Below are 55562 nucleotides of genomic sequence, written 5' to 3' on the forward strand. Positions count from 1 at the left end.
CGCCGAGGCGCGCCGCAAAAACGAGTGGAGCATCGCACATGAAAGTACTGGTAATCGGCTCCGGCGGGCGCGAGCACGCGCTGGCCTGGCGCATCGCCAAGTCGCGCCGGGTGTCCAAGGTCTTTGTCGCGCCCGGCAACGCCGGCACCGCGCTGGACCCCAATCTGACCAACGTCGATCTTGGCAGCGTGGCAGAGTGGGTGGCTTTCGCCAAGCAGGAGAAAATCGAGCTGACCGTGGTGGGCCCGGAAGCGCCGCTGGCGGCCGGCGTGGTGGATGCCTTCCGCGCCGAGGGGCTGCGGATATTCGGCCCCACTCAATACTGCGCGCAGTTGGAGAGCTCCAAGGATTTCGCCAAGGCCTTCATGAAGCGCCACGGCATCCCCACCGCCGCTTATGAAACCTTCAGCGACGCCGCCGCCGCCCATGCTTATGTCGATTCCAAGGGCGCGCCCATCGTGATCAAGGCCGATGGCCTGGCCGCAGGCAAGGGGGTGGTGGTGGCGTTGACGCTGGACGAGGCGCACGCCGCCATCGACGACATGCTGGTGGGCAACAAGATGGGCAGCGCCGGGGCGCGGGTAGTGATAGAGGACTTCCTGCAAGGCGAGGAGGCCAGCTTTATCGTGATGGTGGATGGTGACCATGTGCTGCCCATGGCCACCAGCCAGGATCACAAGCGGCTGCTGGACAACGATCAGGGCCCGAATACCGGCGGCATGGGCGCGTACAGCCCGGCGCCGGTGGTGACGCCGGCGGTGCACAACCGGGTGATGCGCGAAATCATCCTGCCCACAGTGCTGGGCATGAAGAAGGACGGCCACAGCTATACCGGCTTTCTCTATGCAGGCCTGATGATAGACGCCCAAGGCAATCCTTATACCATCGAGTTCAATTGCCGCTTCGGCGATCCTGAAACTCAACCCATCATGGCGCGGCTGAAGTCGGATTTCACCGTGCTGCTGGAAGCCGGCGTCAACGGACGTCTGAACCAGGTAGAGGCGGAATGGGACCGGCGCGTGGCGCTGGGCGTGGTGCTGGCGGCCGAAGGCTATCCGGAAGCGCCGCGCAAGGGCGATCTGATCAGCGGCCTTCCGCCGGAGAGCGAGGACGGCATGGTGTTCCACGCCGGCGTCAGCCTGGACGCGGACAAGCAACTGCGCAGCAACGGCGGCCGAGTGCTGTGCGCGGTAGGCCTGGGCGACAGCGTCAAGATGGCGCAGGGCAAGGCTTACACGTTGGCTGACCAGATTCAGTTCGCAGGCAAGCAGTTGCGCCGGGACATAGGCGCGCGCGCGATTGGCCGCAAGCACTGAGAGCCCGTTCAAAGTCTCGCTCTAGCTCGCGAGATCGTGAACAGATTCTGAGCCCCGTCGTTTGAAGCAAAAACAGCGTCGTTCGCGGCGCTGTTTGCATTTCCGGGCTTGGGTCCGGCTCAGCCTAATTCGGCCAGGCGCAGGCCAGGCGCGGCGCCGTCCTTAGGCGATAGTTGGGGTTCTTCGTCCAGCGGCCAGGCGATGTTCAGCTCCGGGTCGTTCCAGGCGATGGCGCGCTCCAGGTCCTTGAACCAGTAATCCGTGGTCTTGTACAGGAATTCGGCGTTGTCCGACAGAGTGAGGAAGCCGTGGGCGAAGCCCGGCGGCACCCATAACTGACGCTTGTTGGCGGCGGACAGGCGCACGCCTACCCATTGACCGAAGCTGGCCGAGTCGCGGCGGATGTCGACGGCGACATCGAAGACCTCGCCTTCAACCACCCGGACCAGTTTGCCTTGAGCGTGCGGCGCCAATTGGTAGTGCAGGCCTCGCAGCACGCCTTTGGCCGAACGGCTGTGATTGTCCTGAACGAAGTGGACCGGGCGGCCGACGGCGGCTTCGAAGCGCTGCTGATTGAAGCTTTCGAAGAAGAAGCCGCGCTCGTCGCCGAACACGGCGGGCTCGATGATTTTGACGTCGGGAATAGTGGTGTCGATGATGTTCATGCGCTGCTCGTCGGCATCAATAGACTGGTTGATCCAGCATCGCCAGCAGATAACGGCCGTAGCCGGTTTTCTGCAGCGGCTTGGCTAGTTGGCGCACCTGTTCGTCGCCTATCCAGCCGGAGCGGTAAGCCACCTCTTCCGGGCAGGCCACTTTCAGGCCCTGACGGCTTTCAATGGTGGCGATGAATTGGCTGGCTTCCAGCATCGATTCATGGGTGCCGGTGTCCAGCCAGGCGTAGCCGCGGCCCATGGTTTGCACCGATAGCTGTCCCTGTTGCAAATAGACGTTGTTGACGTCGGTGATCTCCAGCTCGCCGCGAGGGGAGGGTTTGATGGACTTGGCGATGTCGACTACCTGCTCGTCGTAGAAGTACAGGCCGGTCACCGCGTAATTGGATTTGGGCTGCGTCGGCTTTTCCTCAATGGACAGTGCCTTGCCGTCGGCGTCGAAGGCCACCACGCCGTAGCGCTCCGGGTCGTTGACGCGATAGGCGAACACGCTGGCGCCGCTGCGTTTGGCGTTGGCGTCTTGCAGCAAGGCGGAAAAGTCGTGACCGTAATAGATGTTGTCGCCCAGCACCAAGGCGGACGGCGCCCCGGCCAGGAAATCCTCGCCGATGATGAAGGCCTGGGCCAGACCGTCCGGGCTGGGTTGCACCGCGTATTGCAGTCGGATGCCCCATTGGCTGCCGTCGCCCAGCAACTGCTCGAAGCGCGGCGTGTCCTGCGGAGTGGAGATGATCAGGATCTCGTGGATGCCGGCCAGCATCAGCGTGGTCAGCGGATAGTAGATCATCGGTTTGTCGTAGATGGGCAGCAATTGCTTGCTGACCGAAATGGTGGCCGGATAGAGCCGGGTGCCGGAGCCGCCGGCCAGGATGATGCCTTTGCGTGCCAGAGTCATTGGATGTCTTTCTGTTGCGGTTGGGCGGCCAGTTCGGCCAGCACTTGCTCGACGCCGCTTTCCCAGCGCGGCAGCGTGAGGCCGAAGGTCCGCTGCAGCTTGGCGCAGTCGAGCCGGGAGTTGGCGGGGCGGGGCGCCGGCAATGGGTAGTCGGCGGTGGCGATGGGCGTGATGTCGGCGGGCGACAGCCGCAGCGGGAAGCCGAGTTTTTCCGCCTCGGCAACCAGGAAGCGGGCGTAGCCGTGCCAGCTGGTTTCACCTTGCGGCGCCAGATGGTAGCTGCCGTAGGCGAAATCGGCCGGCTTGCGCAGATAGTCGCGCAGCAGCGCCGCGGTCACGTTGGCGATCAGCGCGGTGGAGGTGGGCGCGCCGATCTGATCGGCGACCACCCGCAAGTTGTCGCGCTCCTGGGCCAGCCGCAGAATGGTTTTGAGGAAATTGCCGCCGTGGGCGCCGAACACCCAACTGGTGCGGAGGATCAAATGCCGAGGCGCGGCGGCGCGCACCGCCTCCTCGCCCTCCCATTTGCTTTGGCCGTAGACCGAGCGCGGCCGGGCCGGGTCATCCTCGCGCCAAGGCCGTTCGCCGGCGCCGTCGAACACGTAGTCGGTGGAGTAATGCAGCAGCAGCGCTTGTCGCCTCGCCGCCCATTGCGCCAGCAACGCCGGCGCGGCGGCGTTGACCGAGCGGGCCTGCTCCACTTCGCTTTCTGCGCGGTCCACGGCGGTGTAAGCGGCGGGGTTGACGATGATGTCGGGCTGGTGGCGCTCCAGTGCCTGGAGGATGCTGTCGGTCTGGCTCAGGTCCAGTTCGGTCCGGTTCAACGCGACGATATTGCTCAGCGACGCCAGCGCGGTCCGCAGCTGATGACCGAGCTGGCCGTTGACTCCGGTCAGCAATATGGTGGGTTCGCGCTCAGCCATAGTGCCGGTTCACCCAGTCGCGATAGGCGCCGCTGCTGACGTTGGCCACCCAGTCTTGATGTTGCAGATACCAGGCCACGGTTTTGCGGATGCCGCTATCGAAGGTTTCCTGTGGTTTCCAGCCCAAGTCGCGCTCCAGCTTGCGCGCGTCTATCGCGTAGCGGCGGTCATGGCCGGGCCGGTCGGCGACGAAGGCGATCTGATCGGCATAGCGGCGAGCCGGGTCGGCGTGCGGCGCCAGTTCGTCCAACAGCGCGCAGATGGTCTTCACCACGTCCAGATTGGTTTTTTCGTTCCAGCCGCCGACGTTATAGGTTTCGCCGGGCACGCCGGCTTCCAGTACGCGGCGGATGGCGGAGCAATGGTCTTTGACGTAGAGCCAGTCGCGCACCTGACTGCCGTCGCCATAGATGGGCAGCGGCTTGCCGGCCAGCGCGTTGAGAATGACCAGAGGAATCAACTTTTCCGGGAAATGATAAGGGCCGTAATTATTGCTGCAATTGGTGGTCAGCACCGGCAGGCCGTAGGTGTGGTGCCACGCGCGTATCAGGTGGTCGGACGCGGCCTTGGAAGCTGAGTAGGGGCTGTTGGGCTCATAACGGTGGCGTTCGGAGAACGGCGCGTCGTCGGGCCCCAGCGTGCCGTAGACCTCGTCGGTGGATACGTGCAGCAGGCGGAAGCCCCGTCGCTCCTCGGCGGGCAGCTGGTTCCAGTAACCGCGCACGCTTTCCAGCAGATTGAAGGTGCCCACCACATTGGTCTGGATGAAGTCGCCCGGCCCGTGGATGGAGCGGTCGACGTGGCTTTCCGCGGCGAAATTGATCACCGCTCGCGGCTGGTGCTCGGCCAGCAGGGCGCTGACCAGAGCGTGGTCGCCGATGTCTCCGCGCACGAAAACGTGGCGCGTGTCCTGTTCAAGCGTTTTCAGCGTGTCGAGATTGCCGGCGTAGGTCAGCGCGTCGAGGTTGATGATGCGCTCATCGCTCTGCGCCAGCCAGTCCAGCACGAAATTGCCGCCGATGAAGCCGGCGCCGCCGGTTACCAAAATGCTCATAACGTTCGTTCTTTCAATGGCCTGAATCAAGAAATGGGGTCATTGCCGCCTCAGGAAGGTAGGACGGCAAGAGGGTGGCAAAAATATTCAATACGCTGCTTATGGACTTCAATGAATGATATCGACAGCTTGGCTAGGTTCCAACTGCTTAAAAATATCGGTGCAGACCGGGGGAGGGAAAGAGGCGGATTTATAGCATTTTTGCAGCTGTCGTCGAAAATTCGACATTGGCTTAATGCGGCTTCTCCTAGATTTGGAAGCGACAGATGAAGGCCGGCCTGCTGCTGGCCGGAGACTGAGCCTGATGTCGAGGAGAATAGATGATGACCGACAATCACATCGCGCCGGCGGCAGCGCTGGAAGCAGGAAGCTGGCGGCGCAGGATGATGCATTTCCTGCGTCATGAGCGCCGCTGTTGGTGCCGGCTGGCGTACTGGTTGAAGCAGTTCGGCGAGGAACAGCCGTCCTGGCGCTGCTACGCCTGGCGGCCGGCGCCGGAGGATATCGACGACCGGGCATCGAAGCGCTAGGTCGCCGCCGCGGACAGCGGTACAATGCGGCTTTACTTTCGCATCGCCGTCCATCATGAAGTTCACGCCAGGCCGGGTGCGGCCCTTGCCCCGTCTGCCCGGCCGCGCCCTGCAACAGCAGGCCCGCGCGGCCTTGAAGCAAGGCGAGGTCATCGCCTATTCCACTGAGTCCTGCTACGGCTTAGGCTGCAATCCGTTGGATGTGCGCGCCATCCGCAAAATTCTGGCGATCAAGGCCAGGCCCAATCACAAAGGGCTGATCGTGATCGCGGCCGACGTGTCCCAGATCCGCCACCTGATCCGTCCTTTGACCGCCGCCCAATACGCGGAACTGGCGCGCTATTGGCCCGGTCCATATACTTTTTTGCTGCCGGCTTCGCGTCGAGTGCCGCCGGCCTTGCGCGGCAAACACGACAAGATCGCCGTGCGCGTCACAGCGCATGGGGAGGCTGCGGCCTTGTGTCGCACCTTGGGTTCCGCGCTGGTGTCCACTTCGGCCAACCGCGCCGGCCAGCAATCGTTGAAGAGCGCGCGCGCCTGTCGCGAGGCGTTCCGCCAACGGGTGTTGACCCTGCCGGGGCGTATCGGCAAGCGGCGCAAACCGTCCACCATCATTGATTTGGAAACAGGCCGCGTATTGCGCTGAGCCTGGCGATTACAAGAGGAGTTGCCGTGCAACAGATTTCCTTCCTGAGCCTGATCCTGGACGCCAGCCTGATGGTGCAACTGGTGATGGCCGGCCTGGCCTTGATGTCGGTGCTGTCCTGGGCCCTGATCTTCAACAAGATCTCGGTGCTGCGCGCGGCGCGGCGCAATAGCGACGAGTTCGAGCGCAATTTCTGGAGCGGCGCGGACCTGAACCGACTGTACGAAGACGCCAGCCGCCGCAGCGACACGGTGGGCATGGAGCGCATCTTTCAGTCCGGCTTCGCCGAGTTTTTGAAGCTTCGCGGCCGCAACGGCACCGAGCTGTCGGACATCATGGCCGGCTCGCGCCGCGCGATGAAGGCGGCGGCGCAGCGCGAGCTGGACGCCCTGGACAGCCATACCTCCTTCCTCGCCACAGTGGGCTCGGTTAGCCCCTATATCGGCCTGTTCGGCACGGTGTGGGGCATAATGCATGCCTTCATCGGCCTGGGCAACGCTGGTCAGGCCACCTTGTCCACCGTGGCGCCGGGCATCGCCGAGGCGCTGGTGGCCACGGCTATCGGCCTGTTCGCGGCCATTCCGGCGGTGGTGGCCTACAACCGCTTCGCCACCGACGTTGATCGGCTGGCCACCCGTTTCGACAGCTATATGGAAGAGTTTTCCAACATCCTGCAGCGCCTGGCCACACGCTAAGTGGGGCCGCGTCCGTGGCAAAATTGGGCTTGCCACGGACATTCCCATACGGGATGGTATTCGGTTCCACTTTCTTGAGCCGCACCATGCCGTTTTCGCGCATTCCCCCGCTGACCCTAGCCGCTTTCTTCGCCCTGTACGTGATCTGGGGCTCCACTTACCTGGGCATACGCATAGGAGTGGAGTCCTGGCCGCCGATGATGATGGCCGGCTTGCGCTTTTCCTTGGCCGGTTGGCTGATGCTGGCTTATTTGTGCGTGCGCAAATACCCGATGCCTAACGCGCGCGAACTGGGCGGCGCCGCCTTGCTGGGCGTATTGATGCCGGCAGTGGGCAACGGCCTGGTCACGGTGGCGGAGAAAGATGTGTCCTCCGGCGTGGCCGCATTGGTGATCGCCACCGTTCCCCTGTTCACCTTGCTGTTCGCGCGCATGTTCGGCCAGAAGGCGCGCAAGGTGGAGTGGGCCGGCATCGGCCTGGGGGTGTGCGGCATGGTGCTGTTGAACATGGGGGCCAATCTGAAGGCCAGCCCCAGCGGCGCGGCCTTGCTGTTGCTGGCTTCCGCCGGCTGGGCGCTGGGTTCGGCCTGGAGCCGCCATTTGGCTCAGCCAAAGGGACCAATGGGCAGCGCCTGGATGATGATCTTCGGTGGTGCGGCTTTGCTGCTGGCCAGCCAGATCTACGGCGAGAAACTGCTGGCGACGCCGTCACTGTCCGGCTGGCTGGCTCTGCTCTACCTGGCGGTATTTGGCTCCATCATCGCTTACAGCGCCTATCTGCTCCTGCTGAAGACCGTGTCGCCGGCCGCCGCCACCAGCTACGCCTACGTCAACCCGGTGATCGCGGTTCTGCTGGGGGTGGTCTTTCTTGGCGAGCACATTGGCCTGCACGAGATGTTGGCGATGAGCGTGATTGTGGCGGCTGTGGTGTTGATCAGCTGGCGGCGCTAGCAGCGCTTGCATGTCCGCCGCGCTTCGTGAGACGTGGCGTGGCGAGCACCGCTTCGACTGCATGCACCGCCGGCACATTGCGCTTTCTCAGCGGTTTTCGCCTTGTCTCGCTCTTGCTCGCGAGATCGTGAACACGTTCTTAGCCAGCCAGCAGCGACATGCGCCGTAACAGGCGGCGTCCGTTGCGCTGATGCTGGATTACCGCGCCGATATGGGCGCTCAGCAGCAGAGCCAGCAGAATATTGCTGACGAAGTGCAGCTTGGGCAGCGCGCGCGTGGCCGCGCCTGGTTCCAGGCTGGGTTGCAGAGTGAGCAGGCCGAATAAATCGACCGGCCGTTCCATCATCAGCCAGCCGCTGGCCAGCGACAGGCTGCTCAGCAGATAGAGCAGCGCGTGCGCGCGGCGCGCCAGCCGGTGTTTGGCCGGCGGGATGCCGGTGGGCGGCGGCATGCGGAAGCTGGCGCGGTAGACAATGCGCAGCAGGAAGACGGGTATTAGCAGGGTGGTCAGCGCGACGTTGAACGGCGGAATCGCCGCGGCGACGGCGGGCGGCAGCGCGCCGGAGGCGAGAGCGAAGCCGCTGATCATCGCCCACAGGATCACGACGGCGCAAATCCAGTGCAGCCAGGCTGCGAGGGGCGGGTAGGTCTGGGTCGAGGTTTCCATCGGAACCGGCTTTCTAGCGAATCCCGGCAGGCGACGCGCGGCAGCTATCCTGCCTGCGTTGCGGGCATGGGATGGCCGCCATCCAAAGAATGGCCTGCGACAGGAGTGGTGGGGGAAGCCGGCCTGCCCAGAGGGGGAAGGCCGGCGGTTCAGCGCGTCACGCTCTTAGAACCTGTTTACGATCTGCTGCGCGTTGGCGGGACTGTTAGACAAGGGCGTTGGAAACGTCTTCGAAATGTTCATGTACCACTTGACCATTCCGCTTTCTCAACGACTTTCGCCTTGTCTCGCCTTAGCTCGCGAGATCGTAAACACGTTCTTAGCCCGCGCGCCGAGCGGTACGGCTTAAGCCGGCGCCCACAAGGCGGGTTGGGTGGACGGGGTCCAGCCCGCGCCGGCCCAGGCGGTGTGCGGCTGCAGGCAGCGGTACTTCTTGCCCTGATAGCTTACGATCTGGCCAGCGGTGTAGGACAGGCCTTCTTTCCAGGTGTCGCCCACCGGCGGCGGGTTGATGCCGCCGTCGCCCTTCTTCAGGTCGATCTGGTAGGTGTAGCCCTTGTAGTTGTCGTTCAGATACACGCGGTTGGCGGTGGCGCTATGTTCCGGGGTGATGCCTACCGTGCGTTGCTTCTGATTCATCACGCCGATGCGAATCGCCTTGGAAGTTGCGTTCACTTTCACGCCCAGCTCATACGGCCAGTTGGTCATTTGCCCGCTGACGGCGTCCAGTTTGACCGGGATGGTTTCGGCGTCGCGGCCGCTGGCGTCGAACACGCGCAAGGTGGCGGTGCTGTTGTTCGGCAGGTTTTCATAAGCGGTCACCTTGCCGATTTCCTTCCACGGATTGGTCACCGGCGGCGGTTCCGGCGGGTTGGTGCCGTCGCCGAAGATCACGTCGGAGCACGAGTAGAAGGCTTCTTCGCTGTCCGCGCGCTTCCAGACATTGAAAATGATGTGCGGGCCGCTCTTGCCGGCCGGCAGCTTGGCCACCATGTGGTAGCGCTTGTTGGCGTCCAGCGGCGGATTGCCGGTCACGGTGTGGAAGGGCTGCGGATCCAGGTCAGACCACTTCAGCGGCTTGGTTTGATCCCAGCCGTTCTTGGTGACGTAGAACTTGAAGTACTTGGTCGAGTGCGGCGCGGTGGCGTGATAAACGAACTCGTAGTTGCCGCTGGCGTCCGGCACCAGCTTGGTTTTCGGCCAGTCGGTGCGGCCCAGGTTGAAGCCCTTGAACTTGTCTTGGCCGCCGGCGCAGAGTTTGCCGTCCGGCACCACCGCGGCGTGGTTGTCGCCCTGAGGATTTTGGTTGATGCCGTTCCAGTCGTACATGGCCTGGGTGCCGCCTACGAGTTTGGCCTGCTGGCAAGCGGCGGATTTCGGCGATTCCGCGCCCTCCTTGAAGCAGTTGTAGGTGCGGTTGATCGGCACTTCCATGGTGCCGTGGGCCCATAGCGGCGCACTGAGGCAAGCCAGGGCGAGGGCGGCGGGAAGGCGCAGTTGTGGTTTCATTCTGACTCCTTTGAGCTACGAGTGGTATGCAAGCGCCCAGCAGTTCGCCGGGCAGTCCAATCATCATATGAATGACATATGATTTAAAATAAGACGACTATTTTTAATCTAAGTTTGGCAAAAGGTACTATTGCCATGCTTACTGTGTGGTCTTGCATCTGCTTGATTCTTGCAAAAAACGCTCATTCCCTGACCTGTCCCGCGGGTCAATGCGCAGTGATCCTGCAATTTTCCCAGCCAAATCATTTGTTTGTCGTTTTGCTGCCATGCAGCAAGCGCACAAGAATGCGAACAAATAAAATGGTATTGACGTGGTATTAATGTGGTATTAACGTTCGCGGTAAGCCGTAAGGCCGGAATCGACACGCGCCAGCGCGGAAGATGCCAGCCGGGGAGACAGGTTATACACTGGGGTTTTCAGACCACTTGCAGACAACCCATGGAAAATCGCTGGCTTGCATTGAAACCGGATGAAACCCTGACCACGCCGCTGTATCTGCAGCTGTCGCGGAAACTGGCCGACGCCATCAACGCCGGTTGGTGGCAGGCGGACGAAGCGCTGCCGTCGGAGCGCACGTTTTCGGAAGAACTGGGCATTTCGCGCGTCACCGCGCGCAAGGCGATGGATGTGCTGCTGGAGCAGGGCCTGATTCGCCGGCGCCAGGGCTCGGGCACCTTCATCACGCCAAGACTGGAGCAGCCCTTGTCGAGGCTGACCGGCTTTACCGAACAATTGCGCCAACGCGGCTTCGTGCCGTCGTCGGTGTGGCTGGAGCGCGGCGTGTTCGCGCCCAGCAATGAAGAAGTGATCAAGCTGGGACTGTCGCCCACCTCGCAGGTGTCGCGGCTGAAGCGTCAGCGCCTGGCCGACGGGGTGGTGATGGCGATAGAGATGACGACGCTGCCGGTGGCTTATCTGCCGGAGCCGCAGCAAGTGGGCACCTCGCTGTACGCCCACCTGGACGCCAGCGGCCACTCGGTGGTGCGCGCGTTGCAGCATATCCGCGCGGTGAACGCCTCCGGCGACATCGCCACGTTGGCCGGCATCCGCCCCGGAGAGGCGATGCTGTTGATTACCCGCATCGGCTTCAACGCTGAGAACATCGCGATTGAATTGACCGATACCTATTGCCGTAACGACTACTACGATTTTGTTGCCGAACTGAGACGATGACCCAACACCGAGTGCTGCAAGGACGCATCCTGACCGAATCCGGCTGGATGGACGGCGAATTGAAACTGGCTGCCGATGGCCGCATCGAGTCTATAGACGCGCGCTTGGCCTCCGGGCGCGCGGTGGAGCGCTATCTGCTGCCGGGCTTCATCGATCTTCACGTCCACGGCGGCGGCGGCGTCGACATCATGGAGGGCGGCCGCGCCGCCGAGCGCGTGGCCAGGCTGCACGCCCGCTTCGGCACCACCTCCTTGCTGGCCACCACCATGACCGCGCCGCCGATCGACATTGAGCAGGTGCTGCGCGCGCTCGGTTCCTCCTGTCGCGAACGCCAGCCCGGCGGCGCCCGCATTCTGGGCGTGCATCTGGAAGGCCCTTACATCAACCCCGGCAAACTGGGCGCTCAGCCAGACGACGCCTGCCGCGCGGTGATGGAGCAGGTGGACTGGTATCGTTCGCTGGCGCCGGTGTCGCTGATCACGCTGGCGCCGGAAATCGCGGGCCACATGGACATCATCCGCCAACTGGCGGAGCAGGGCGTCAAGGTGCAACTGGGCCACACTCTGGGAAGTTACGAAGACGGCGTGCAGGCCCTGGAGCAGGGCGCGTCCGGCTTCACCCATCTGTTCAACGCGATGAGCGGGCTGCACCACCGCGAGCCCGGCATGGTGGGCGCGGCGCTGGCCCACGCCGAATACGCGGAACTGATCCCGGATCTGCTCCACGTCCATCCGGGCGCGATCCGCGCCGCTCTGCGCTCGATTCCGCGCCTGTACTGCGTCACGGATTCCACCGCCGCCGCCGGCATGCCGGACGGCGAATACAAGTTGGGTTCGCACTCGGTGACCAAATGCATGGGCGGCGTGCGTCTGGCCGACGGCACTCTGGCAGGCAGCACGCTGACCATGGACCAGGCGCTGCGCAACCTGGTGTCCATCGGCCTGCCGCTGGCGGACGCTTCGCACAGGCTGTCGCTTTACCCGGCCGACTATCTGGGCCTGGCCGACCGCGGCCGGCTCGCCGCCGGCGCCTGGGCCGACATTGTGGCGATGGATGCGGATTTGAATTTGCAGCAAGTCTACGTAGAGGGAGAACAAATTGGCCTCGTTGATGCTTGAAGAAGCGCTGTACGCCGCCGAGGCGGTGGCCGCGCAACACATGTACGCCGATGAAGCGCTGGCCGCGCTGGGGCGCGCGCTGGCGGTGGAGCGCCCCAGCCTGGCGCTGACCGTTGCACGCGGCAGTTCCGATCACGCCGCCAATTACTTCGCCTATCTGGCGATGCAACGGCTGGGCGTGCCGGTGGTGTCCCTGCCGATGTCGCTGGTGACGCTGCACCGCGCGCCGCTGGCGGTGAAAGGCCAACTGGCGGTGGCTTTGTCCCAGTCCGGCCAGAGCCCGGACCTGATCGACACTATGAAGGCGCTGGGTGCCGCCGGGGCGCGCACCGCGGCCTTGGTCAACAAGCATCAATCGCCGCTGGCCGCCGCCTGCGAATGGGTAGTGCCCTTGTGCGCCGGCGACGAAAAAAGCGTGGCCGCCACCAAGAGTTACATCACCTCCTTGTCCGCGGTGGCGCGCCTGGTGGCCCACTGGCAGGCGGACGACGCCCTGTTGGCCGCGCTGGCCAACCTGCCGCAGCGTTTGACCGAAGCCACGCGCCAGGACTGGACGCCGGCGGTGGACGCTTTGCGCGACGCCGAACGCATCATGGTGGTGGGCCGCGGGTTGGGCTTCGCCGTGGCGTTGGAAGCCGCGCTCAAATTCAAGGAAACCTGCGCGATTCAGGCCGAGGCCTTCTCCGGGGCCGAGATCAAGCACGGTCCGATGGCTTTGATCGACGACGGCTATCCCTTGCTGATCTTCGCGCCGCGCGGGCCGGAGCAACAAGGCTTGATCGATCTGGCCGAGGAAATGCGCGGCCGCGGCGCCAAGGTGTTGCTGGCCGCGCCGGAAAATATCGTCAGCCGGGATCTGACCCTGGCGTTGGCCGACGACGAAGCGTTGGATCCTTTGCTGGCGATTCAGAGCTTCTATCTGATGGCGGCGCGCTTGTCCGAGGCGCGCGGCCTGAATCCGGACGTGCCGCGTCATCTGTCCAAGGTGACTTGCACGCGCTGAGTCCGGCAACGCTTGAAACCGCGCCCTGATCGGCCATCGAATCGGGGCGCGTCGCGAACGGCGCCCAGCGGAACCGGCGCCGGCCGCGGAGACGATACATAAGTAAGAATGGAGACGCTCCCCTCATGTCCGCTACGCTCGAACTCCTGGCCCCGTTTGACGGGCCGTCCGTGCCGCTGAGCCGTGCGCCCGATCCGGTATTCGCCGGTTTGATGATGGGTGACGGCCTGGCGATCGAGCCGATGTCCGGCACCCTGCTGGCGCCCTGTGACGGCGTGGTGGCGCAATTGGCGCGCACCGGCCACGCCTTGACCTTGCGCGCGGCCAACGGCGCTGAAGTGCTGATCCACATCGGCATCGATACCGTCAAGCTGGAGGGCGAGGGCTTCAAGCCGTTGATCAAGGCCGGCGACGCAGTCAGTCAGGGCCAGCCCCTGATCGAAGTGGACCTGGACGCAGTGGCGCGGCGCGCGCCGTCCTTGCTGACCATGGTGGTGATCGCCAACGGCGAGGCTTACGCATTGGAAAGCCGGGCCGAGGGCTGGCAGCAGGCCGGGCAAAGCGTGTTTCTGACACTGTCGGGCGGCGCGGCCGTAGACGATCTTCCCAGCGCCAGTGGCGCGGAAAGCCGCGGTCAGGCCACGGTGCGCCACGCCGGCGGCCTGCACGCGCGGCCGGCGGCGCTGGTGCAGAACGCGGCGCGTCAATACCGTTCCAGCGTACGGGTGGAATTCAAAGGTCAGGCCGCCAATGCCCGCAGCGTAGTGGCGCTGATGGGGCTGGGGGTGGCCGAGGACGACGATGTGGCGGTGTTGGCGCAGGGCGAGGACGCCGCTGCGGCCGCCGCGGCGGTGATCGCCGCGCTGCAAACCCGCACAGAGTCCGGCCATGGCGCGCCCGCGCCCTTGGCCAGCGCCTCGGCGCGTTCGCTGCCGGCCGGCTGGATAGGCGGCGTTTGCGCGGCGCCGGGCCTGGCCATCGGCCAGGTGGTGCGCCTCGACGCCTTCGAACCGCAAGTGGCGGAGTTCGCGGTCAATGCGGATAGCGAGCGCGATCAGCTGAACCGCGCGCTGACCGAGGTCAGCGCCGGCATCGCCGCCGCCATCGACGACGCGCTGCGGCGCGGCCAAACCTCGCAGAGCGACATTTTCTCCGCCCATCTGGCGCTGGTGGACGATCCGGAATTACGGGGCGCGGCGGAACGAGACATCGCCGCCGGCCACAGCGCCGGCTACGCCTTCCGCCAAGCGGTGCGGGCGCAGTGCCGGGTATTGTCCAGCCTGGGCAGCCCCTTGCTGGCCGAACGGGTGGCCGATCTCAAAGACATTGAACGTCAGGTGCTGAAAGCCTTGTTGGGCGATGCGCAGAGCGAGCCTGAATTGTATCCCGCCTCCATCCTGGTGGCCGAAGATCTGGCGCCCTCCGAACTGACCCGGCTGCCGCGAGAGCGGGTGGCCGGCATACTGTCCGCCGCCGGCGGCGCCACCGGTCATGTGGCCATTCTGGCGCGCGCGCTAGGCATTCCGGCCCTGGTGGCTTGCGGGCCGCAGGTGTTGCGTCTGGACGCCGGCAGCGAAGTGCTGCTGGATGCGAGCCAAGGCGGCTGTGATCCGGCGCCGGCCGCCGCCTCGCTAGCCGCCGCCAGGCAGGCGATGGCGGAGCGAGAGCGCCGCCGCGCCGATATGCGGGCCGACGCCGACGGCGCCGCGGTGACACTGGATGGCGTGCGCGTTGAAGTCGCCGCCAATATCGCCAACGAAGAGGACGCGCGCGAAGCGGTGCGCCACGGCGCCGACAGCGTGGGTCTGTTGCGCACCGAGTTCCTGTTCATTGATCGTCGGGACGCGCCGGACCGCTACGAGCAGGCCAACGCCTATCAGGCGGTGCTGGACGAATTGCAGGGCCGCGTCGCCATCATCCGCACGCTGGACGTGGGCGGAGACAAGGAAGTGCCCTATCTGACCTTGCCGCCGGAACCTAACCCGGCGCTGGGCCTGCGCGGCATCCGCACCGGCTTCGCCCATCCGGAGATGCTGGATGAACAACTGCGCGCGCTGCTGATGTTGCGCCCGTTATCCCTGCTGCGCATCTTGGTGCCGATGATCGCCGACGTTGGCGAACTGCGGCGTTTGCGTCGGCGCATAGACTCGCTGGCCGAGGAAATGGGGCTGAGCGAACGGCCGCAGCTGGGCGTGATGGTGGAAGTGCCGTCCGCCGCTCTGCTGGCCGACCAACTCGCCGCCGAGGCGGACTTCTTGTCCATCGGCACCAATGATCTGACTCAATACACGCTGGCGATGGACCGTTGCAACGCCTCGCTGGCGGCCAGCCTGGACGCAATGCATCCAGCGCTGCTGCGGCTGATAGAACGCACGGTGGCCGGCGCCAGCCTGCACGGCAAATGGGTGGGCGTGTGCGGCGCCTTGGCGTCGGACCCGCTGGCCACGCCGGTGCTGATCGGCCTCGGCGTGGCCGAACTATCGGTCAGCCCTGGCCTGGTGCCGGAGATCAAGGCCAGGGTGAGGGCGCTGGATCAGCAGGCTTGCCTCAAGCGCGTCGAGCAGCTGTTGAGGCTGGATTCCGCCGCCGAAGTGCGCGCGCAAGCCGCCGAATGGTGGCCGGAGGCCTGACCGGTCCGGCGCGCAAGGCCGTTCAAGGTTTTTGAGGTGATTTTGAAGTAATCGCATGCCGCGGGGACACGCGGCAGCGAGCGGCACAGACACACAAGAAGGTAGCAGCCTGGAGCGCCATGCCCCCATCGGCGTCCATACACTGGGAGACGAGACGTGAGTACCTCTGACAATAAATTCGCTGGCATTCAGCAGCTGGGCCGAGCCCTGATGCTGCCGATCGCCGTTTTGCCCGTGGCCGGCCTGCTGCTGCGCCTGGGCCAGCCGGACCTGCTCAACATCAAGATGATGGCTCAGGCAGGCGACGCCATCTTCGGCAATCTGGCGTTGATCTTCGCCATCGGCGTGGCCGTGGGCTTCGCCAAAGACAACAACGGCACCTCCGGCCTGGCCGGCGCCATTGGCTATCTGGTGATCACCGCGGTACTCAAGGTGATAGACGAGAAGCTCAATATGGGCGTCCTGTCCGGCATTCTGTCCGGCCTGGTGGCCGGCGCGCTGTACAACCGTTACAAGGACATCAAGCTGCCCAGCTACCTGGCCTTCTTTGGCGGCAAGCGTTTTGTGCCCATTGTCACCGGCTTCTCCATGCTGCTGTTGGGCGCGGTGCTGGGCTATGTCTGGATGCCGGTGCAGGTCGGCATCGATAGCGTTGGGCGCTGGCTGATCGGCGCCGGCGAGATCGGCGTCTTCGTCTACGGCGTGCTCAACCGCGTGCTCATCGTCACCGGCCTGCACCACATTCTCAACACCATCGTCTGGTTCCAGGTGGGCGATTTCGCCGCCGCCGCCGGCAAGGTGGTGCACGGGGATCTGACCCGCTTCTTCGCCGGCGACAAGACGGCCGGCATGTTCATGTCCGGTTTCTTCCCGGTGATGATGTTCGGCCTGCCGGCCGCCTGCCTGGCGATGTACCGCACCGCCAAGCCGGAGAACAAGCAAGCCGTCGGCGGTCTGCTGTTCTCGATGGCGCTGACCGCGATGCTGACCGGCGTCACCGAGCCGGTGGAGTTCGCCTTCATGTTCCTGGCGCCGGCGCTGTACGCCATCCACGCGGTGCTGACGGGCTTGGCCATGGCTTTGATGCACGCGCTCAACATCAAGCTGGGTTTCGGCTTCTCCGCCGGTCTGTTCGACTACATGCTGAACTTCGGCTTGTCCACCAACCCCTTGCTGTTGGTCCCGGTGGGCATCGGCTACTTCGCGCTCTACTACGTGTTGTTCGTGTTCTTCATCAAGAAATTCGATCTGAAGACCCCTGGCCGCGAAGACGCGATGGTGACTGTGGCTGCGGTGGCGGCCGGCAGTGAACGCGCGCGCGCCTTTATCGCCGCGCTGGGCGGCGCCGCCAACCTGAAATCGGTGGATGCCTGCACCACCCGTTTGCGCTTGCAAGTGGCCAGCAACGACAAAGTGAGCGAGGCCGCGCTGAAGGCGTTGGGCTCGCGCGGCCTGATCAAGCCGGCCGCCGGCAGCGTGCAAGTCGTGCTGGGGCCGGAGGCGGATCTGATTGCCGACGAAATCCGCGTTGCGCTGGGCGCCGCTGAAACCGCGGCCGCCGTTCAAACGAGCGAGGCGGCGCCGGCGCGGGCCTTGGGCGAAGTGGTGGGCATTGATCGTGAACGCTGGCTGACGGCGCTGGGCGGGGCGGACAATGTGCGCAAGGTGGAAGCCGTGGCCGGCAGCCGCTTGCGGGTGGAAGTGGCCGACGCGGCCCTGGTTGATCAGGCGGCCTTGCAGCAGTTGGGCGCCAGCGGCGTTACCGCCTTTTCCGGCACGCTATTGCATATAGTATTGAATAGCGACGCCGGCGATTACGCCGCCGTATTGCAGGGCTGAGGCGCTGCTCGATGCCGGGCGACGGCCGGCGGAATTTGACGCACGGCAAGTTTGGTCGGAATTTCCGCACTGGCGATGTTGGTAATTCGCCCACTACTTATGTAGCGAGTTGATTACAAGCCGAATCAGGCGGACAGTGGTGGCGCAGGGCACGGGAAGATGACCTTGCGCCATTTCAACTTGGAGGATGCATCATGACGTTGCGAGTTGCTATCAATGGTTACGGCCGCATCGGCCGCATGATTGTGCGTGCATGGCAAGAGCGCTATGCCGATCAGGACATCGAGATTGTCGCCATCAACGATCTGGCCTCGCCGGAGCTGCATGAACACCTGACCCGCTACGACAGCGTGCACGGCCCGTTCGCCGCGTCCGTGGCGTTGGACGGCGACCACCTGGTGGTCAACGGCAAGAAGATCAAGCTGCTGGCCATCCGCAACCCGGCCGAGCTGCCGTGGAAAGAATTGAACGTGGACGTGGTGATGGAATGCACTGGTTTGTTCACCACTCGCGAAAAAGCCGGCGCCCACCTGCAGGCGGGCGCTAAAAAAGTGCTGATCTCCGCCCCGGGCGGCGAAGGCGTGGACGCCACCGTGGTGTACGGCGTCAACCATCAGCAGTTGAGCAGCGCGATGACCATCGTGTCCAACGCCTCCTGCACCACCAACTGTCTGGCTCCGATGGTGCAGCCCTTGATCGACACCATCGGCATCGAGCGCGGCCTGATGACCACGGTGCACGCCTACACCAACGACCAAGTGTTGCTGGACACCGATCACAAGGATTTGCGTCGCGCCCGCTCCGCCGCCGTGTCCATGATCCCGACCAAAACCGGCGCCGCCGCCGCGGTGGGCCTGGTGTTGCCTCAGTTGAAAGGCAAGCTGGACGGTTTCGCCGTGCGCGTGCCGGTGAGCAATGTCTCGCTGGTGGATCTGACCTTCACCGCCGGCCGTGACACCACCAAGGAAGAAGTGAACCAGCTGATCAGCGACGCCGCCAAGGGGCCGCTCAAGGGCGTGCTTGGCGTGAACACGCTGCCGCTGGTGTCCTGCGACTTCCTGCATAACCCGGCGTCCAGCACCTTCGACGCCACGCTGACCCGCGTCATCGGCGGCCGCGAAGTCAAAGTGCTGGCCTGGTACGACAATGAGTGGGGCTTCTCCAACCGCATGATCGATACGGCAGTGGCCTGGCAGGCCGCCAAGTAAGCGCCGACAGGCGTTCCGCTCTTTCAAACGGACAGGCTCGCCTGTCCGTTTTTCATTGTCAGGCCCAAAGCCGCGCCGGATTATTCGTCCTGTTGCAAATCCGGCAGCCGCGGCGGCACTGGAACCTCGATCACGATCGAAGTCTTGGTATCGCCAAACTGCATCAGCCGCGCGATCAGCGCCTGCAGGGTGGGCATATTGTCCACTACCACCTTCATCATCAGTCCGCTGGTGCCGGTCACCGACATGCATTCGATGATCTCCGGCATGGTGCGGATTTCCTCTATCACCGCGAAGTACTCCAGGTGTTTGACCGTCAGCTCTATCATGCAGCAGATGGGCATGCCCACCTTGTTGGGATCGATGGTGGCGCGGTAGCCGGTGATCACGCCGCCGCGCTCCAATTTGTTCACCCGATCCGCCACCGCCGGCGGCGACAGATTCACCCTTCGGGCCAGCTCCGCGAAGCTGATGCGGGCGTTTTCGTGCAGCGCGGCGATGATTTTTCTATCAAATTTATCCATGTTTCGATTATAAGGAAATATGACGAAACAAACATATAAAATAAGGTGAAATGGCTGAAAATCCAATCAACCATCTAATCAAAACGCCTGTTTGCTACGTAAAATGCTGGCCGTATCAGGGTTGGCCGCACTGTCCCGCGGCTCGCCTGTCCAGATCCGTTGCGGATGAGAATTGTCCCAAAACGCTCTCATTTGAAACTGTCCTGGTGATCTCTTTGTCCCTGGTCTCTAGTCAGATCAAATCTGTATTGACGACGACCATTCCGGGCCTGTTCACAGCAACAGGCCCGTTTTTTTTGGTTTCAGCGGCGTCTACGGCTGGCGCGTTAAAATAATCTGCGCCAAAGTGGGAAAGTTTGACGAAATGTCATATTTTTGTAATCACCCGTTTTTATCCTTGCCACACACTCAAACGGGAATGGATCAACCATGCCAGCCAATATCTTGCTTGTTGAAGACGAACCGGCAATCCAGGAGCTGATTGCCTTCAACCTGGCGCAGGCCGGCCACCATGTGCTGCGAGCCAGCACCGCCGAAGCGGCGCTGACGCTGGTGCGCAACGCGCTGCCGGATCTGGTGTTGCTGGACTGGATGCTGCCGGGCGCCAGCGGGGTGGACATCGCCAAGCGCTTGCGCGCGGACGAGCGTACCCGCCACGTGCCCATCATCATGTTGACCGCTCGCTCGGACGAGCAGGACAAGATCACCGGCCTGGAAACCGGCGCGGACGACTACATCACCAAGCCGTTCTCGCCGCGAGAATTGCTGGCGCGCATCAAAGCGGTGCTGCGCCGTCGCGCGCCGCAGATGACCGACGACGCGGTGGACGTGCAAGGCCTGCGGCTGGATCCGGTCACCCACCGCGTCACCGGCAACGGCGGCGTCATCGATCTGGGCCCCACCGAATTCCGCCTGCTGCACTTCTTCATGACCCATCCCGAGCGCGTGCATTCGCGCTCCCAGCTATTGGACCAGGTGTGGGGAGACCATGTATTCGTGGAAGAGCGCACCGTGGACGTGCACATCCGTCGGCTGCGCAGCGCGTTGGAGGGCACCGGCCACGATGCGCTGATCCAGACTGTGCGCGGCACTGGTTACCGCTTCTCCACCCAGCAGTGAGGCCTGATGCCTGAATTTCTGAAACGCACGCTGGCCTCGCTGCTGGCGACCGCCGTCATTGGCCTGGGCTTCTGGCTGGGATCGTCGGCGGAAGACGGACTGATCGCGGTGGCCATCTGCCTGGGCGGCTGGCTGGCCTTCAATCTCTACCATGTCGCGTTGTTGTTGCGTTGGCTGCAGCGGCCGACCCCGGAGCGGGTGCCGGACGGTTTCGGCGTCTGGCACACCATCTTCATGACTCTGTACCGCACCACCCGCACCCAGAGCCAGAGCCAGAAAAAGCTCACCCACGCGCTGGAGCGTTTCATCAACGCCGGCGAGGCGATGCCGGACGGGGTAGTGGTGCTGGACGAGCATGACCGCATCGAATGGATCAACCCGATGGCGGTGGAGCATCTGGGTCTGGACCGCAAGCGGGATGTCGGCAATCAGATCCTCAACCTGATTCGCCAGCCTGCCTTTCACGCCTATATGAACGAGGCGCGCTTCAGCCAACCGCTGGTGCTCAATTTCGTGCAGCCGCGCGAACTGGTGATCTCGCTGCAGATGGTCCCTTTCGATTCCACCCGCAAATTGCTGCTGACCCGCGACATCACCCAGCTGGAACGGGTGCAAACCGTGCACAAGGATTTCGTCGCCAACGTCTCGCACGAGCTGCGCACGCCGCTGACCGTGGTGGGCGGCTTTCTGGAGACGCTGGGCGATCTGCCGCAGGTGGACGACGCCACCTTCCGCCAGTTTCTGCCGATGATGCTGGAGCAATCGCGGCGCATGCAAAGCCTGGTTGAAGACCTGTTGACCCTGTCCAAGCTGGAGAACAGCCCCAAGGCGACGGTATCGGAAAAAGTGGACATGCAGGACATGTTGGACACGCTGATGGTGGAAGCCGAAGGCCTGTCCCACGGCCGCCATCAGGTCAAGCTGGACCGGCACAGCGACGCCTGGCTGTGGGGCAGTCCGCAAGAGCTGCATTCGGCCTTTGGCAATCTGGTATCCAATGCGGTGCGCTACACGCCGGAAGGCGGCTGCATCACGCTGAGCTGGAGGGAAGAGGGCGAGCAGCTGCGCTTCTCCGTGGCGGATACCGGCATCGGTATTCCGCGCGAGCATATTCCGCGGTTGACGGAGCGCTTCTACCGGGTGGACCGCGGCCGTTCGCGCGGCAGCGGCGGCACTGGTCTTGGGCTCGCCATCGTCAAGCATGTGCTGGCCCGCCATCACGCCCGGCTGGAGATCAAAAGCGAGCCGGACAAGGGCAGCGTGTTCTCCGCGGTGTTCCCGCGCGACCGCCGCAGCGGCTCGCAAGCGGCCTGAGCGCCGCGCCGCTGGGGCCGCATGCGGCGTATTCTTGCAAGCTTGGGCCGGCGCTCTTGGCGCGCCGCTCCAAGCGGGTTAGGATGTCCTTTTCAGCCCGCCGATTTTAGAACCTGTTCAAAGTCTGCCGCGCTTCGGCGATACGACGTTGAAATCCGCTTCGAAATGCTCATGTACCGTATGTGCATTTCGCTTCCTCGGCTGTTTTCGTCTTGTCTCGCCCCTGTGCGCGAGACTCTGAACAGGCTCTATGGCGCGGCGGCCACCGGCCGGCTCGGCGATGCCGGGCCCGTCCCGACTTTATTCTGGATCGTTCCACCATGAATCGACTGCAATCCATCCGTCCGTTCGGCCAGCGCGTCTGGCTGGACAATTTGTCCCGCGAATTGATCGCCTCCGGCGAACTGGCGCGCCTGCTGGCCGACGACGGCATCGCCGGCGTGACGTCCAATCCGGCGATCTTCTACAAGGCGATCAGCGGCGACGCCAGCTATCAGGCCGATCTGGCCCGCCTGAAGGCGGACGCCGGCCTATCCGCCGAGGCGCGCTACGAAGCGCTGGTGGTGCCGGACATCCAGGCCGCCTGCGACTTGCTGCGCGGCCAATACGACGCCAGCCAGGGCAACGACGGCTATGTCAGCCTGGAAGTGTCGCCGGAGTTGTCCAACGACGAGGCCGGGACTCTTGCCGCGGCGCGGCGCTTGTGGGCGGAAATCGCCCGGCCCAACGCCATGATCAAGATTCCGGCCACCGCCGCCGGCATCCGCGCCTTTCAGGCGCTGACCCGCGAAGGCGTCAACGTCAACATCACCCTGCTGTTCTCGCTGCCGCAAGTGGAAGCGGTGTGGGACGCCTACATCGCCGGCTTGTCCGCTCGTCACGCCGACGGCAAGGACGTGTCCGGCGTCAAGGCGGTGGCCAGCTTCTTCCTGTCCCGCGTCGACAGCCTGCTGGACCCGCAAGTGGCGGAGGCCCACAAGGGCAAAGTGGCCATCGCGCTGTCCAAGGCTGCTTACGCTCGCTATCTCGAGCGCTTCCACGGCGCCGAGTTCGCCGCGTTGAAAGCCGCCGGCGCCCGTCCGCAATATCTGCTGTGGGCGTCCACAGGCACCAAGAACGCCGCCTACTCCGACGTGCTTTACGTGGAGAGCCTGATTGGCGATGAAACCGTCAATACCGTGCCGGACGGCACGCTGGCGGCCTTCCGCGACCACGGCCAGGCGGCGTTGACGCTGCCGGAAGGCATGGACGAGGCGCAGACCCTGTTGCACGCGGTGGGCGCGGCTGGCGTGGATCTGGCCGCCGCCGGCGAGAAGCTGCAGCAGGATGGCTTGAAGCTGTTCGAGGACGCGTTCGAGCAGTTGCTGAAGCTGACCGCCTGAGATCGTAAACAGGTTCTGAGAACCGGATTACGATCTGCTGCGCGTCGGCGATACAGCGTTGAAAGCGGCTTCAAAATGCTCATGTACGGTGTGTACACTCCGCTTTTTCAGCCGTTTTCGCCTTGTCTCGCTCTTGCTCGCGAGATCGTAAACAGGTTCTGAGTGCGCAAAGATAAAAAGGCTGACCGCGCTGGTCAGCCTTTTTTTTGCGTTTGTGGCCGGGCGGCGGCAGCCGTTCAGGCGGCTTGCTGCATCCGGCGCGCCGCCATGCGCTGTCCGGCGGCGCTCATCTCCTCGGCGCTGATGGCGGAGGCGGCGGTGGGAAACAGCCAGCTTTCCTCGGCGGCGGCGTGTTCGCGGTACTGGCGAGCGAACTCCTCCAACTCGTTGCGGCTGATGCTGTGAATCTTGCCGTCGCGCAGCGCCAGAAGATCGTCGCGAATGGCGTTCCAGCAGGAATGCAGATAGCCGTGTTCTGCGCTCAGTTGCTCCAGCCGGGAGGCGGCGGTGGGCACCCGCTCCAGAATCAGCGGGAACAATTCGTCCTCCTCGTCGCTGTGATGAGCGGGGCCGGCCAGATCGAAGTAGCGGACCAAGCCGTCTATCGTGTTGCGCGCGGCCTCGTCGACGCCGTGTTGCTCAATGTAAGAAGGCAGTTGATCCAGTTGGTCGCAGAAGCGGCGAATCTTGTCGTGGCAGGCCTGCAGCATTTCCAGCGGCTGTTCGAAGCTGGGCGCGGCGGCGCTGCTCAAGGTGTCCAGGGTCAGCATCGGCGTTCTCCTGTAGTGGGTGACGGGCTGCATTCTGCGGCATGGCGCGGGCGGCGGCCATGATCCGGCTCAAGGCAACGCGCGCCGGCGGCTCCGCGGGAGCGGTAGAATGCCGAGGTTTGGTTGCCCCGGTTGTTCTTGATACCCCGCTGCCGGGCAGAAAACAAGAGAGATATTGGACTGTTCCGATGACTAGAATGTTGCGCGCGCCAGCGCAGCGCCGCAGGAGGTTGGATGCAAGCCCCGTTTGAAGTGAAACGCCTGGATTTGAGCGACGCGGCGTTGGCCGCTCGCGCCTTGAGCCTGCAGTTGGCTGCTCACCGTTTGGAGGCGGAATGGCTGTCTTATCCGCATCTGCCTGTGATGTGGACCGACCTTGCCGCTGCGCAGGCCTGCGCCGACGCGGTTTGGGGCGCGTTCGAGGGCGAGAGCCTGCGCGGGGTGCTGGTGGCCTCGCGCCGCGAGGATGGCGGGCTGCATATCGAAAGAGTCGTGGTGGATCCGCAACAGTTGCGCGCCGGCTGGGGCTACCGCTTGCTGAACCGGGCGCTGGTGGGCGAGAGCGAGGTCAGCGTCGATACCGCCGAGGTCAATATCGCCGCGTTGTCTTTGTATCGCAAGGCCGGCTTCGTCGCCGAGCAGCGCTGGTCCACGCCGGACGGCTTGATGCTGTGGCGTCTGAATTATCAGCCGGCCCCGCCGCCGGCTTTCCAGCTATTGGAGGACGGCTGGCTGGACGGCGCGCGCTGGATACCGTCGCCCAATCACGACGAACGCGGCGAGGACATGGCGCCGGAACTGCTGGTGATCCACAACATCAGCCTCCCTCCGTATCGCTACGGCGGGTTGGGCGTGGAGCAGTTGTTCCAGAATAAGCTGAACCCGGACGAGCACCCGTTCTACGCCGAAATCCAGCATTTGCGCGTGTCTTCCCATTTCTTCATCCGCCGTTCCGGCGAGCTGCAGCAGTTTGTGCCTGTGACGCGGCGCGCTTGGCATGCCGGCGTGTCCAATTGGCGAGGGCGTGAACGCTGCAACGATTTTTCCATTGGAGTGGAGCTGGAAGGCTGCGATTTCGAGCCGTTCAGCGAGGCGCAATACCAGACGCTGCAAGCCTTGGCGCTGGAGTTGCGGCGCAGGCTGCCGCTTAGCGCCATCATCGGTCACGAGCACATCGCGCCGGGACGCAAGACGGATCCCGGACCGTTTTTCGATTGGGCGAGGGCGGAGGCCGACAGCGGTCTGTCGCGTTAGAGTCAAGCCAGCCGCGAAAAAGCCGGACGGGCAAGGCCGGTCCGGCTTGAGAGCGAGGCGAGGAGGCTTCGCGTCTGTTCAAAGTCTGGCGAGCTAGAGCTCGACTTGCGCGCCCAACTCCACCACCCGGTTGGTGGGCACCTGGAAGAAGTCGGTGGCGCGCATCGCGTTCTTGCTCATCCACACAAACAGCTTTTCGCGCAGGCGCGACATGCCCGGACGCTCGGTGGACACGATGGTCTCGCGCGACAGGAAGAAGGAGGTGTCCATCAGCTCGAAAGCCAGACCCTGGGCAGTGCAATCTTCCAGCACCTGCAGTACGTTCGGATCTTCCTTGAAGCCGTAGCGAGCCACCACGCGCCAGAACGAGGTCGACATCTGCACGATTTCCAGCCGTTCCTCCGCCGCTACATAGGGCACGTCCTCGGTGCGCACCGTCATCAACACCACTCGCTCATGCAGCACCTTGTTGTGCTTGAGGTTGTGCAGCAGCGCGTGCGGCACGCCGTGCAGGGTGCTGGTCAGGAACACCGCGGTGCCCTGCACCCGCGTCGGCGGGTAGGCTTCCAGGTTTTCGATGAAGCTGTCCAGCGGCAGCGCCTGGTCGCGCAGGCGGGTGAACAGCAGCTCGCGGCCCTGCTTCCAGGTGCTCATCAGCGTGAAGATCACCATGCCCAGCACCAGCGGCAACCAGCCGCCGTCGGCCACTTTGTGGATGTTGGCGCTAAAGAAGCCCAGATCTATGGTGGCGAACATCAGGGTAACGCCCAGCGCCAGCGGCAGGGGCCAGCGCCAGTTGACCCTGGCCACCACGAAGAACAGGCAAGTGGTGATCAGCATGGTGCCGGTGACGGCGATGCCGTAGGCGGCGGCCAGGCTGGACGAGGTCTTGAAGGTCAGTACCACCACCATCACCGCGATCAGCAAAGCCCAGTTGATGAAGGGCATGTATATCTGGCCGATCTCTTTTTCCGAGGTGTGTTGCACCTCCAGCCGCGGGCAGTAGCCCAGCTGGATGGCTTGGCGGGTCAGCGAGTAGGCGCCGGAAATCACCGCTTGCGACGCGATCACCGTGGCCAGCGTCGCCATGACGATCAAGGGCAGCAGCGCCCAGTCCGGCGCCAGCAGGAAGAAGGGGTTTTTGATGGCGGCCGGGTTTTGCATCAGCAGCGCGCCCTGGCCGAAATAATTCAGCGCCAGGCCAGGCAGCACCAGGCTGAACCAGGCGCGGCGGATCGGCGAGCTGCCGAAATGGCCCATGTCGGCGTATAGCGCCTCGGCGCCGGTCAGCGCCAGCACCACCGAGCCCAGGGTCAGGAAGGAGCCCCAGCCGTTGTGGCCGATGAAGTGCAGCGCGTGATAGGGATTGAGCGCCTGCAGCACCTGCGGAGCTTGCACGATCTGATGCAGGCCCAGCAGGCCCAGAACGGAAAACCAGATCAGCATGATGGGGCCGAACAGCAGGCCGACGCTGGCGGTGCCGAAGCGCTGAAGCAGGAAGAGACCGGTCAGCACGCCGATGGCCATCGGCAGCACATAGCTTTCCATCGCCGGCGAAATCAGCTCCATGCCTTCCGCCGCGGACAAGACCGACACCGCCGGGGTGATGATGGCGTCGCCGTAGAACAGCGCCGCGCCGAACAAGCCCAGCAGAACGATCTTCCAACGCGCGGCGTGGGTGGTGTAATGGCGGGCCAGCGCCATCAGCGCCATGATGCCGCCTTCGCCGCGGTTGTCGGCGCGAAGCACGAAAGCCACGTATTTGATGGAAACCACGAAAATCAGCGACCAGAAGATCAGCGACAAAATGCCGAAGATGTTTTCAGGCGTGGTGGGGATGCCCTGGCCGGTGAAGCATTCGCGCAGGGTATACAGCGGGCTGGTGCCGATGTCGCCGTATACCACGCCCAAGGCGGCCAGGGTCAGGCCTGCCATGGCCTGTTTGTTGTGATCCTGCATATGCATCCAATGGAATTGTTCGTCACCGTATATTGCTGCACAGCAATATCGATGGTTCTTGAGCGCGCAGATTACTCCAGAGGTCAGGGTAAGCCAAGCAAAGGCCGCGCAAGAGCCGAGATGTGTTCTCGTAAAACGACAGAATCCGGGCTGTCCGCTTGCGCGGCGGCCGCATCTGGAGTAGCCGACGGGTGGCGGGGCACGCATCTTTATAGCGCAAAACGGCGATGCCGGCGCAAGGCTTGGCCGCGAGGCGCGGCAAACGCTACAATCAAGCCCTCATTACACCGTATTACCAAGGACGCATCATGCGCGCATCGCAGTTTTTCATTTCCACCCTGAAGGAAGCCCCCGCCGACGCGGACATCGCCAGCCAGAAGCTGATGATGCGCGCCGGCTTCATCCGCAAAGTGGCCGCCGGCATTTACTCCTGGATGCCGATGGGCCTGCGCAGCGTGCGCAAGGTGGAAAACATCGTGCGCGAAGAGATGAACCGCGCGGGCGCGATTGAAGTCAGCCTGCCGGTGGTGCAGCCGGCCGGCTTGTGGCAGGAAACCGGCCGCTGGGACAAAATGGGCGAGGAGCTGCTGCGCTTCAAGGACCGTCACGAGCGCGACTTCGCCTTGCAGCCCACCGCGGAGGAGCTGATCACCGACATCGCCCGCAACGAGCTGCGCAGCTACCGCGCGCTGCCCAAGAATTTCTTCCAGATCCAAACCAAGTTTCGCGACGAGCGCCGCCCGCGCTTCGGCGTGATGCGCGGCCGCGAGTTCACCATGAAGGACGCTTACTCCTTCGATCGCAGCGCGGAAGCCGCCGGCGTCAGCTACGACAATATGTATGCCGCTTACTGCCGCATCTTCGACCGCTTGGGCCTGAGCTACCGCGCCGTTGCCGCCGACACCGGCGCGATCGGCGGCGACCGTTCGCATGAATTCCAGGTGATCGCCGACACCGGCGAGGACGCCATCGTCTATTGTCCGGACTCCGACTACGCCGCCAACATCGAACTGGCCGAAGCCGTGGCGCCGGCCGGCGAGCGCGCGGCCGCCGGCGCGGCCATGACCAAGGTGCATACGCCCAAGGTCAAGACCATCGCCGACTTGGTGGACTTCCTGAAGGTCGACATCAAGCAAACCGTCAAAGCGGTAGTGGTGGACGGCGACGACGATCAGCCTGTGCTGCTGCTGGTGCGCGGCGATCATGAGCTAAACGAGGTCAAGGCCGAGAAAATCGCCGGCATCAAGGCGCCGCTGACCTTCGCCGCCCCCGGCGCGATCAAGGCCGCCTTCGGCGCCAATCCGGGTTCGCTGGGTCCGGTGGGCTTCAAGGGCCGCGTCATAGCCGACCGCACCGTCGCCAAGATGGCCGACATGATTACCGGCGCCAACGAGGACGACCAGCACTATACCGGCGTCAACTTCGGCCGCGATTGCGCGGAGCCGGAAGTGATGGATATCCGCAATGTGGTGGCCGGCGACGCCTCGCCGGACGGCAAGGGCGAGCTGGCGATCCAGCGCGGCATCGAAGTGGGCCATGTCTTCTATTTGGGCACCAAGTATTCGGAAGCGATGAACGCCACCTTCCTGGACGAGGACGGCAAACCCAAGCCGTTCGAAATGGGCTGCTACGGCATCGGCGTCACCCGCATCCTGGGCGCGGCCATCGAGCAGAACTTCGACGACAAGGGCATGATCTGGCCGGACGCCATCGCGCCGTTCACCGTGGTGATCTGCCCGGTGGGCTATGACCGCTCCGCCGAGGTGAAGGCCGCCGCCGACGCTTTGTACCAAGGCCTGCTGGCCAAGGGCGTGGACGTGATTCTGGACGACCGCGGCGAACGTCCGGGCGCGATGTTCGCCGATTGGGAGCTGATCGGCGCGCCGCATCGCGTCACCATTGGCGACCGCGGCCTGAAGGAAGGCAAGGTCGAGTACCAGCACCGTCGCGACACGGAGGCCAGCGCCCTGGCCGCGGATGCTATGCTGGAACAAGTGCTAGCCAAACTGGGGCTGTGACCGTCTTATGATCCGATCCGGCATCGTCGTATTGTTGGCCGCGCTGGCAGCGATGCCGGCGTGGGCCGGCGCGCAGAAGGAAGAGGCATTGGCCGCCAACGTCGCTTCCACCATGCGCCGTTCGGTGTCCGACGCCAACGCGCCGCGGCTGGTGTTTGACGACCAGCGCGAAGCCGACGCCTGGCTGGGTGAAATGTCCAGCCGGCTGGCCAAGCGGATTCCGGATAAATGGACGCGGGAGCGCCTGCTCACCGCCATCCATTACGAGGCCACCCGGGCCGGCCTGGACCCGCAACTGGTGCTGGGCCTGATCCAGGTGGAAAGCGGCTTCAACAAGTACGCGATCTCCGGCGCCGGCGCGCGCGGGCTGATGCAGGTGATGCCGTTCTGGGTGCGCAGCATAGGAAACGCGCAGCACAACTTGTTCGATCTCACCACCAATCTGCGCTACGGCTGCACCATTCTGCGTTACTACCTGGATATCGAGCGCGGCAATCTGTTTCGCGCGCTGGGCCGTTACAACGGCAGTCTGGGCCGGGCTGAATATCCCAACCTGGTGATGGGGGCCTGGAAAGGCCGCTGGCATTGGGTGGCGCCGCTGCCGGTGAAAACGGCGGCAGCGGGCGCGGCACCGCCACTGGTGCGCTGAAGCGCGGTTGTAAAAAACCGGCTCTGGAATCCAGGCCGGTTTTTTTTGTCCGCTCAGCGCGGCAAGCTACAGGAGGGCGCGTGCATCTCAATCCTCCTGGGTCTGCAGCATTTTCTTCAACAAGCGCGCCAGCGTGGCGCGTTCTTCCGCATCCAGCATCTCGATCAGTTCGGCCTCGGCCGACAGATGATTGCCGACGGCGTCCTCGATCACCTCGAAGCCCTTGGGCGTTAGCGTCACGATCACGCCGCGGCGGTCGGCCGGATCCGGCGAACGGGTCACCAAGCCGGCTTCTTCCAGCCGGTTGATGCGGTTGGTCAGCGCGCCGGAGGAGATCAGCACCATGCCCTGCAGTTGGTTGGGGGACAGCTGGAACGGTTCGCCGCCGCGGCGCAGCGCGGCGAGCACGTCGAACTCGCCGACATTCAGATTGTGGCGCGCCAAATCGTGCAGCACGCGGCGGGTGACGAAGTACTCCATCCGCACAATGCGGCCGACCACTTCGGTGGAGGACGGGTCCAAGTCCGGGCGAACCTCGCGCCACAGGGCGACGATACGGTCAATCTGGTCTGGTGCTTGTTGCATCACTGACGGTTCCTGATGTGTGGGTGACAACTGGATGACTACCGGGCGCAGAGATTAGCACGGCTTGAAGTTAGTTTATCTTCATGTGAAAGAATAGTCCTCAGTCATCACTCGCACCAGCGGGAATCGCGCTTACTGACGCATGCTGACCGCCAGCCGGTTGAAGGCGTTCATCAGGGCGATGGCGAAGCTCAGATCCGCCACTTGCTCCGGACTGAAGTGTTCCTGCAAGGGCAGGTAATGCTGGTCCGGAGCCTGAGTGGTGGCGATGTCGGTCAACGATTCCGCCCATTCCAGCGCCGCGCGCTCGCGGGCGCTGTACAGCTCGCTGACGCGCCAGCCGGCCAGGGAGTCGATGCGCTCATCGCTTTCCCCCCTGGCGCGCAGGGCCGACGCATGCATTTTCAGGCAAAAGGCGCAGCCGTTGATCTGGGACACACGCAGATAAACCAGCTCAATCAAAGGCAGGCCCAGGCTGCTGTGTTGCAGACTGGACTTGACGCTGGCCAGCCCCTGGTAGGCGGCGGGAGACAGTTGGGTGTAGGGCAGGCGCAGAGACATGGCAATTCCTTTCAAGAGAGAGATCATCGCAGCGGAGAGCTGCAAGGCCAGTCTAGGCAAGAATCATTTATGTAAATAGACTTAAAATATCGAACTCAAATTCCAAAAATGAAATCATGCTGGATGATCTGCAGTTATTCGTGAGCATTGTCGATGCCGGGAGCTTGAATGCCGCCGCTCGGCGGCTGGGCGTGCCCACCGCCACCCTGTCGCGTCGCTTGCAGGCGCTGGAGCGTGAGCTGGGCTGTCGTCTATTGCACCGCAGCGCGCGGAGGATGGAGCTGACGGCGGAAGGCGGGCAGTACTACGAACAATGCCGGCCCTTACTGCAATCCCTGAGCCAGGCCGCCGCGTCGCTGGCGGACTCGCTGCATCAGGTTAAGGGTGTGCTGCGGGTGCTGTCGCCGCTGAGCCTGGGCAACGATGTCCTGGTGCCGGTATGGCGGCGGATGCTGAAGGATTACCCGGACTTGCGCCTGGAACTGCATCTGAACAACGCTATCGACGATTTGCTCAGCGGCATGGCGGATATGGCTTTGAGGGTGGGGGAGCAGCCGGACTCCAGTTTGAACCAGCGGAGACTAGGTTGGGTGCGCACCCTGCTGGTGGCCGCGCCCGCCTATCTGGCGACACAAGGCGAACCGCGGACGCCGGAGGATCTGGCGCGTCACGCTTTGCTGGTGGCTGAGCCGTTTGAGCGCTGGCATTTGCAGCGGCGGGACGACGGCGCGGCCTGGGAGTTGCCGCCGCCGCGGCTGCGGGTCAACGATATGCTGCTACCGCGTCGCTTGGCGGAGGCTGGAATGGGCATTGCCGTCTGCCCTCATAGCCTGTGTCATCGCCAGCTGGCGGAAGGCGGTTTGCGGCAGGTTTTGGCCGGCTGGGAAATGCCGGCTAAACCGGTTTACGCGGTGTGGCCGCAACGGCGCTATCCTCCGGCGCGGGTGCGCGTCTTGCTGGATGTTTTGGCGGAGTTTGCCAAGACAGAGCCTTTGCTGTCCCGGCCCGCCGGGATTTAGGGATCAGCCCGGCGTGGGTTCTCCGCGCCGTTTCTTGCCCGGGTGGGGCGGCTTGGGCAGCACGACCTGGCGGGTGCCCGCCAGCCTGTCGTGCAGGAATAGCTTGTCGCGGTCGTAGAACTTCGCCAGGAAGGGAATCAGGCACCAGCTCAGCGCCAGCCACAGAGCCTGCGGCTGGTGGCCGTAGGCCTTGGCCCAGCCGAGATAGGATACCGCCGGCATGCCGACGAACAAGACCAGGCCGATCACGTAGCGCGCCGCCGCCTGTTTCCAGACGATGCCGCCGCCATGAGCGTTGACCAGTTTGATGCGCCAGGTTTTCATTGCCACGGTTTGACCGCCGCGCACCCAGCAGTAGCCGAAATAAGCAAACAGGGCAAGGACCAGGACCGTTTTGAGCAGAGTTTTGAACAGCGTGCCTTGGCCTATCAGCATCTGCAGCGGCGTCAGCACCGCGGTGACGGTGAGCAAGAGCGCGGCGACCAGGAGCAATTCATAGAACAAGCTGGCCAGGCTGCGTTTCAGTGTGGGCGGGGTCAGGGCGGTGGCGTCAGCGGGAGGCATCTTGGGCTTCATGTTGTTGCCGCAGGCGCTGGATGGCCTGCCGGCGTTGTTCGGGCGGCATCTGTTGCAACGTCTTCCAGTTGGCGCGGATCTCGTCCCGCTGCTGCTGGCTCAGTTCGGACCAGGCTTTCAGCTTTTGCTGCACGCGTTGGCGCTGCGCCTCCGGCAACTGTTGGAATTGCGGCACGATGGCCAGCAGGTTTTGTTTTTTATACGGAGCGTAGCGGTCCCACTCCGTGGCCAGCGGCGCCAGAACCTGCTGCTGTTCCGCGCTCAATTGCGCCCAGCGGGGGTTGGCAGGCGGGCTGGCCTTGGTCGCCGGCGCCAGCAGTCCGCTTAGGCACAGGGCGAGCAAGAGGCGGCGGCCGCTATTCATGCAAGCCTCGGCTGAAGTGGGGCTCCAGCAGGGCTTCGAACGGCAGATCCTGCGCCAGCACCGCGGCGTCCACCGCTTCTTCTTCCAGCTGCAAATCTTCCGCCAGCATCATGCCGGCGCCGGTCAACAGCGCGAAGCCCAAAGCCAAGCCGCCGCGGCGGAGCGCCAGCACGTGACGCTGCCCCCATAGGCCCAGCCGCTCGCGTTGCGTAACGGCTCCTGGGGAACTGGCCTCGAAGCGGACCAGCGCGCGCTGGCGCGCCTGGCGCAGCCTGCGTTCCAGCGCGGGGTCGAGATCGGCGCTGGCGTGGTCCAGCACGCGCGATACATGGCCGGGCAGGGGATTGGAAGGTTTCATAGCGTCACTCCCTTTTGCGCGAGGATGGCCGCCAGCGTGTGATTGGCGCGCGAGCAATGGGTTTTCACGCTGCCTTCCGAGCAGCCCATCACGCGCGCGGTGGCGGCAACATCCAGACCTTCCCAATAACGCAGCAGAAACGCCTCGCGTTGACGGGCCGGCAACAGTTGCAGCGAGGACTCGATCAGCACGGCGGTTTCCTTGCGCGCGCACCATTGTTCGGGATTGCTGTGCGCCTCGTCCGCGGCGACGTCCAGCGTTTCAAGCGGATCGAGGCTATCGTCTTCCTCCCGGGTGGGGATCAACGAGGACAGCAGCGTGCTGACGAAACGGCGAGCCTTGCTACGGCGGTAGAAGTCGCGGATGGTGTTTTGCAGGATGCGCTGGAAGATCAGCGGCAGTTCCGCCGCCGGGGCGTGCGGATAGCGATCCGCCAGTTTCATCATCGAGTCCTGCACGATATCCAATGCGCTGTCTTCATTCTGGACCGCATACCACGCCTGCTTGAAAGCGCGTTTCTCCGCCGACTCCAGAAAGTCGGCCATTTCCTCGCGGCTAGCCATCGGATGAGAGTTTGAGTAGATGCCAACAGAAGATGGTAGCAGAGCGCCGCCGATTCGGCCAAGCCTGATTTTTTTCCTGAATTTACCGAGGCTTAGGGGCATATTGCACCTGCACAAAAGCACTTGACCGGTTTCAAAGCAATACGATAAGGTCGTCCGATACGGGATGAAACTAACGCAAAGACAAAGAGGCGATATGCAGATATCGGGCGCGGAAGCGGTTGTCCGCTGCCTGCAGGAAGAAGGTGTCGAGTTTGTTTTCGGCTACCCCGGCGGCGCGGTGCTGGAAATTTACGATGCCATTTTCCGGCAGGACAAATTCAAACATGTGCTGGTGAGGCATGAGCAGGCGGCGGTGCATGCCGCCGACGCCTACTCCCGTTCCAGCGACAAGGTGGGCGTGGCCCTGGTCACTTCCGGCCCCGGCGCGACCAATGCCGTGACCGGCATTGCCACCGCCTATATGGACTCCATCCCCATGGTGGTGCTGTCCGGCCAGGTGCCGTCCCCGGCCATCGGCCTGGACGCATTTCAGGAAGTGGACATGGTGGGCATTACCCGCCCGTGCGTGAAGCACAACTTCCTGGTCAAGGATGTGAACGAGATCGCCGCCACCATCAAGAAGGCGTTCTACATCGCCAAGAGCGGCCGTCCCGGCCCGGTGGTGGTGGACATCCCCAAGGACATCACTCAGCACCGCACGGATTTCCAATACCCGGAAAGCGTGCATATCCGTTCCTATGTGCCGGCTACTCGCGGCCACCCGGGGCAGATCAAGAAAGCGGTGAACCTGCTGTTGGAAGCCAAACGCCCCTTTGTTTACGTGGGCGGCGGCGCGGTGCAGGGCAATGCCGCCGGCGAAGTCACCGAACTGGTCAAATCGCTGGGTCTGCCGTGTACCAACACCCTGATGGGCCTGGGCGCCTATCCGGGGTCAGATCCGCAGTTCCTCGGCATGCTGGGCATGCACGGCACCTATGAAGCCAATATGGCGATGCAGTACTGCGACGTGTTGGTGGCCATAGGCGCGCGTTTTGACGACCGCGTGATCAGCGTGCCGTCGCATTTCCTCAGCCAGCCCAAGAAGATCATCCACATCGACGTGGATCCGTCCTCCATCTCCAAGCGGGTGAAGGCGGACATCCCCATCGTCGGCGACGTCAAGCATGTGCTGAAAGACATGCTGGACCTCCTTAAGCAATCCGGCCAGAAGCCGGACGCTCAAGCCCTGGCCGGCTGGTGGAAGCAAATCGGAGAATGGCGCAGCCACAACAGTTTGCTGTACACACCGTCCAGCGAGCTGATCAAGCCGCAGTTCGTGGTGGAGAAGCTGTACGAAATCACCGGCGGCAAGGCTATCGTCACTTCCGATGTGGGCCAGCACCAGATGTGGGCGGCGCAGTACTACAAGTTCGACAATCCCAAGCAGTGGCTGAACTCCGGCGGCCTAGGCACCATGGGCTTCGGCCTGCCGGCCGCGATGGGCGCGCAACTGGCCAATCCGGACGCCACCGTCGCCTGCATCACCGGCGAAGGCTCGATCCAGATGAATATTCAGGAACTGTCCACCTGCAAGCAATACCATACCCCGGTGAAGGTAGTGGCCTTGAATAACCGCTACCTGGGCATGGTGCGCCAGTGGCAGCAGTTCTTCTACGGCACGCGCTATTCCGAATCCTATATGGACGCGCTGCCGGACTTCGTCAAAATCGCCGAGGCTTACGGTCATATCGGCTTCAAGGTGGAAGACCCCGCCGACGTGGAGCCGGTATTGAAGGAGGCGTTCAGCCAGAAGCTGAAGGAGCGCCTGGTATTCCTGGATTTCCGTACCGACCAGTCCGAGAACGTGTTCCCGATGGTGCAGAACGGCAAGGGTCTGGACCAGATGGACCTGCCCGCGCACATGAGCGAGGTGCAGAGCGTGCCTTTCGAGAACAACCGTGACTACGGCAATATGTGTTGAGGCCAGCCGGTATGCGACATATCCTATCCATTCTTCTGGAAAACGAAGCGGGCGCATTGTCCCGCGTGGTGGGCCTGTTTTCGGCCCGTGCCTACAACATTGATTCGCTGACAGTGTCCACGACCGAGGACCCGACGCTGTCGCGCATGACTATCGTCACTCACGGTTCCGACGAAGTCATCGAGCAGATCACCAAGCAGCTCAACAAGCTGATCGAGGTGGTCAAGGTGATAGACCTCAATGAATCCGAACACATCGAGCGCGAGCTGATGCTGATCAAGGTCCGCGCCACTGGCAAGGACCGCGAGGAGATGAAGCGCATGGCCGACATCTTCCGCGGACGCATCATCGACGTGACGGAAAAGACTTACACCATCGAGCTGACCGGTACGAGCGAAAAGCTCGGCGCCTTCATCGAGGCGGTGGACCGCACAGTGATCCTGGAAACGGTCCGTACCGGCGCATCCGGCATTGGTCGGGGTGAGCGGGTTCTGAAAATCTGAAGCAGGCGGGCGCCGGCCGGAGGCCGGACCGCCCAAACAAACGATATCAAGGATTGCAAATGAAAGTTTTCTACGACAAAGACGCTGACCTCTCCATCATCAAGGGCAAGAAAGTCGCCATCATCGGCTACGGTTCCCAGGGCCACGCCCATGCGCAGAACCTGAAAGACTCCGGCGTGGACGTCGTGGTGGGCCTGCGCAAGGACGGCGCTTCCTGGAAGAAGGCGGAAGCGGCCGGCCACAAGGTCAAGGAAGTGGCCGAGGCGGTGAAGAAAGCCGACGTGGTGATGATTCTGCTGCCGGACGAGTCGCAGCCGGACGTCTACAGCAAGGACATCGCGCCCAACCTGAAGAAGGGCGCGGCGCTGGCCTTCGCTCACGGTTTCAATATCCATTACAACCAGATCGTGCCGCCGGCTGACGTCGACGTGATCATGGTGGCGCCGAAAGGCCCGGGCCACACCGTGCGCTCCGAATACCTGAAGGGCGGCGGCGTGCCGACCCTGATCGCGGTTTATCAGGACAAATCCGGCAAGGCCCGCGACGTGGCGTTGTCCTATGCGGCGGCCAACGGCGGCACCAAGGGCGGCGTGATCGAGACCAATTTCCGCGAGGAAACCGAGACCGACCTGTTTGGCGAGCAGGCCGTGCTGTGTGGTGGCGCGGTGGAACTGGTCAAGGCCGGTTTCGAAACGCTGGTGGAAGCCGGCTACGCGCCGGAAATGGCCTACTTCGAGTGCTTGCACGAGCTGAAGCTGATTGTCGACCTGATGTACGAGGGCGGCATCGCCAATATGAACTACTCGATCTCCAATAATGCGGAGTACGGCGAGTATGTGACCGGCCCGGAAGTGGTGACTTCCGCCACCAAGGACGCGATGAAGAAGGCGCTGTACCGCATCCAGTCCGGCGAATACGCCAAGATGTTCATCCTGGAAGGGAAGACCAACTATCCGAGCATGACCGCGCGTCGCCGTTTGACCGCCGATCACCCGATCGAGAAAGTCGGCGCCGAACTGCGCGCGATGATGCCGTGGATCGCCAAGAACAAGCTGGTGGACCAGTCCAAGAACTGATCTGTCGGTTTGATCTGGCGGCATGGAAAAGCCGGGCGTCGCGCCCGGCTTTTCTCATGCTGTCTCCACATCCGGCTCAGTGGCTGGGAAACGCCGGCGTTGCGCCGGCTTGCCAAACGGCGGTGATCAGGCTCTGCAAGTTGAACATGCTGCTGTAGAAGCTGCCCGGCATCTGCTGATTGGCTTGTGCGGTGTTGAAGCCGGTTTGCAACTCGGACATGAAGGCGCGAAAGCCGTCCTGAAGCTGGCGCTGGGCCATTGCCTGCTCAGCCAGCTGCTGTTTGTCGGGGTGGGGAATCAGCGGATAGGTAGCGGGAATCCAGGGGTTGGACCCCAGGCGCAGCAGGTCGAGGATCAGGTTGAATTTCAAAAAGTGGCTTTGCGACGGGTCGAAGTCGCTGGGATCGTAAGCTGTTGGACTCTCCGCCGGCGCTTGATCGCATGGAGGGATTTCCTCGGTGGAGCGGTTGCCTTCACCTTGCTTGACGATGGCCTGCATCGCCGCCAGTGCTTGGTCCAGGGTGTTGATGGTCTGGCTGAAGCCGTGGCCTTGTTGGTTTTTCTGCGTGTAGTCTGTGAAATTGGCCTGCTGTTTGGTATTGGCGGCGGCACCGACATAGAGGTCTTTCCACTGCAAGGGTACGGCAATTTCCAGCGCCTGATACAGCTCGCCTATCGAGTTGTATCGTGTTTGTTTGTTCCAGTCCGGTTTGCCGGGGGGCTCTGGTAGCTCGATCACACAGAACAGCTTCAGCTGGTTGATGTCCAGCGGCCCTAGTTTGACTTGGTAGCCCGCGTATTTCGGCGGCACATCGGGTTTGAGGAAGGGGATGCCCTCAGCCGCTTCATAGGTGGGGAAGGGGTATTGGGGCGAATAGCCCAGCGCATTGCACAGATTGGAAATCAGTTCCAAGTGCAGCATTTCCTGGATTACCACGCTTTCAATCAGTTTGGCGGTGGTGGGATAAGCCTGCTGATTGCCGGAGTTCAAGCCCTGAATCGAATACAGGGTGGTCAGGTAGAGCGGAATGGTCCACAGCTCCACATCCACTGCGGCCTGCAGGTTGTCGTAAAGCTCTTGCTTGCTCCAGGTTGCCGGATTGTGGATGGTTTTGCGCAAAACATCGGTGATATGCATCGTTGCCTTCTCCGTAGGATGAATGCCGGTTCGGCGCTGAATGCCGAGGGCATCTTTTCATTTTTGGATAGGCAATCGATGATTCCTACGCGATAGTTATTTTTACGTAGGAAAGGGTTTGGGCGGACAAAAATAAAACGCGGCGTCGAGCTAATGCCGTTCACTTAAGAGAAAAGCACCGTCTCCATGCATGGAAAACGGTGCTTTTTTTTGTGGATTCCTGTGTTCACAAGGCCAGAAAAGTCGCCCGGAAATCCTTAAATGAACGGCATTACGGCGTCGAGCCGCGTTTTTTATGGGAGGGCGAGCTCGGTTCAGTCCGCCATTGCCTCGCCCATGCGCACCGCGCCGGCGGCTTGCCAGGCGGAGTTGAAGCTCAGCGGGCCTTGAGGGAACAGCAAGACCACGGTGGAACCCAGCAGGAAGCGACCCATCTCCTCCCCCTTGGCCAGGCGGATGTCTTGATCGCTGTAATCCCAGTGGCGGATTTGTCCCGGCCGCGGAGGGTTGATCACGCCGTGCCAGACGGTGGCCATGCTGCCGACGATGGTGGCGCCCACCAGCACCAGGGCGAAGGGCTGGCCGTCTTGTCCCTCGAACAGGCAGACCACGCGCTCATTGCGAGCGAACAAGCGGTCCACGCCGCGGGCGGTGGCCGGGTTGACCGAATACAGCTCGCCCGGCACATAGCTCATCCGCAACAGGCGGCCGGCGCAAGGCATATGGATGCGATGGTAGTCGCGCGGGCTCAGGTAGATGGTGGCGAAATGGCCGTCGTCGAAACGGCGCGCCCACTCGGCGTCGCCGGCCAGTAGCGCTTGGGCCGAGTAGCTGCGGCCCTTGGCCTGGAAGATCTGTCCCTGTTCTACGCGGCCGAACTGGCTGATCGCGCCGTCCACCGGGCAGACCAGCCGTTCGCTCGCCAGCGGGCGGGCGTCGGCGCGCAAGGCGCGAGTGAAGAAGGCGTTGAAACTGGCGTAGGCCGCGGGGTCGCTGGCGGCGGCTTCGCTCATATCCACTTTATAGCGGGCAATGAAGCGACGGATGATCCATTGCGTCAGGCTGCCGCCTTCCCAGTTGGCGATGCAGCCCGCGAACCGGGTCATGGCCAGCTTGGGCATCAGATGTTGCAACAGCACGAACAGTCGTTCGGACACTGGTTTGTCCTCGATCAATCAGACTAAACCCAAGATTATAACCGATCTATCGGTGTCTGATCGCCTGTGCATCGCTTAAACAATAATCAGTTTTCAAATGAAAATGGACATAATGTCCGATTTATGGCGCTTGGACATGGCGTGTGACGTTTTAATCACAGATTTCAACATGCAGATTTGACTTTATGTCTTGGTTGCCGGTAGGCTGAATCAAAATTTGCTGCGGGAGCACATGATGCAATTGGACATTGAACGCTTGATTGCGGATTTCGGCGGGCCGGGACAGCTGGCCGAAGATCTGAATCGCTTGTTCGCCGATGAGCCGGTGACTCGGGCGGCGATATACAAATGGAGAGAACGCGGCAGCCTGCCATTGGCCCAGCTCAACAAGCTGGCGGTGATGGCGGCCAGCCAGGGTAAACGCTTCGATTTCAACGATTATCTGATCGGCGTCGGGACAGGCGCGGAAATTGCAATGCAGGGACCAGGGAGAAACAGCCAGATGGGCAATCGTCTGTATATATTCGACACCACCTTGCGCGACGGCGAGCAATCGCCGGGCGCATCGATGACCAAGGAAGAAAAGATCCGGATTGCCCGCCAGCTGGAACGTCTGGGCGTGGATATCATCGAAGCGGGTTTCGCCGCCGCCAGCCCAGGCGACGCCGACGCCATCCACGCCATCGCGGAAGTGATCAAGGATTCCACCGTCTGTAGCCTGGCCCGCGCCAACGAGCGCGACGTCCGCGCCGCGGGCGAAGCGATCAAGCCGGCGGCGCGCGGCCGCATCCACACCTTCATCGCCACCAGCCCCATCCATATGGAGAAGAAGCTGCGCATGAGTCCGGACGAAGTGGTGGCGGCGGCGGTGGCGGCGGTGAAGATCGCCCGCGAATACACCGACGACGTGGAATTTTCCGCCGAAGACGCGCTGCGCTCGGACATCAATTTCCTGGCGCGCATCTTCGGCGAAGTGATCAAGGCCGGCGCCACCACGTTGAACGTGCCGGACACCGTCGGCTATGCGGTGCCCTTCATCACCGAAGCCTTCTTCCGCGAACTGATCGCTAAAACGCCGGGCGGCGACACGGTGATCTGGTCCACCCATTGCCATAACGATCTGGGCATGGCGGTGGCCAATAGCCTGGCCGCGGTGCTGGGTGGCGCGCGTCAGGTTGAGTGCACCATCAACGGCCTGGGCGAGCGCGCCGGCAATGCCAGCCTGGAAGAGGTGGTGATGGCGGTGCGCACACGCAAGGATATCTTCGCGCTGGAAACCGGCATCGACGCCACCCAGATCGTGCCGGCATCCAAGCTGGTGTCCACGGTGACCGGCTACCCTGTACAGCCCAACAAGGCCATTGTCGGCGCTAACGCCTTCGCCCACGAGTCCGGCATCCATCAGGACGGCGTGCTCAAACATCGCGAAACTTACGAGATCATGTCCGCCGAATCGGTGGGCTGGAGCACCAACCGCCTGACTCTGGGCAAGTTGTCCGGCCGCAACGCCTTCAAGACCAAGTTGATCGAACTGGGCATTGTGCTGGACAGCGAGGAAGCGCTGAACGCCGCCTTCGCGCGTTTTAAAGAGCTGGCGGACCGCAAGCGCGAGATTTTCGACGAAGACCTGCACGCGCTGGTGTCGGATGAATTCAGCACCGGCCGCGAAGAGGATTACAAGCTGGTGTCCTTGAAAATCGCCACCGAAACCGGCGAAGCGCCGGTGGCCTCCATCGTGTTTCTGGCCCACGGCGAAGAGCGTCGCGCCCAGTCCAGCGGTTCCGGCCCGGTGGATGCCGCCTTCAAGGCGATTGAAAGCGTGGCCGCCAGCGGCGCGGAGTTGGAGCTGTACTCGGTGAACGCCATCACCAAGGGCACTGAATCCCAGGGCGAGGTGACGGTACGCCTGGCGCGCGACGGCCGCATCGTCAGCGGCCAGGGCGCGGACACCGACATTATCGTGTCTTCGGCCAAGGCCTACCTGTCCGCATTGAACAAATTGATGAACCAGGAGCAAAAGCTGAACGCGCAAGCGCTGGTATGAGGTTTTCCGGCCGAGGCGGTCAGCGCGACACGTCGTCGACAAGGTTTTCCATCCCGTCCTTGTCGGCGCGCAGTCAGCGCTAGACCGCCCGGCCCAGGGAGTTCACTTTATCGAGTGTGAAGTCCATAAGGCCCACAAGGCCGCCCCATTTGGCCCCGGCTCACAAGGCCGCGCGGCGGACTGCCGACCCATGAGGTCGGCGTCGTTGCGCGGCAGAGCCGGGGTTTTTTGCGTTTTACGAGTGGACGGGCCGGCGCTAGACTGCCAACTCTCTACTATCCACTACGGAAAGCGTCCATGTCCGCAGCCTACTTCATCACCGGCACCGACACCGAAATCGGCAAGACCCATGTCGCCGTGCAATTGATCCGTCAATGGCAGGCCGAAGGCAAGCGCGTGCTGGCGATGAAGCCGGTGGCCTCCGGCTGCGAACTGCTGGCCGACGGCAGCTGGTGGAACGATGATGTGGCGAGGCTGACCACGGCCACCGGGCAGTCTGATCTGGATCTGATGAATCCTTATCGATTCTTGCCGCCGGTGTCGCCGCATATCGCCGCGAGCGAGGCCGGCGTCGAGATCCGGCTGGACGTGATCGTCGACCATTACCAGCAATTGGCCGCCTGCGCCGACGTGGTGGTGGTGGAGGCGGCGGGCGGCTGGCTGGCCCCGCTGTCGGACCGACTGTTCATGGCCGATATGGCCAAAGCCCTTCAATTGCCGGTGATTCTGGTGGTGGGGATGCGGCTGGGCTGCATCAACCACGCCCTGCTGACCGCGCGCGCGGTACTGGACGCCGGCCTGCCGCTAGCCGGCTGGGTGGCCAATCGAGTGGTGCCGCAACAACAGGCTTACGAGCAGAACCTGGAAACCCTGCAAAGGCACATGCCGGCGCCGTTATTGCTGGAAGTGCCCTATCTGGCGGGCGAATCCAACTGAGCCGCCGCGCTCGGAGCGGGGCGGATCGGGGGTTGCATACGTAATATTTTATTGCGTTGCCGCAAGACATTTTCTTGTTTTCCTTGACCTTTTTTTCTAGCATGCCATTAACCGGTCATGAAAATAGACCGGACCAGTCAGCACCACTTCATGTCAGTTGAGGATTTCTAGGGGGGCTCCATGTCCTGTATGCGCATCCTTTGCTGTTGGCTGCCGATATCCTGCGCGTCAGCGGCCGAGTTGAATCTGCAAGCCCCCGTCACTCCCATTGCCCGCCAGCAATATGATCTGCACACCATGCTGCTGGTGATTACCTGCGTTATTTTCGCGCTGGTGTTCCTGGTGATGATGTACGCCATCGTTCGCCATCGCAAAGCCGCCGGCCACCAGGCCAAGCACTTCCATGAAAACACCACGGTGGAAATCATCTGGACGGTGATCCCGCTGCTGATCCTGATTGGCATGGCCTGGCCGGCGACCAAGGCGGTGCTATCGCAGAAAAGCACGCGCGGCGAGGACATGACGGTCAAGGTCACCGGCTACCAATGGAAGTGGCGCTACGACTACCTGGACGATAATTTTGGCTTCATGAGCCATTTGTCCACGCCGCGCGAGGCCATCGCCAACACGGCGGCCAAACCCGTCAACTACCTGCTGGAAGTGGACGAGCCGCTGGTGGTGCCTACCGGAAAGAAAGTGCGGCTGCTATTGACCGCCAACGACGTGATCCACTCCTGGTGGGTGCCGCAATTGGGCGTCAAGCAGGATGCGATCCCCGGTTTTCTGCGCGATAGCTGGTTCCGCATAGACAAACCCGGCACGTATCGCGGCCAATGTTCCGAGTTGTGCGGCAAGGACCACGGCTACATGCCCATCGTGGTGGAGGCCAAGACGCCGGATGACTACGCCAAGTGGCTTGAAGCCAAGAAAAAGCAGATGGCGGCGGCGGCGGACGATCCCAACAAAGTGTGGACGCTGGCCGATCTGAAAGCCCGCGGCGAAAAAGTCTATGCCCAAAACTGCGTCGCCTGTCACCAGGCCAACGGCAAGGGCTTGCCTGGCGCTTTCCCGGCGCTGGACGGTTCCAGGATAGCCACCGCCGACAAGCCGGCGCACATCCACATCGTCTTGTTCGGCAGCCAGAAAAACCCGGCGATGCAAGCCTGGGGCAAGCAGCTGTCCGATACCGACATAGCCGCGGTGATCACCTATGAGCGCAACGCCTGGGGCAATCACACCGGCGAATTGGTGCAGCCCAAAGAGATCAAGGCGGCCCGCGGCGCCACCGGCTGAGCCCGGGACCGGCGGCGAACCCATGCAAGGAGAGCGATATGGCAATTGTCGATGACGCCGGCCATGCCGGGCACGCGCCGGGGCATCATGAGCGCCCGAGTGGGATCATGCGCTGGCTGGCCGCCACCAACCACAAGGACATCGGCTCGATGTATCTGTGGTTCTCCTTCATCATGTTTCTGTCCGGCGGAGTGATGGCGCTGTGCATCCGCGCAGAGCTGTTTCAGCCCGGTCTGCAGTTTTTCCAGCCTGAGCTGTTCAATCAGTTCACAACCTTGCACGGCCTGATCATGGTGTTCGGCGCCATCATGCCGGCCTTCACCGGCCTGGCCAACTGGATGCTGCCGCTGATGATAGGGGCGCCGGACATGGCCTTCGCCCGGATGAACAACTGGAGCTTCTGGCTGCTGCCGCCGGCGGCGCTGCTGCTTTTGCTCTCGTTTATTGTACCCGGCGGGGCGGCGGCGGCCGGCTGGACGCTGTACGCGCCCTTGTCCACCCAGATGGGCATGGGCATGGATATGACCATTTTCGCCATCCACATCATGGGCGTCAGCTCCATCATGGGCTCGATCAACATCATCGTGACCATTCTCAACCTGCGCGCGCCGGGCATGACCATGATGAGGATGCCTATGTTCGCCTGGGCTTCGCTGATCACCGCCTACCTGATCATCGCGGTAATGCCGGTGCTGGCGGGCGTGGTCACCATGGTGTTGACCGATCGCCACTTCGGCACTCATTTCTTCAACGCCGCCGGCGGCGGCGACCCCATTCTCTATCAGCACGTGTTCTGGTTCTTCGGCCACCCCGAGGTCTACATCATGGCGTTGCCGGCTTTCGGCATCGTCAGCCAGGTGATCCCCACTTTCGCCCGCAAGCCCTTGTTTGGCTACGCCTCCATGGTCTACGCCACCTCCAGCATCGGCGTCCTGTCCTTCATGGTATGGGCGCACCATATGTTCGCCACCGGCATGCCGGCCACCGCCCAACTGTTCTTCATGTACGCGACCATGCTGATCGCCGTGCCCACCGGGGTCAAAGTCTTCAACTGGGTGGCCACCATGTGGGAGGGAAGCATGAGCTTCGAAACGCCCATGCTGTTCGCCATCGGCTTCATTCTGCTGTTCACCATCGGCGGTTTGTCCGGCGTCACCCTCAGCGTGGCGGCGGTGGATATCCAACTGCACGCCAGCTACTACGTGGTCGCTCATTTCCATTACGTGCTGGTGGCCGGGGCGTTGTTCAGCCTGTTCTCCGCCATCTATTACTGGTTCCCCAAGATGACGGGCAAGATGTACCACGAGGGTCTGGGCAAGCTGCACTTCTGGTGGTCCTTGCTGTGGTTCAACGTCACCTTCTTTCCCATGCATTTCCTCGGCCTCGCCGGCATGCCGCGGCGGATTCCCGACTACGCGCTGCAATTCACCGAATTCAACCAGCTGGCCAGCATCGGCGCTTTCATGTTCGGCTTCGGCCAATTGATCTTCCTGTTCAACATTTTGCGCTCGCTGCGCCACGGCAAGCCCGCGCCTCAGCATCCGTGGGAAGGCGCCAACACGCTGGAGTGGGCGATTCCGACTCCGGCTCCCTACCACAGTTTCGCCGAGGCGCCGCAGCTGGAAGTGATCGAGAACGGCGTGGTGGTGTCCAGCACCGGCGGCAAGCATCACTGAGAACGATGCCATGGAAGCCGCCGCCAAGCAGGGACGCAGCAATCGCCAACTGATGAAGAAGCTGGCGGTGGTGGCCTTGCTGATGTTCGTTTTCGCCTGGGGGTTGATCCCGCTGTACAAGGTCGTGTGCGAAGTCACGGGTCTTAACGATGTGGTCAAGGCGGACAGCCTGGATGATGCGGCGAGCGGCGGCGCGTCGGCCCACGAGGTGGAGATGACTTTCGACGCCACGGTCCAGGCCGGCCTGCCGTGGCAGGTGCGGCCGCTGCAAACCCGGCTCAAGGTGAAGCCCGGCCAGTTTGTGCAGGTGGAGTACGAAATCACCAACGCCAGCGGCCAGCGGGTGGTGGGGCAGGCGATTCCGCGTTATCTGCCCGCCGCCGCCGGCGAGTACGTCAAGAAGCTGGAGTGCTTCTGTTTCCGTCAGCAGGCTTTCGCGCCGGGCGAAACCAGACGCTTTCCAGTGGTGTTCGTTGTCGACAAGCGTTTGCCGGCCTCAATAGACAGCATCACGCTGGCCTATACCGTGTTTGACGTGCCGGGCAATACGGGAGCGGGCTCATGAGAGCATGGCAAGGAGTGCAGGCGGTGTTGTCCGCCTTTTTCGGCGTGCGCCGCAAAGCGGACGCGCGCGAGGACAGCAAGCTGTCGCCGTTGCAGTTGATACTGACCGCGCTGTTTCTGGCGGCCACGTTTATTGGAGTGTTGCTATTGGTGGTGCGGCTGGCCACGTCCTAATCAGGTTGCAGGGAGCATGCAATGACGACAGCGAACGAACGGGAACAGACGCATTACTTCGTGCCGCAGCCATCGCGCTGGCCGGCGGTGGGCGCGGTGGCGCTGTTCTGCTTGGGACTGGGCGCGGCCTTTGCCGTCAACGGCCAGCCCTTGGGCAAGCTGTCGCTGGGCGTGGGCGCGCTGATCCTGATTTATATGTTGTTCGGCTGGTTTGGCGACGTGATTCGAGAAAGCCGGCACGGCGATTACCAGGGCAAGGAGGATATGTCCTTCCGCTGGGGCATGGGTTGGTTCATCTTCTCCGAGGTGATGTTCTTCGGCGCCTTCTTCGGCGCCTTGTACTGGGTGCGGGTGGTGTCGGTGCCCACCTTGGGCGAGATGGACTACAAGATCTTGTACCCGGATTTCGAAGCGTCCTGGCCCTTGCTCACGGGGCCGGGCATCACCAAGCCCTATCAAGCGATGAGCGCTTGGGGGCTGCCGGCGCTGAATACCTTGATCCTGCTCAGCTCCGGCGCGATGGTGACCTGGGCGCATTGGGCGCTGCTGCAAGGCCGGCGCGCGCAATTGAAGCTGGGCCTGCTGCTGACCGTGTTGCTGGGAACCCTGTTCCTGTGTTTGCAGATGTATGAATACGGCCACGCGATGAGCGAGTTGAACCTGAGCCTGGCCTCCGGCGCTTACGGCATGACTTTCTTCATGCTGACCGGTTTTCACGGCATGCACGTTCTGTTGGGCACTATTATTCTGGCGGTGGTGTGGCTGAGGGTGATGCGCGGACATTTCGATGGCCAGCACCACTTTGCCTTTGAAGCGGCGGCCTGGTACTGGCACTTCGTCGACGTGGTGTGGTTGTTGCTGTTCGTCTTCGTCTACTGGCTGTGAGCGGCGCGGCCAGACCAAAGGTCAGGGGCGGGGTGGGGACGTGGGCGGGTGGCTCGGCTAAGCTTGATGTGGGCGCCACCAGCCGAACAGCGCGCCCAGTAGCAGCAGCAGAAACAGGCCGATGGACAGGCCGATGCGTAAAGTGAGGGAGCGAACCAGACGTTGAGAGCCTTGATCGGATTTCAGCAGGCCGGTCAGGCCCCAGAACAGGGCAAGCACGATGCAGGCGAGCAAGAACAGGATGACAAGTTTCATTGCGGAATCCCCCGGTCGACGTCGATCTTCAGCTTTGAAGTCTAGCGGCAAACGGCTGGTTTGGCTGTGTTTATTGGCCATGGCGGTGTTGCCTTTCTTCCTGGCCGCCTGGCAATGGCAGCGCGCGCAGGAAAAGACCGAACTGTTGCGCTCGTTGACCAGCGCCATCGGAGTGCCGCCGGTCAGCCTGATTTACCGGGAGGCCAGCCCTCAGCCGGAGTTCAGCCGGGTGGCCTTGCCGGGCGCTCATCCCGCCGGGCCGGTTTTGCAACTGGAAAACAGCTATCTGGGCGAGGTCAAGGGCCGACGCATGCTACAGCCGTGGCGGCTGGAGGACGGCGCGATGGCCTTGGTGGACTTGGGCTGGCTGGCCGACGGCGTGCCGCTGCCCGATATCGATTCGCAAGCCTTGACCTTGCGCGGTCACTGGATGCCCTTGCCGCGCCACTTTGTGCTGCCAGGCGCGGTGGCCGGCGTTGAGGGCCGCGTCGACGCCATCGACATGGCCGCGTTGCGTCAGCGTTATCCCGGCCATTGGCATCAAGGCGTGGTGGTGCTGGAGCATTCGCCGGATCCGTTGCGGCATTGGCCGGTCCTGCCGGAATTCATGCCGGAGCGCCATTACGCCTATGCGGCGCAATGGCTGCTGTTGGGCCTGCTCTTGCTGCTGTCCTTGCATACGTTGAGGAGACGTTCCCATGAGCCGCGTCGATGAGCTGTCCCAGCAGGCGTCGCCCGCCGAGCCGTCCCGCCGCCGCGGCCGGTTCAAGCTGCTGTTAATGGCGGCCATCTGCCTGGCGCCGGTGCTCGCCTCATGGGCCGCTTACCGGCTGATGCCGCCGCAGGGCGGCAAGAGCTACGGTCAACTGCTGCCGACGCGCCCGTTCGCCTTGATCGGCGCACAGGGGTGGCCGCGAGGCAAGTGGGTGCTGGCGGCCAGGATAGAGCCCGGCTGCCAGACGCGCTGCCAGCAGCGCTTTTTCGCGATGCGCCAGATTCAGCGGGCTCAGGGCGAGGCCGCCGGCCGTCTGACCCGGCTGGGCTGGCAAGAGGAGGCCGCGCATGAGGAGGTGGACGCCACTCACATCGTGCAGTCCGCGCAGGCCGGCGTTGACGACGGCGGCTACTACCTCGTGGACCCGCTGGGCAACCAGGTGCTGTTTTATCCCGACGCCGCTGACCCCAAGAAAGTGATCCAGGAAATAGGCCGCGTGCTGAAAACCAATAACGGCATCGGTTGAGTCCATTTGGCCGCTGGCCGCCACGGCCCGCGGCTTTCGCAGTTTGTTGGCCGCTCGACAAGGGGAGCGCAGCATGAGGCGACTGATCTGGCTGGCATTCATCCTGGCATGCGTGGTCGTGCCTTTCGGTGCCTATGTGCGCCTGTCCGACGCCGGGCTCGGCTGTCCGGATTGGCCGGGTTGTTACGGCCAGATATCCCCGCACCACGCGGCGGAGAGCATCCAGCGGCAACATGCCCAGAGCCCGGACGGGCCGGTCAGTCTGGGCAAAGCCTGGAAGGAAATGAGCCATCGCTATCTGGCCGGCGCGCTTGGGGCATTGATTGTCGCCGTTGCCTGGCAAGCCTGGCGTGCGCGGCGGCATCGCCGCGCGGCCGGCGCATTGCTGACGGTGGTGGCGGCCCAGGGCCTGTTGGGCATGTGGACGGTGACTCTGTTGCTCAAACCGGCCATCGTCACCCTTCATCTGCTTGGCGGCATGTCGGTGCTGCTGCTGTTGGCCTGGCTGGCCTTGTCCCCGCGGCTGCGGCCGGTGGAGGCGCCGGCGGCGCTTAACTGGCTGGCGCGCGGCTTGGTCCTGGCGGTGGTCCTGCAAGTGGCGCTAGGCGGCTGGGTGTCCACCAACTACGCCGCTCTGGCCTGTCAGGGCTTCCCCGCCTGCAATGGCGAATGGTGGCCGCAGATGCGCTTTGAGCACGCTTTTCATCTGTTCCGGGCGTTGGGCGAGGCGCCGGACGGCAGCCCGTTGGCGGTGGGCAACTTGGTGGCGGTGCATTGGCTGCACCGGCTCGGGGCCGCGTTGGTGGCCGTCTTGTGCCTGGCGACGGCGCGCGCCGGTTGGAGGCTGCCGGCGCTGCGGAGCCATCTGGCTTGTTTGCTGGCGCTGCTGGGCTGCCAGCTAGCCCTGGGCGTCGCCAATGTGCTGCTGGCGCTGCCCTTGCCGGCGGCGGTGTCGCACAATGCCGGCGCTGCTAGTTTGCTGCTGGCGTCCAGCTTGTTGGCGCTGCGCTTGCGCCCGGCGCGAGCTGTTCAGCCTCGGGCCGCGGCCGGACCATTGCCGGGTCTTTCGAAAAATCATCGCGAGTGGGTTTGAGCGCCGCATCCTGAAGGGGGAAAACATGAACGCAGCGGAGCTTCAGCAGGCGCGCCAGCACGCGGTCGCCTTGATGCAATTGGCCAAACCCCGGGTAGTGGGGCTGATCGTGTTCTGCGCGGTGATCGGCATGTTCCTGGCGGGGCCGGGCTGGCCGGATCCGGCGCGTTTGCTGCCGGCCACCGCCGGCATCGCCCTGGTGGCCGGCGCGGCGGCGATGATCAACTGTCTGGTGGAGCGCACGGTGGACGCCAATATGCGTCGCACCGCCTGGCGCGCCACCGCGCGCGGCGAGGCCGGCGCGGGCGAGACCCTGGTCATCGCTCTGACCGCCGGCGGCATCGGCATGGCCTTGCTTGCCGGCCTGGTCAACGCCTTGACCGCCTGGCTGACGCTGGCCACTTTCGTTGGCTACGCCATCGTCTACACCTTGCTGCTCAAGCCCAATACGCCGCAGAACATCGTGATCGGCGGCGCCAGCGGCGCGATGCCGCCGGTGCTGGGCTGGGCGGCGATGACCGGGGAGGTGCACGCGTTCGCCTTAGTGTTGTTCCTGATCATCTACGCTTGGACGCCGCCGCATTTCTGGGCGTTGGCCTTGTATCGCCGCGACGATTACGCCCGCGCCGGGCTGCCGATGCTGCCGGTGACTCACGGCCAGCGTTTCACCACGCTGTCCATCTTGCTGTACGCCTTGCTGTTGTCGGCCATCACCTTGCTGCCGGTGGCGATGGGCGCGGCCGGCTGGCTCTATCTGCTGGCGGCGCTGGCGTTGGACGCGCGTTTGCTCTTCCTTGCCGTGCGCCTGCATCGCCAGTATGCTGACGCTCTGGCCCGCCGCGCCTTTGCCTGGTCGATCTGGTATCTGACCTGGCTGTTCGCGGCCCTGCTGATAGACCACTACTGGCTGATACCCGTTTCCTGATGCGCAAATTGATAAAACTCGCCGGCTGGCTGTTGCTGCCGTTGTGGCTGGCCGCGTGCTCGCCGAATGAACCCAAGCTGGATTTGAAAGGCACCGATGTCGCCGGAGCATCGATAGGCGGCGATTTCACCTTGACCGACCATCAAGGCCAGCGCCGCAGCCTGTCTCAATACCAAGGCAAAGTGGTGGCGCTGTTCTTCGGCTACACCCATTGCCCGGATGTCTGCCCGACCACCATGCTGGAATACGCGGCCGCGGTGAAGCAACTGGGCGATAAGGCCGGACAGGTGCAGGTGCTGTTCGTCAGCATCGATCCGGAACGCGACACGCCGCAGGTGCTGGCCGGTTACGTGCCGCACTTCAACCGCGGCTTCGTTGGCCTGACCGGCACGGCCGGCGAGGTCGAGCAGATAAAGAATCAGTACAAGATTGTCGCCCAGCGGGTGAACCAGCCGGGCGGCGGTTATAGCGTGGACCACAGCGCCGGCTCCTATCTGTTGGATAAACAGGGCCGTTTGCGGGTGTTTGAGGCCTACGGCACGCCGTCGGCGAGCTTGGCTCATGATATTGAACAGTTGTTACGCTAAACTTGGCGTATCGGAAACTGACGCAGACATGAAAGTCGGATCAAAGTGAGTAACGACCATAACGCTGGCGCAACATCCGGCTCGCAGCCATCGTTGGATCTCGCCAAATACACGCTGTCCACGTCGGTGGAGATCGCCCATCACCTGGCCGGCATCGCCAAGAACGGCCACATGGTGACGGTGTTTTCCAACAAGGGTAAAACCTTCATCCTGACCCGCTTCCTGGAAGTGGATCACAAGGCGGGCACGCTGGTGTTCGACTGGGGCGCGGACCCGGAGACCAATGAGCATTTACTGGCCAGCGAGCGCAATGTCTTTGTCTGCTCGCCGGAGGGCGTCAAGACCCAATTCGTCACCGGTCAGGTGCGGCGAGTCGAGTGGGAGGGCCAGCCGGCCTTCCAGGCGGATCTGCCCGAGCAGGTGATCAAGCTGCAGCGCCGTGAGTTCTTCCGCATCCAGACCCCGGTGGCCAGCCCAGTGATGTGCCATGTGGCCGATTATCCGCACAAGCCCGTCGACCTGGCCTTGTTCGACGTCAGCCTGGGCGGCGTCAGCATGTGGCTGCCGCAGCCGGGAACGCCCGGCTTCGACATCGGCCAGCAATACCAGCGCTGCACGCTGGATTTGAAACCGCTGGGCGCGCTGCATATCGGGTTGGAAGTCCGCCACCGGCTGGCCGCTAAATTGCGCAACGGCAACGAAGCCGTGCGCATAGGCTGCTCCTATCTGGGGCTGACGCCGGCGATGGAGACGTTGATCCAGCGCTATGTCGGCCTGCTGGAGCGCGAACGCCGCGCTCTGGTGGGCTGAGCCCGGGTCGCTCCGCCTTAACTTCGATTTCGTTATCCTTGCCGCAATACATCATGAAGCTGACTATTGCCCTGTCCAAAGGGCGCATCTTTGAAGAAACTCTGCCTTTGCTGGCCGCAGCCGGCATTTTGCCGGCGGAGGACCCTGAAGCCTCGCGCAAACTGATTATCGGCACCAACCATCCGGGGGTGCGGCTGGTGATCGTGCGCGCGTCCGACGTGCCGACCTACGTCCAGTACGGCGCGGCCGATCTGGGCATCGCCGGCCGCGACGTGCTGATCGAGCACGGCGGCGCCGGCTTGTACCAGCCGCTGGATCTCAATATCGCCAAGTGCAATATGATGGTGGCGGTGCAAAACGGCTTCGATTACGAGGCCGCGGTGCGTCGCGGCGCGAGGCTGAAGATCGCCACCAAGTATCCGCAGATCGCGCGCGAGCACTTCGCCCGCAAAGGCGTGCACGTGGACATCATCAAGCTCTACGGCTCGATGGAGCTGGCGCCGCTGGTCGGCTTGGCCGACGCCATCGTCGACTTGGTCTCCACCGGCGGGACGTTGCGCGCCAACAATCTGATCGCGGTCGAGCACATCGTCGACATCAGTTCGCGGCTGGTGGTCAACCAGGCCGCGCTCAAACTCAAACACGACGTGATCCAGCCGGTGCTGGACGCATTCGCCGGCGCCGTGCCGGCCTGAGGTCCGCTCCATGCTGAAACTGTCTTCTTCCCAAGCCGATTTCACCGACCGCCTGCAGGCGCTGCTGGCCTTTGAAACCGCGCAAGATCCGGCCGTCGACGCGGCCGTCGCCGCCATCTGCGACGATGTCAAAGCGCGGGGCGACGCCGCGGTGATCGAATACACCAACCGCTTCGATCGCATGCGCGCCGTCTCCATGGCCGATCTGACGCTGTCGCGAGAGCAACTGGAGGCCGCCTTCCAGCGGTTGAGCGATCCAGTGCGCCATGCGCTCAGCACCGCCGCGGAGCGGGTGCGCCGCTATCATGAGAAGCAGCTGGCGCATTCCTGGAGCTACCAGGACGAGGACGGCACCCTGTTGGGGCAGCAAGTGACGCCGCTGGACCGCGTCGGCATCTACGTGCCGGGCGGCAAGGCCGCCTATCCCAGCTCGGTGCTGATGAACGCGCTGCCGGCCAAAGTGGCCGGCGTGGGCGAAATCATCATGGTGGTGCCGACGCCGGACGGCGAGCGCAACGATCTGGTGTTGGCGGCAGCCTATATCGCCGGCGTCGACAAGGTGTTCACCTGTGGCGGCGCGCAGGCGGTGGCCGCGCTGGCCTACGGCACCGAAACCGTGCCTCAGGTCGACAAGATCACCGGCCCGGGCAATGCTTACGTCGCCGCGGCCAAGCGCCGGGTATTCGGCGTGGTGGGCATCGACATGGTGGCCGGCCCGTCCGAGATTCTGGTGATCTGCGATGGCGACACTCCGCCGGACTGGGTGGCGATGGACTTGTTCAGTCAGGCCGAGCACGATGAAATCGCCCAGGCCATCCTGCTGTGCCCGTCGGCGGAATACATTGCCCAAGTCGAGGCCAGCGTCGCCAGGTTGCTGCCGCAGATGTCGCGCCGCGCAATCATCGAGGCCAGCCTGGGCAACCGCGGCGCGCTGATTCAGGTCAGCGACTTGGCGCAAGCCTGCGAGATCGCCAACTACATCGCGCCCGAGCATCTGGAACTGTCGGTGGCCAACCCGGACAAATTGTTGCCGCGGATTCGCCACGCCGGCGCCATCTTCATGGGCCGCTTCACCTCGGAAAGCCTGGGCGATTATTGCGCCGGCCCCAATCACGTGCTGCCCACCAGCCGCACCGCGCGTTTCGCCAGCCCGCTGGGCGTGTACGATTTCCAGAAGCGCAGCAGCCTGATCCGAGTGTCCCAGGCCGGCGCGCGGGCGCTGGGCCAGGTTGCCAGCCTGCTGGCTCACGGCGAAGGGCTGAGCGCGCACGCGCGCGCCGCGGAACTGCGCTTGGACGCATAGCGTCAAGAGCAAAATGCCGCGTCATCGCTTAATCTGGATAAGTAACCGGAGAAGGCGATGGCTGGGCTGCTACGCATCATGGCCGGACTCTGTCTGGCCTTTTTCTTGTCCGCGGCGGCTTGGGCGCAGCCGCGAGTGCTGGTGGTGGAGAGCTATCATAGCGACTACCCCTGGGATCGGGATTACCGCCGCGCGCTGCAGGAGCGTCTGGGCAAGCGCGCGCAATTGAGCTATTACGCGATGGACACCAAGCGCCTGCCGCCGGCCCAGCATCAGGCGCGCGCCGACGAGGCGCTGGCCATGGCGGCTAAAATAAAGCCGGATCTTGTCATCGTCGGCGACGATGCCGCGTTACAGAGAGTGGGCAGCAAGCTGGCTCAGCAAGGCGTGCCGGTGATTTATCTGGGCATCAACAACAATCCGCGCAATTACTTCCCGGGCGCGGCGACGAACGTCAGCGGCGTGCTGGAGCGGCCCTTGATCCTGCGCAGCGTCTTCGAACTGGGTAAAACCGTCAAAGGCTTGCGCAACGCCCTGGTGTTGTTCGACGACGACCTGACCTCGCGGATCATCCGCGACGAGACCTTCGTCGGCCGAGACACCATGTTGTTGGCCAATATCCATGTCGACCTGTTCTTGACCGGCTCCTACGCCGAGTGGCAGCGGCGAGTGCTGAGCGCAGCCGACCGTTACCAGGCGATCTGGGTGGGCCTCTACTTCACCCTGCGCGATGCCGGGGGCAGGGTAGTGCCCGGCGATGAAGCGCTGCGTTGGACCGCCGCTCACGCCAAGCTGCCGCTATTTGCGTTTTGGGACTTCGCCGTGGGCAAGGACAAAGCCGCGGGCGGCTTGGTGCTGTCCGGCTACGAGCAAGGCCGAGAGGCGGCCAAGTTGGCCGAACAGGTGCTGTTCCAAGGTCAGTCGGTGGCCAGTTTGTTCCCGGTGACGCCTTCGGAAGGCCGTTATGTTTTCAGCCGCGAAGGGATGGCGCGCGACCACGTCCAGCTGCCGGCGCGGCTGCGGGAACGGGCTGACTGGGTTGAGTAGCTGAAAGCGAATGAACACGCTACTATAGCTTTTCGCCGTTTCCGATAACACGGCTCCGTCCACGGGGCTCTTGTTGGCCGCGAGGCCGATTGCGATGTCATGAAAAAGTCCGTCCGACAATTGGTGCGCGATGAGATCGCCGCCATCAGCGCCTACCCGGTAGCCTCCGCCGACGGCTACATCAAGCTGGACGCCATGGAGAATCCGTGGCCCTTGCCGGCCGAGCTTCGCCAAGAACTGGCGCGGGTCTTGGCCGACGTCGCGGTCAACCGTTATCCGGATCCGTCCGGCGGCACCTTGAAAGCCCAACTGAAGCAGGCGTTTGCTATCCCCGAGCCGGCCGATGTGTTG

Annotated in this window: 56 protein-coding genes and 1 pseudogene (1 of these 57 cut by a window edge); 39 read left to right on the forward strand and 18 right to left on the reverse strand. The window is 63.2% G+C overall.

Annotated elements, in window-relative coordinates:
• The first annotated feature begins 38 nt into the window (after window positions 1-38).
• A complete protein-coding gene (gene purD, locus BR71_RS10655; RefSeq protein ID WP_043636780.1) occupies window positions 39-1316 on the forward strand; it encodes a phosphoribosylamine--glycine ligase in 1278 nt (425 codons plus the stop codon).
• Window positions 1317-1435: 119 nt separating this feature from the next.
• On the opposite strand, the gene rfbC is transcribed toward purD, so the two are convergent.
• From rfbC to rfbB, 4 genes are read right to left on the reverse strand one after another with little or no spacing between them, the layout of a single operon-like run.
• Window positions 1436-1981: a dTDP-4-dehydrorhamnose 3,5-epimerase gene (gene rfbC / locus BR71_RS10660; RefSeq protein ID WP_043636783.1), complete on the reverse strand. Its 546-nt coding sequence runs from the start codon at window positions 1979-1981 to the stop codon at window positions 1436-1438.
• A gap of 16 nt (window positions 1982-1997) precedes the next feature.
• Window positions 1998-2885, reverse strand: a complete 888-nt coding sequence (gene rfbA, locus BR71_RS10665) for a glucose-1-phosphate thymidylyltransferase RfbA (RefSeq protein WP_043636786.1) — start codon at window positions 2883-2885, stop codon at window positions 1998-2000.
• Window positions 2882-3808: a dTDP-4-dehydrorhamnose reductase gene (gene rfbD / locus BR71_RS10670; RefSeq protein WP_043636789.1), complete on the reverse strand. Its 927-nt coding sequence runs from the start codon at window positions 3806-3808 to the stop codon at window positions 2882-2884. Before rfbD ends, rfbA begins: the two co-directional genes overlap by 4 nt.
• Window positions 3801-4880 (reverse strand): dTDP-glucose 4,6-dehydratase, encoded by a 1080-nt coding sequence (gene rfbB / locus BR71_RS10675; protein WP_425265942.1) that lies wholly within the window; start codon window positions 4878-4880, stop codon window positions 3801-3803. Before rfbB ends, rfbD begins: the two co-directional genes overlap by 8 nt.
• 302 nt (window positions 4881-5182) lie before the next feature.
• Between rfbB and BR71_RS10680 the strand changes: the two genes are divergently transcribed.
• The 4 genes from BR71_RS10680 (at window position 5183) to yedA (ending at window position 7683) form a co-directional block, all read left to right on the forward strand.
• On the forward strand, window positions 5183-5392 hold the full coding sequence (locus BR71_RS10680) for a hypothetical protein (RefSeq protein ID WP_043636795.1): 210 nt from the start codon (window positions 5183-5185) through the stop codon (window positions 5390-5392).
• Window positions 5393-5447: 55 nt separating this feature from the next.
• Entirely contained in the window at window positions 5448-6038 is a 591-nt protein-coding gene (tsaC, locus tag BR71_RS10685) for an L-threonylcarbamoyladenylate synthase type 1 TsaC (RefSeq protein ID WP_081554421.1), read from the forward strand.
• A 26-nt stretch (window positions 6039-6064) separates the two neighbouring features.
• Complete coding sequence (gene tolQ / locus BR71_RS10690) at window positions 6065-6733, forward strand: protein TolQ (protein WP_043636798.1); 669 nt, start codon at window positions 6065-6067, stop codon at window positions 6731-6733.
• A gap of 86 nt (window positions 6734-6819) precedes the next feature.
• Complete coding sequence (yedA, locus tag BR71_RS10695) at window positions 6820-7683, forward strand: drug/metabolite exporter YedA (RefSeq protein WP_043636896.1); 864 nt, start codon at window positions 6820-6822, stop codon at window positions 7681-7683.
• A gap of 139 nt (window positions 7684-7822) precedes the next feature.
• On the opposite strand, the gene BR71_RS10700 is transcribed toward yedA, so the two are convergent.
• Together BR71_RS10700 and BR71_RS10705 are read right to left on the reverse strand one after the other, a co-directional pair.
• Window positions 7823-8350: a cytochrome b/b6 domain-containing protein gene (locus tag BR71_RS10700; protein WP_052370487.1), complete on the reverse strand. Its 528-nt coding sequence runs from the start codon at window positions 8348-8350 to the stop codon at window positions 7823-7825.
• A gap of 345 nt (window positions 8351-8695) precedes the next feature.
• Window positions 8696-9859: a lytic polysaccharide monooxygenase gene (locus BR71_RS10705; RefSeq protein ID WP_043636802.1), complete on the reverse strand. Its 1164-nt coding sequence runs from the start codon at window positions 9857-9859 to the stop codon at window positions 8696-8698.
• A 439-nt stretch (window positions 9860-10298) separates the two neighbouring features.
• On the opposite strand from BR71_RS10705, the gene BR71_RS10710 reads away from it, so the two are divergent.
• The 6 genes from BR71_RS10710 (at window position 10299) to gap (ending at window position 18831) form a co-directional block, all read left to right on the forward strand.
• On the forward strand, window positions 10299-11033 hold the full coding sequence (locus tag BR71_RS10710) for a GntR family transcriptional regulator (protein ID WP_019101073.1): 735 nt from the start codon (window positions 10299-10301) through the stop codon (window positions 11031-11033).
• Entirely contained in the window at window positions 11030-12151 is a 1122-nt protein-coding gene (nagA, locus tag BR71_RS10715) for an N-acetylglucosamine-6-phosphate deacetylase (RefSeq protein WP_107732092.1), read from the forward strand. The genes BR71_RS10710 and nagA overlap by 4 nt, the downstream gene beginning before the upstream one ends.
• Window positions 12132-13154 carry an SIS domain-containing protein gene (locus BR71_RS10720; protein ID WP_043589504.1) on the forward strand — a complete coding sequence of 341 codons (1023 nt, stop codon included), beginning with the start codon at window positions 12132-12134 and terminating at the stop codon, window positions 13152-13154. The genes nagA and BR71_RS10720 overlap by 20 nt, the downstream gene beginning before the upstream one ends.
• 125 nt (window positions 13155-13279) lie before the next feature.
• Window positions 13280-15784, forward strand: coding sequence for a phosphoenolpyruvate--protein phosphotransferase (ptsP, locus tag BR71_RS10725; protein ID WP_043636805.1), 2505 nt, complete (start codon window positions 13280-13282; stop codon window positions 15782-15784).
• A 156-nt stretch (window positions 15785-15940) separates the two neighbouring features.
• Window positions 15941-17623, forward strand: coding sequence for an N-acetylglucosamine-specific PTS transporter subunit IIBC (gene nagE / locus BR71_RS10730; RefSeq protein ID WP_043589508.1), 1683 nt, complete (start codon window positions 15941-15943; stop codon window positions 17621-17623).
• A gap of 194 nt (window positions 17624-17817) precedes the next feature.
• On the forward strand, window positions 17818-18831 hold the full coding sequence (gene gap / locus BR71_RS10735) for a type I glyceraldehyde-3-phosphate dehydrogenase (RefSeq protein WP_019100281.1): 1014 nt from the start codon (window positions 17818-17820) through the stop codon (window positions 18829-18831).
• Between the two features lie 80 nt (window positions 18832-18911).
• On the opposite strand, the gene BR71_RS10740 is transcribed toward gap, so the two are convergent.
• On the reverse strand, window positions 18912-19355 hold the full coding sequence (locus BR71_RS10740) for an Lrp/AsnC family transcriptional regulator (RefSeq protein ID WP_043636809.1): 444 nt from the start codon (window positions 19353-19355) through the stop codon (window positions 18912-18914).
• A gap of 429 nt (window positions 19356-19784) precedes the next feature.
• On the opposite strand from BR71_RS10740, the gene phoB reads away from it, so the two are divergent.
• The 3 genes from phoB (at window position 19785) to tal (ending at window position 23170) form a co-directional block, all read left to right on the forward strand.
• Complete coding sequence (phoB, locus tag BR71_RS10745; protein ID WP_019101332.1) at window positions 19785-20474, forward strand: phosphate regulon transcriptional regulator PhoB; 690 nt, start codon at window positions 19785-19787, stop codon at window positions 20472-20474.
• A gap of 6 nt (window positions 20475-20480) precedes the next feature.
• Window positions 20481-21788 (forward strand): phosphate regulon sensor histidine kinase PhoR, encoded by a 1308-nt coding sequence (gene phoR / locus BR71_RS10750; RefSeq protein WP_019101331.1) that lies wholly within the window; start codon window positions 20481-20483, stop codon window positions 21786-21788.
• A gap of 320 nt (window positions 21789-22108) precedes the next feature.
• Window positions 22109-23170, forward strand: coding sequence for a transaldolase (tal, locus tag BR71_RS10755; protein ID WP_043636812.1), 1062 nt, complete (start codon window positions 22109-22111; stop codon window positions 23168-23170).
• Between the two features lie 236 nt (window positions 23171-23406).
• On the opposite strand, the gene BR71_RS10760 is transcribed toward tal, so the two are convergent.
• The gene (locus tag BR71_RS10760) at window positions 23407-23940 is read right to left on the reverse strand and encodes a hemerythrin domain-containing protein (RefSeq protein ID WP_043636814.1); all 534 of its coding nucleotides are present in this window, start codon (window positions 23938-23940) and stop codon (window positions 23407-23409) included.
• 363 nt (window positions 23941-24303) lie between these two features.
• Here BR71_RS10760 and BR71_RS24795 point away from each other — a divergent pair.
• A pseudogene (locus BR71_RS24795) lies at window positions 24304-24558 on the forward strand (GNAT family N-acetyltransferase); the annotation flags it as partial.
• A gap of 48 nt (window positions 24559-24606) precedes the next feature.
• The gene (gene ampD, locus BR71_RS24800; RefSeq protein WP_244269613.1) at window positions 24607-25194 is read left to right on the forward strand and encodes a 1,6-anhydro-N-acetylmuramyl-L-alanine amidase AmpD; all 588 of its coding nucleotides are present in this window, start codon (window positions 24607-24609) and stop codon (window positions 25192-25194) included.
• A 93-nt stretch (window positions 25195-25287) separates the two neighbouring features.
• Here the strand turns inward: ampD and kup are convergent, their stop codons facing one another.
• Window positions 25288-27153, reverse strand: a complete 1866-nt coding sequence (gene kup / locus BR71_RS10770) for a low affinity potassium transporter Kup (RefSeq protein ID WP_043636909.1) — start codon at window positions 27151-27153, stop codon at window positions 25288-25290.
• Window positions 27154-27461: 308 nt separating this feature from the next.
• On the opposite strand from kup, the gene BR71_RS10775 reads away from it, so the two are divergent.
• Together BR71_RS10775 and BR71_RS10780 are read left to right on the forward strand one after the other, a co-directional pair.
• Window positions 27462-29171, forward strand: coding sequence for a proline--tRNA ligase (locus BR71_RS10775; protein ID WP_043589963.1), 1710 nt, complete (start codon window positions 27462-27464; stop codon window positions 29169-29171).
• A 7-nt stretch (window positions 29172-29178) separates the two neighbouring features.
• Window positions 29179-29820, forward strand: a complete 642-nt coding sequence (locus BR71_RS10780) for a lytic transglycosylase domain-containing protein (protein ID WP_043589513.1) — start codon at window positions 29179-29181, stop codon at window positions 29818-29820.
• An 87-nt stretch (window positions 29821-29907) separates the two neighbouring features.
• Here BR71_RS10780 and BR71_RS10785 read toward each other — a convergent pair whose 3' ends face one another.
• Together BR71_RS10785 and BR71_RS10790 are read right to left on the reverse strand one after the other, a co-directional pair.
• Window positions 29908-30405, reverse strand: coding sequence for a MarR family winged helix-turn-helix transcriptional regulator (locus BR71_RS10785; protein WP_043589515.1), 498 nt, complete (start codon window positions 30403-30405; stop codon window positions 29908-29910).
• Between the two features lie 132 nt (window positions 30406-30537).
• Window positions 30538-30966, reverse strand: a complete 429-nt coding sequence (locus tag BR71_RS10790) for a carboxymuconolactone decarboxylase family protein (protein ID WP_043636820.1) — start codon at window positions 30964-30966, stop codon at window positions 30538-30540.
• A gap of 116 nt (window positions 30967-31082) precedes the next feature.
• Between BR71_RS10790 and BR71_RS10795 the strand changes: the two genes are divergently transcribed.
• Window positions 31083-31985, forward strand: a complete 903-nt coding sequence (locus BR71_RS10795) for a LysR family transcriptional regulator (RefSeq protein WP_043636823.1) — start codon at window positions 31083-31085, stop codon at window positions 31983-31985.
• Window positions 31986-31988: 3 nt separating this feature from the next.
• Here BR71_RS10795 and BR71_RS10800 read toward each other — a convergent pair whose 3' ends face one another.
• From BR71_RS10800 to BR71_RS10815, 4 genes are read right to left on the reverse strand one after another with little or no spacing between them, the layout of a single operon-like run.
• Entirely contained in the window at window positions 31989-32549 is a 561-nt protein-coding gene (locus BR71_RS10800) for an RDD family protein (RefSeq protein WP_052370488.1), read from the reverse strand.
• Window positions 32536-32925 carry a DUF3106 domain-containing protein gene (locus BR71_RS10805; protein WP_043636826.1) on the reverse strand — a complete coding sequence of 130 codons (390 nt, stop codon included), beginning with the start codon at window positions 32923-32925 and terminating at the stop codon, window positions 32536-32538. Before BR71_RS10805 ends, BR71_RS10800 begins: the two co-directional genes overlap by 14 nt.
• Window positions 32918-33283: a DUF3619 family protein gene (locus BR71_RS10810; protein WP_043636829.1), complete on the reverse strand. Its 366-nt coding sequence runs from the start codon at window positions 33281-33283 to the stop codon at window positions 32918-32920. The genes BR71_RS10805 and BR71_RS10810 overlap by 8 nt, the downstream gene beginning before the upstream one ends.
• Window positions 33280-33846, reverse strand: coding sequence for an RNA polymerase sigma factor (locus BR71_RS10815; RefSeq protein ID WP_019102164.1), 567 nt, complete (start codon window positions 33844-33846; stop codon window positions 33280-33282). Before BR71_RS10815 ends, BR71_RS10810 begins: the two co-directional genes overlap by 4 nt.
• Before the next feature lie 196 nt (window positions 33847-34042).
• Here BR71_RS10815 and ilvB point away from each other — a divergent pair, with 196 nt between their 5' ends.
• From ilvB to ilvC, 3 genes are read left to right on the forward strand one after another with little or no spacing between them, the layout of a single operon-like run.
• The gene (ilvB, locus tag BR71_RS10820) at window positions 34043-35809 is read left to right on the forward strand and encodes a biosynthetic-type acetolactate synthase large subunit (RefSeq protein ID WP_043636832.1); all 1767 of its coding nucleotides are present in this window, start codon (window positions 34043-34045) and stop codon (window positions 35807-35809) included.
• 11 nt (window positions 35810-35820) lie between these two features.
• Complete coding sequence (gene ilvN / locus BR71_RS10825) at window positions 35821-36312, forward strand: acetolactate synthase small subunit (protein WP_019101853.1); 492 nt, start codon at window positions 35821-35823, stop codon at window positions 36310-36312.
• Window positions 36313-36371: 59 nt separating this feature from the next.
• Entirely contained in the window at window positions 36372-37388 is a 1017-nt protein-coding gene (gene ilvC, locus BR71_RS10830) for a ketol-acid reductoisomerase (RefSeq protein WP_043589528.1), read from the forward strand.
• 76 nt (window positions 37389-37464) lie between these two features.
• On the opposite strand, the gene BR71_RS22945 is transcribed toward ilvC, so the two are convergent.
• Together BR71_RS22945 and asd are read right to left on the reverse strand one after the other, a co-directional pair.
• Window positions 37465-38526 (reverse strand): ferritin-like domain-containing protein, encoded by a 1062-nt coding sequence (locus BR71_RS22945; protein WP_052370489.1) that lies wholly within the window; start codon window positions 38524-38526, stop codon window positions 37465-37467.
• Between the two features lie 314 nt (window positions 38527-38840).
• A complete protein-coding gene (gene asd, locus BR71_RS10840) occupies window positions 38841-39683 on the reverse strand; it encodes an archaetidylserine decarboxylase (protein WP_043636836.1) in 843 nt (280 codons plus the stop codon).
• A gap of 235 nt (window positions 39684-39918) precedes the next feature.
• Here asd and BR71_RS10845 point away from each other — a divergent pair, with 235 nt between their 5' ends.
• The 7 genes from BR71_RS10845 (at window position 39919) to BR71_RS10870 (ending at window position 47255) form a co-directional block, all read left to right on the forward strand.
• On the forward strand, window positions 39919-41727 hold the full coding sequence (locus BR71_RS10845) for a 2-isopropylmalate synthase (protein WP_043636919.1): 1809 nt from the start codon (window positions 39919-39921) through the stop codon (window positions 41725-41727).
• A gap of 297 nt (window positions 41728-42024) precedes the next feature.
• Window positions 42025-42663 carry a dethiobiotin synthase gene (bioD, locus tag BR71_RS10850; RefSeq protein WP_043589532.1) on the forward strand — a complete coding sequence of 213 codons (639 nt, stop codon included), beginning with the start codon at window positions 42025-42027 and terminating at the stop codon, window positions 42661-42663.
• Between the two features lie 240 nt (window positions 42664-42903).
• A complete protein-coding gene (coxB, locus tag BR71_RS10855) occupies window positions 42904-43956 on the forward strand; it encodes a cytochrome c oxidase subunit II (protein WP_231138272.1) in 1053 nt (350 codons plus the stop codon).
• A gap of 38 nt (window positions 43957-43994) precedes the next feature.
• On the forward strand, window positions 43995-45632 hold the full coding sequence (gene ctaD, locus BR71_RS10860) for a cytochrome c oxidase subunit I (RefSeq protein ID WP_043636843.1): 1638 nt from the start codon (window positions 43995-43997) through the stop codon (window positions 45630-45632).
• Window positions 45633-45642: 10 nt separating this feature from the next.
• On the forward strand, window positions 45643-46197 hold the full coding sequence (locus BR71_RS10865) for a cytochrome c oxidase assembly protein (RefSeq protein WP_043636846.1): 555 nt from the start codon (window positions 45643-45645) through the stop codon (window positions 46195-46197).
• Window positions 46194-46370, forward strand: coding sequence for a DUF2970 domain-containing protein (locus tag BR71_RS23530; protein WP_081554436.1), 177 nt, complete (start codon window positions 46194-46196; stop codon window positions 46368-46370). Before BR71_RS10865 ends, BR71_RS23530 begins: the two co-directional genes overlap by 4 nt.
• Window positions 46371-46391: 21 nt before the next feature.
• Window positions 46392-47255 carry a cytochrome c oxidase subunit 3 gene (locus BR71_RS10870; protein ID WP_043636849.1) on the forward strand — a complete coding sequence of 288 codons (864 nt, stop codon included), beginning with the start codon at window positions 46392-46394 and terminating at the stop codon, window positions 47253-47255.
• Window positions 47256-47312: 57 nt separating this feature from the next.
• On the opposite strand, the gene BR71_RS10875 is transcribed toward BR71_RS10870, so the two are convergent.
• Complete coding sequence (locus BR71_RS10875; protein ID WP_019102806.1) at window positions 47313-47510, reverse strand: DUF2909 family protein; 198 nt, start codon at window positions 47508-47510, stop codon at window positions 47313-47315.
• Between the two features lie 34 nt (window positions 47511-47544).
• On the opposite strand from BR71_RS10875, the gene BR71_RS10880 reads away from it, so the two are divergent.
• The 10 genes from BR71_RS10880 to hisC form a co-directional block, all read left to right on the forward strand.
• On the forward strand, window positions 47545-48225 hold the full coding sequence (locus tag BR71_RS10880; RefSeq protein WP_052370490.1) for an SURF1 family protein: 681 nt from the start codon (window positions 47545-47547) through the stop codon (window positions 48223-48225).
• Entirely contained in the window at window positions 48209-48751 is a 543-nt protein-coding gene (locus tag BR71_RS10885) for a hypothetical protein (RefSeq protein WP_043636852.1), read from the forward strand. The genes BR71_RS10880 and BR71_RS10885 overlap by 17 nt, the downstream gene beginning before the upstream one ends.
• 73 nt (window positions 48752-48824) lie before the next feature.
• A complete protein-coding gene (locus BR71_RS10890; protein ID WP_043636855.1) occupies window positions 48825-49844 on the forward strand; it encodes a COX15/CtaA family protein in 1020 nt (339 codons plus the stop codon).
• A gap of 25 nt (window positions 49845-49869) precedes the next feature.
• On the forward strand, window positions 49870-50769 hold the full coding sequence (locus BR71_RS10895) for a heme o synthase (protein WP_043636858.1): 900 nt from the start codon (window positions 49870-49872) through the stop codon (window positions 50767-50769).
• Complete coding sequence (locus BR71_RS10900) at window positions 50769-51356, forward strand: SCO family protein (protein ID WP_052370491.1); 588 nt, start codon at window positions 50769-50771, stop codon at window positions 51354-51356. Before BR71_RS10895 ends, BR71_RS10900 begins: the two co-directional genes overlap by 1 nt.
• A 93-nt stretch (window positions 51357-51449) precedes the next feature.
• Window positions 51450-52166, forward strand: a complete 717-nt coding sequence (locus tag BR71_RS10905; RefSeq protein WP_231138274.1) for a flagellar brake protein — start codon at window positions 51450-51452, stop codon at window positions 52164-52166.
• A 53-nt stretch (window positions 52167-52219) separates the two neighbouring features.
• Complete coding sequence (gene hisG / locus BR71_RS10910) at window positions 52220-52861, forward strand: ATP phosphoribosyltransferase (RefSeq protein WP_043589540.1); 642 nt, start codon at window positions 52220-52222, stop codon at window positions 52859-52861.
• 10 nt (window positions 52862-52871) lie between these two features.
• Window positions 52872-54164 (forward strand): histidinol dehydrogenase, encoded by a 1293-nt coding sequence (gene hisD / locus BR71_RS10915; RefSeq protein WP_043636861.1) that lies wholly within the window; start codon window positions 52872-52874, stop codon window positions 54162-54164.
• A gap of 57 nt (window positions 54165-54221) precedes the next feature.
• A complete protein-coding gene (locus tag BR71_RS10920; protein ID WP_043636864.1) occupies window positions 54222-55211 on the forward strand; it encodes an ABC transporter substrate-binding protein in 990 nt (329 codons plus the stop codon).
• A 99-nt stretch (window positions 55212-55310) separates the two neighbouring features.
• On the forward strand, window positions 55311-55562 hold the start of the coding sequence (gene hisC, locus BR71_RS10925; RefSeq protein WP_043636865.1) for a histidinol-phosphate transaminase. The gene runs 819 nt beyond the window's last position; the window shows 252 of its 1071 coding nt (coding positions 1-252); its start codon is at window positions 55311-55313; the stop codon falls past the right edge of the window.

Origin of the sequence: Chromobacterium haemolyticum DSM 19808 (assembly GCF_000711885.1) — a bacterium.
Taxonomy (GTDB): domain Bacteria; phylum Pseudomonadota; class Gammaproteobacteria; order Burkholderiales; family Chromobacteriaceae; genus Chromobacterium; species Chromobacterium haemolyticum.

Coding starts and splice junctions, on each gene's coding strand:
- purD (WP_043636780.1), top strand. CDS start 39: ATGAAAGTACTGGTAATCGGCTCCGGCGGGCGCGAGCACGCGCTGGCC.
- rfbC (WP_043636783.1), bottom strand. CDS start 1,981: ATGAACATCATCGACACCACTATTCCCGACGTCAAAATCATCGAGCCC.
- rfbA (WP_043636786.1), bottom strand. CDS start 2,885: ATGACTCTGGCACGCAAAGGCATCATCCTGGCCGGCGGCTCCGGCACC.
- rfbD (WP_043636789.1), bottom strand. CDS start 3,808: ATGGCTGAGCGCGAACCCACCATATTGCTGACCGGAGTCAACGGCCAG.
- BR71_RS10680 (WP_043636795.1), top strand. CDS start 5,183: ATGATGACCGACAATCACATCGCGCCGGCGGCAGCGCTGGAAGCAGGA.
- tsaC (WP_081554421.1), top strand. CDS start 5,448: ATGAAGTTCACGCCAGGCCGGGTGCGGCCCTTGCCCCGTCTGCCCGGC.
- yedA (WP_043636896.1), top strand. CDS start 6,820: ATGCCGTTTTCGCGCATTCCCCCGCTGACCCTAGCCGCTTTCTTCGCC.
- BR71_RS10700 (WP_052370487.1), bottom strand. CDS start 8,350: ATGGAAACCTCGACCCAGACCTACCCGCCCCTCGCAGCCTGGCTGCAC.
- BR71_RS10705 (WP_043636802.1), bottom strand. CDS start 9,859: ATGAAACCACAACTGCGCCTTCCCGCCGCCCTCGCCCTGGCTTGCCTC.
- BR71_RS10710 (WP_019101073.1), top strand. CDS start 10,299: ATGGAAAATCGCTGGCTTGCATTGAAACCGGATGAAACCCTGACCACG.
- nagA (WP_107732092.1), top strand. CDS start 11,030: ATGACCCAACACCGAGTGCTGCAAGGACGCATCCTGACCGAATCCGGC.
- ptsP (WP_043636805.1), top strand. CDS start 13,280: ATGTCCGCTACGCTCGAACTCCTGGCCCCGTTTGACGGGCCGTCCGTG.
- gap (WP_019100281.1), top strand. CDS start 17,818: ATGACGTTGCGAGTTGCTATCAATGGTTACGGCCGCATCGGCCGCATG.
- BR71_RS10740 (WP_043636809.1), bottom strand. CDS start 19,355: ATGGATAAATTTGATAGAAAAATCATCGCCGCGCTGCACGAAAACGCC.
- phoB (WP_019101332.1), top strand. CDS start 19,785: ATGCCAGCCAATATCTTGCTTGTTGAAGACGAACCGGCAATCCAGGAG.
- phoR (WP_019101331.1), top strand. CDS start 20,481: ATGCCTGAATTTCTGAAACGCACGCTGGCCTCGCTGCTGGCGACCGCC.
- tal (WP_043636812.1), top strand. CDS start 22,109: ATGAATCGACTGCAATCCATCCGTCCGTTCGGCCAGCGCGTCTGGCTG.
- BR71_RS10760 (WP_043636814.1), bottom strand. CDS start 23,940: ATGCTGACCCTGGACACCTTGAGCAGCGCCGCCGCGCCCAGCTTCGAA.
- ampD (WP_244269613.1), top strand. CDS start 24,607: ATGCTGTGGCGTCTGAATTATCAGCCGGCCCCGCCGCCGGCTTTCCAG.
- kup (WP_043636909.1), bottom strand. CDS start 27,153: ATGCAGGATCACAACAAACAGGCCATGGCAGGCCTGACCCTGGCCGCC.
- BR71_RS10775 (WP_043589963.1), top strand. CDS start 27,462: ATGCGCGCATCGCAGTTTTTCATTTCCACCCTGAAGGAAGCCCCCGCC.
- BR71_RS10780 (WP_043589513.1), top strand. CDS start 29,179: ATGATCCGATCCGGCATCGTCGTATTGTTGGCCGCGCTGGCAGCGATG.
- BR71_RS10785 (WP_043589515.1), bottom strand. CDS start 30,405: ATGCAACAAGCACCAGACCAGATTGACCGTATCGTCGCCCTGTGGCGC.
- BR71_RS10790 (WP_043636820.1), bottom strand. CDS start 30,966: ATGTCTCTGCGCCTGCCCTACACCCAACTGTCTCCCGCCGCCTACCAG.
- BR71_RS10795 (WP_043636823.1), top strand. CDS start 31,083: ATGCTGGATGATCTGCAGTTATTCGTGAGCATTGTCGATGCCGGGAGC.
- BR71_RS10800 (WP_052370488.1), bottom strand. CDS start 32,549: ATGCCTCCCGCTGACGCCACCGCCCTGACCCCGCCCACACTGAAACGC.
- BR71_RS10805 (WP_043636826.1), bottom strand. CDS start 32,925: ATGAATAGCGGCCGCCGCCTCTTGCTCGCCCTGTGCCTAAGCGGACTG.
- BR71_RS10810 (WP_043636829.1), bottom strand. CDS start 33,283: ATGAAACCTTCCAATCCCCTGCCCGGCCATGTATCGCGCGTGCTGGAC.
- BR71_RS10815 (WP_019102164.1), bottom strand. CDS start 33,846: ATGGCTAGCCGCGAGGAAATGGCCGACTTTCTGGAGTCGGCGGAGAAA.
- ilvB (WP_043636832.1), top strand. CDS start 34,043: ATGCAGATATCGGGCGCGGAAGCGGTTGTCCGCTGCCTGCAGGAAGAA.
- ilvN (WP_019101853.1), top strand. CDS start 35,821: ATGCGACATATCCTATCCATTCTTCTGGAAAACGAAGCGGGCGCATTG.
- ilvC (WP_043589528.1), top strand. CDS start 36,372: ATGAAAGTTTTCTACGACAAAGACGCTGACCTCTCCATCATCAAGGGC.
- BR71_RS22945 (WP_052370489.1), bottom strand. CDS start 38,526: ATGCATATCACCGATGTTTTGCGCAAAACCATCCACAATCCGGCAACC.
- BR71_RS10845 (WP_043636919.1), top strand. CDS start 39,919: ATGCAATTGGACATTGAACGCTTGATTGCGGATTTCGGCGGGCCGGGA.
- bioD (WP_043589532.1), top strand. CDS start 42,025: ATGTCCGCAGCCTACTTCATCACCGGCACCGACACCGAAATCGGCAAG.
- ctaD (WP_043636843.1), top strand. CDS start 43,995: ATGGCAATTGTCGATGACGCCGGCCATGCCGGGCACGCGCCGGGGCAT.
- BR71_RS10865 (WP_043636846.1), top strand. CDS start 45,643: ATGGAAGCCGCCGCCAAGCAGGGACGCAGCAATCGCCAACTGATGAAG.
- BR71_RS23530 (WP_081554436.1), top strand. CDS start 46,194: ATGAGAGCATGGCAAGGAGTGCAGGCGGTGTTGTCCGCCTTTTTCGGC.
- BR71_RS10870 (WP_043636849.1), top strand. CDS start 46,392: ATGACGACAGCGAACGAACGGGAACAGACGCATTACTTCGTGCCGCAG.
- BR71_RS10875 (WP_019102806.1), bottom strand. CDS start 47,510: ATGAAACTTGTCATCCTGTTCTTGCTCGCCTGCATCGTGCTTGCCCTG.
- BR71_RS10885 (WP_043636852.1), top strand. CDS start 48,209: ATGAGCCGCGTCGATGAGCTGTCCCAGCAGGCGTCGCCCGCCGAGCCG.
- BR71_RS10890 (WP_043636855.1), top strand. CDS start 48,825: ATGAGGCGACTGATCTGGCTGGCATTCATCCTGGCATGCGTGGTCGTG.
- BR71_RS10895 (WP_043636858.1), top strand. CDS start 49,870: ATGAACGCAGCGGAGCTTCAGCAGGCGCGCCAGCACGCGGTCGCCTTG.
- BR71_RS10900 (WP_052370491.1), top strand. CDS start 50,769: ATGCGCAAATTGATAAAACTCGCCGGCTGGCTGTTGCTGCCGTTGTGG.
- hisG (WP_043589540.1), top strand. CDS start 52,220: ATGAAGCTGACTATTGCCCTGTCCAAAGGGCGCATCTTTGAAGAAACT.
- hisD (WP_043636861.1), top strand. CDS start 52,872: ATGCTGAAACTGTCTTCTTCCCAAGCCGATTTCACCGACCGCCTGCAG.
- BR71_RS10920 (WP_043636864.1), top strand. CDS start 54,222: ATGGCTGGGCTGCTACGCATCATGGCCGGACTCTGTCTGGCCTTTTTC.